The sequence below is a fragment of the Lysinibacillus sp. A1 genome, assembly GCF_000801965.1.
Taxonomy (GTDB): Bacteria; Bacillota; Bacilli; order Bacillales_A; family Planococcaceae; genus Lysinibacillus; species Lysinibacillus fusiformis.
On record NZ_JSZM01000025.1, the window covers coordinates 1 to 57,671 of the forward strand.

Annotated in this window: 55 protein-coding genes and 1 riboswitch (1 of these 56 running past the window's edge); of the genes, 32 read left to right on the forward strand and 23 right to left on the reverse strand. The window is 39.4% G+C overall.

The window, feature by feature from the left end:
• Nucleotides 1–26 precede the first annotated feature (26 nt).
• The 4 genes from PI85_RS18455 to PI85_RS18470 all read right to left on the reverse strand — a co-directional run bounded on the left by PI85_RS18455 (nucleotide 27) and on the right by PI85_RS18470 (nucleotide 3,822).
• Complete coding sequence (locus PI85_RS18455) at nucleotides 27–605, reverse strand: DUF3862 domain-containing protein (protein WP_036124939.1); 579 nt, start codon at nucleotides 603–605, stop codon at nucleotides 27–29.
• Between the two features lie 101 nt (nucleotides 606–706).
• On the reverse strand, nucleotides 707–1,894 hold the full coding sequence (locus tag PI85_RS18460) for an MFS transporter (RefSeq protein WP_036124940.1): 1,188 nt from the start codon (nucleotides 1,892–1,894) through the stop codon (nucleotides 707–709).
• 19 nt (nucleotides 1,895–1,913) lie between these two features.
• Nucleotides 1,914–2,735, reverse strand: a complete 822-nt coding sequence (locus tag PI85_RS18465; protein ID WP_036124942.1) for a MerR family transcriptional regulator — start codon at nucleotides 2,733–2,735, stop codon at nucleotides 1,914–1,916.
• A 76-nt stretch (nucleotides 2,736–2,811) separates the two neighbouring features.
• Complete coding sequence (locus PI85_RS18470; protein WP_036124944.1) at nucleotides 2,812–3,822, reverse strand: alpha/beta fold hydrolase; 1,011 nt, start codon at nucleotides 3,820–3,822, stop codon at nucleotides 2,812–2,814.
• Nucleotides 3,823–3,960: 138 nt separating this feature from the next.
• Between PI85_RS18470 and PI85_RS18475 the strand changes: the two genes are divergently transcribed.
• Nucleotides 3,961–4,854 (forward strand): LysR family transcriptional regulator, encoded by an 894-nt coding sequence (locus PI85_RS18475; RefSeq protein WP_036127810.1) that lies wholly within the window; start codon nucleotides 3,961–3,963, stop codon nucleotides 4,852–4,854.
• A gap of 30 nt (nucleotides 4,855–4,884) precedes the next feature.
• Here PI85_RS18475 and PI85_RS18480 read toward each other — a convergent pair whose 3' ends face one another.
• The 4 genes from PI85_RS18480 to PI85_RS18495 form a co-directional block, all read right to left on the reverse strand.
• Nucleotides 4,885–5,631: an amino acid ABC transporter ATP-binding protein gene (locus PI85_RS18480; protein WP_036124945.1), complete on the reverse strand. Its 747-nt coding sequence runs from the start codon at nucleotides 5,629–5,631 to the stop codon at nucleotides 4,885–4,887.
• Between the two features lie 11 nt (nucleotides 5,632–5,642).
• Nucleotides 5,643–6,299, reverse strand: coding sequence for an amino acid ABC transporter permease (locus PI85_RS18485; RefSeq protein ID WP_008181970.1), 657 nt, complete (start codon nucleotides 6,297–6,299; stop codon nucleotides 5,643–5,645).
• Nucleotides 6,300–6,364: 65 nt separating this feature from the next.
• Nucleotides 6,365–7,162 carry an amino acid ABC transporter substrate-binding protein gene (locus PI85_RS18490; protein WP_036124947.1) on the reverse strand — a complete coding sequence of 266 codons (798 nt, stop codon included), beginning with the start codon at nucleotides 7,160–7,162 and terminating at the stop codon, nucleotides 6,365–6,367.
• A 257-nt stretch (nucleotides 7,163–7,419) separates the two neighbouring features.
• Nucleotides 7,420–7,812, reverse strand: coding sequence for a ribonuclease HI family protein (locus PI85_RS18495; protein ID WP_025115054.1), 393 nt, complete (start codon nucleotides 7,810–7,812; stop codon nucleotides 7,420–7,422).
• A 191-nt stretch (nucleotides 7,813–8,003) separates the two neighbouring features.
• Here PI85_RS18495 and PI85_RS18500 point away from each other — a divergent pair, with 191 nt between their 5' ends.
• Nucleotides 8,004–8,195: a zinc-finger domain-containing protein gene (locus tag PI85_RS18500; RefSeq protein ID WP_012293843.1), complete on the forward strand. Its 192-nt coding sequence runs from the start codon at nucleotides 8,004–8,006 to the stop codon at nucleotides 8,193–8,195.
• A 67-nt stretch (nucleotides 8,196–8,262) separates the two neighbouring features.
• Here PI85_RS18500 and PI85_RS18505 read toward each other — a convergent pair whose 3' ends face one another.
• Nucleotides 8,263–9,246 (reverse strand): SEC-C domain-containing protein, encoded by a 984-nt coding sequence (locus PI85_RS18505; protein WP_036124948.1) that lies wholly within the window; start codon nucleotides 9,244–9,246, stop codon nucleotides 8,263–8,265.
• Nucleotides 9,247–9,473: 227 nt separating this feature from the next.
• Entirely contained in the window at nucleotides 9,474–11,291 is a 1,818-nt protein-coding gene (gene pepF, locus PI85_RS18510) for an oligoendopeptidase F (RefSeq protein ID WP_036124950.1), read from the reverse strand.
• Nucleotides 11,292–11,525: 234 nt separating this feature from the next.
• Between pepF and PI85_RS18515 the strand changes: the two genes are divergently transcribed.
• Both PI85_RS18515 and PI85_RS18520 read left to right on the forward strand, forming a co-directional pair.
• A complete protein-coding gene (locus tag PI85_RS18515) occupies nucleotides 11,526–11,966 on the forward strand; it encodes a Dps family protein (protein ID WP_008181825.1) in 441 nt (146 codons plus the stop codon).
• Nucleotides 11,967–12,162: 196 nt separating this feature from the next.
• Nucleotides 12,163–12,612: a general stress protein gene (locus PI85_RS18520; protein ID WP_191967747.1), complete on the forward strand. Its 450-nt coding sequence runs from the start codon at nucleotides 12,163–12,165 to the stop codon at nucleotides 12,610–12,612.
• Between the two features lie 269 nt (nucleotides 12,613–12,881).
• On the opposite strand, the gene PI85_RS18525 is transcribed toward PI85_RS18520, so the two are convergent.
• Nucleotides 12,882–13,781, reverse strand: a complete 900-nt coding sequence (locus tag PI85_RS18525; RefSeq protein ID WP_036124952.1) for a DMT family transporter — start codon at nucleotides 13,779–13,781, stop codon at nucleotides 12,882–12,884.
• A gap of 134 nt (nucleotides 13,782–13,915) precedes the next feature.
• On the opposite strand from PI85_RS18525, the gene PI85_RS18530 reads away from it, so the two are divergent.
• From PI85_RS18530 to PI85_RS18550, 5 genes are all read left to right on the forward strand, one after another.
• Nucleotides 13,916–14,794, forward strand: coding sequence for a LysR family transcriptional regulator (locus PI85_RS18530; protein WP_036124954.1), 879 nt, complete (start codon nucleotides 13,916–13,918; stop codon nucleotides 14,792–14,794).
• Between the two features lie 74 nt (nucleotides 14,795–14,868).
• Nucleotides 14,869–15,543 (forward strand): phosphopantothenoylcysteine decarboxylase, encoded by a 675-nt coding sequence (locus PI85_RS18535; protein WP_036124957.1) that lies wholly within the window; start codon nucleotides 14,869–14,871, stop codon nucleotides 15,541–15,543.
• A gap of 102 nt (nucleotides 15,544–15,645) precedes the next feature.
• On the forward strand, nucleotides 15,646–16,248 hold the full coding sequence (locus PI85_RS18540; protein WP_036124958.1) for a TetR/AcrR family transcriptional regulator: 603 nt from the start codon (nucleotides 15,646–15,648) through the stop codon (nucleotides 16,246–16,248).
• Entirely contained in the window at nucleotides 16,232–17,326 is a 1,095-nt protein-coding gene (locus tag PI85_RS18545) for a DUF418 domain-containing protein (protein ID WP_036124961.1), read from the forward strand. The genes PI85_RS18540 and PI85_RS18545 overlap by 17 nt, the downstream gene beginning before the upstream one ends.
• A 170-nt stretch (nucleotides 17,327–17,496) precedes the next feature.
• Nucleotides 17,497–17,591, forward strand: a riboswitch (SAM riboswitch).
• 69 nt (nucleotides 17,592–17,660) lie between these two features.
• A complete protein-coding gene (locus tag PI85_RS18550; RefSeq protein ID WP_080709351.1) occupies nucleotides 17,661–17,816 on the forward strand; it encodes a YezD family protein in 156 nt (51 codons plus the stop codon).
• 84 nt (nucleotides 17,817–17,900) lie between these two features.
• On the opposite strand, the gene PI85_RS18555 is transcribed toward PI85_RS18550, so the two are convergent.
• On the reverse strand, nucleotides 17,901–18,386 hold the full coding sequence (locus PI85_RS18555) for a flavin reductase family protein (RefSeq protein WP_036124963.1): 486 nt from the start codon (nucleotides 18,384–18,386) through the stop codon (nucleotides 17,901–17,903).
• 158 nt (nucleotides 18,387–18,544) lie between these two features.
• Between PI85_RS18555 and PI85_RS18560 the strand changes: the two genes are divergently transcribed.
• Nucleotides 18,545–19,330 (forward strand): VOC family protein, encoded by a 786-nt coding sequence (locus PI85_RS18560; RefSeq protein WP_036124965.1) that lies wholly within the window; start codon nucleotides 18,545–18,547, stop codon nucleotides 19,328–19,330.
• A 103-nt stretch (nucleotides 19,331–19,433) separates the two neighbouring features.
• On the opposite strand, the gene PI85_RS18565 is transcribed toward PI85_RS18560, so the two are convergent.
• Nucleotides 19,434–19,634 (reverse strand): cold-shock protein, encoded by a 201-nt coding sequence (locus tag PI85_RS18565; protein ID WP_008180199.1) that lies wholly within the window; start codon nucleotides 19,632–19,634, stop codon nucleotides 19,434–19,436.
• Between the two features lie 213 nt (nucleotides 19,635–19,847).
• On the opposite strand from PI85_RS18565, the gene PI85_RS18570 reads away from it, so the two are divergent.
• The 7 genes from PI85_RS18570 to PI85_RS18600 all read left to right on the forward strand — a co-directional run bounded on the left by PI85_RS18570 (nucleotide 19,848) and on the right by PI85_RS18600 (nucleotide 30,412).
• Entirely contained in the window at nucleotides 19,848–21,527 is a 1,680-nt protein-coding gene (locus tag PI85_RS18570) for a formate--tetrahydrofolate ligase (protein WP_008180201.1), read from the forward strand.
• A gap of 441 nt (nucleotides 21,528–21,968) precedes the next feature.
• On the forward strand, nucleotides 21,969–24,005 hold the full coding sequence (locus tag PI85_RS18575) for a hydantoinase/oxoprolinase family protein (protein ID WP_036124967.1): 2,037 nt from the start codon (nucleotides 21,969–21,971) through the stop codon (nucleotides 24,003–24,005).
• Nucleotides 24,006–24,008: 3 nt separating this feature from the next.
• On the forward strand, nucleotides 24,009–25,679 hold the full coding sequence (locus PI85_RS18580; protein WP_036124968.1) for a hydantoinase B/oxoprolinase family protein: 1,671 nt from the start codon (nucleotides 24,009–24,011) through the stop codon (nucleotides 25,677–25,679).
• Nucleotides 25,680–25,700: 21 nt separating this feature from the next.
• A complete protein-coding gene (locus tag PI85_RS18585) occupies nucleotides 25,701–26,453 on the forward strand; it encodes an IclR family transcriptional regulator (protein WP_036124970.1) in 753 nt (250 codons plus the stop codon).
• Between the two features lie 22 nt (nucleotides 26,454–26,475).
• Nucleotides 26,476–28,050: an OPT/YSL family transporter gene (locus PI85_RS18590; protein ID WP_036124973.1), complete on the forward strand. Its 1,575-nt coding sequence runs from the start codon at nucleotides 26,476–26,478 to the stop codon at nucleotides 28,048–28,050.
• 16 nt (nucleotides 28,051–28,066) lie between these two features.
• Nucleotides 28,067–29,110 (forward strand): DUF917 family protein, encoded by a 1,044-nt coding sequence (locus PI85_RS18595; protein WP_036124977.1) that lies wholly within the window; start codon nucleotides 28,067–28,069, stop codon nucleotides 29,108–29,110.
• 687 nt (nucleotides 29,111–29,797) lie between these two features.
• A complete protein-coding gene (locus PI85_RS18600) occupies nucleotides 29,798–30,412 on the forward strand; it encodes an HD domain-containing protein (RefSeq protein ID WP_082011590.1) in 615 nt (204 codons plus the stop codon).
• 391 nt (nucleotides 30,413–30,803) lie between these two features.
• Here PI85_RS18600 and PI85_RS18610 read toward each other — a convergent pair whose 3' ends face one another.
• Nucleotides 30,804–31,796 (reverse strand): hypothetical protein, encoded by a 993-nt coding sequence (locus PI85_RS18610; protein WP_036124982.1) that lies wholly within the window; start codon nucleotides 31,794–31,796, stop codon nucleotides 30,804–30,806.
• 334 nt (nucleotides 31,797–32,130) lie between these two features.
• Between PI85_RS18610 and PI85_RS18615 the strand changes: the two genes are divergently transcribed.
• The 12 genes from PI85_RS18615 (at nucleotide 32,131) to PI85_RS18670 (ending at nucleotide 46,358) form a co-directional block, all read left to right on the forward strand.
• A complete protein-coding gene (locus tag PI85_RS18615) occupies nucleotides 32,131–34,020 on the forward strand; it encodes an ABC-F family ATP-binding cassette domain-containing protein (RefSeq protein WP_036124983.1) in 1,890 nt (629 codons plus the stop codon).
• A 12-nt stretch (nucleotides 34,021–34,032) separates the two neighbouring features.
• Nucleotides 34,033–35,160, forward strand: coding sequence for a conserved virulence factor C family protein (locus tag PI85_RS18620; RefSeq protein ID WP_036124986.1), 1,128 nt, complete (start codon nucleotides 34,033–34,035; stop codon nucleotides 35,158–35,160).
• A 287-nt stretch (nucleotides 35,161–35,447) separates the two neighbouring features.
• A complete protein-coding gene (locus tag PI85_RS18625; protein ID WP_036124988.1) occupies nucleotides 35,448–36,680 on the forward strand; it encodes a M20 family metallopeptidase in 1,233 nt (410 codons plus the stop codon).
• Complete coding sequence (locus PI85_RS18630; RefSeq protein ID WP_036124990.1) at nucleotides 36,677–37,765, forward strand: tartrate dehydrogenase; 1,089 nt, start codon at nucleotides 36,677–36,679, stop codon at nucleotides 37,763–37,765. Before PI85_RS18625 ends, PI85_RS18630 begins: the two co-directional genes overlap by 4 nt.
• A 1-nt stretch (nucleotide 37,766) precedes the next feature.
• A complete protein-coding gene (locus PI85_RS18635; protein ID WP_036124991.1) occupies nucleotides 37,767–38,513 on the forward strand; it encodes an SDR family NAD(P)-dependent oxidoreductase in 747 nt (248 codons plus the stop codon).
• A gap of 10 nt (nucleotides 38,514–38,523) precedes the next feature.
• Nucleotides 38,524–39,978: an aldehyde dehydrogenase family protein gene (locus tag PI85_RS18640; protein WP_036124993.1), complete on the forward strand. Its 1,455-nt coding sequence runs from the start codon at nucleotides 38,524–38,526 to the stop codon at nucleotides 39,976–39,978.
• A gap of 15 nt (nucleotides 39,979–39,993) precedes the next feature.
• Complete coding sequence (locus PI85_RS18645) at nucleotides 39,994–41,028, forward strand: ABC transporter ATP-binding protein (protein ID WP_036124995.1); 1,035 nt, start codon at nucleotides 39,994–39,996, stop codon at nucleotides 41,026–41,028.
• Nucleotides 40,997–41,971 (forward strand): ABC transporter ATP-binding protein, encoded by a 975-nt coding sequence (locus tag PI85_RS18650; protein WP_036124996.1) that lies wholly within the window; start codon nucleotides 40,997–40,999, stop codon nucleotides 41,969–41,971. The genes PI85_RS18645 and PI85_RS18650 overlap by 32 nt, the downstream gene beginning before the upstream one ends.
• 41 nt (nucleotides 41,972–42,012) lie before the next feature.
• Nucleotides 42,013–42,984: a P1 family peptidase gene (locus tag PI85_RS18655; protein ID WP_036124998.1), complete on the forward strand. Its 972-nt coding sequence runs from the start codon at nucleotides 42,013–42,015 to the stop codon at nucleotides 42,982–42,984.
• Between the two features lie 19 nt (nucleotides 42,985–43,003).
• Nucleotides 43,004–44,560 (forward strand): ABC transporter substrate-binding protein, encoded by a 1,557-nt coding sequence (locus tag PI85_RS18660; protein ID WP_036124999.1) that lies wholly within the window; start codon nucleotides 43,004–43,006, stop codon nucleotides 44,558–44,560.
• A 16-nt stretch (nucleotides 44,561–44,576) separates the two neighbouring features.
• Nucleotides 44,577–45,518, forward strand: a complete 942-nt coding sequence (locus PI85_RS18665; RefSeq protein WP_036125000.1) for an ABC transporter permease — start codon at nucleotides 44,577–44,579, stop codon at nucleotides 45,516–45,518.
• Between the two features lie 12 nt (nucleotides 45,519–45,530).
• A complete protein-coding gene (locus tag PI85_RS18670) occupies nucleotides 45,531–46,358 on the forward strand; it encodes an ABC transporter permease (RefSeq protein WP_036125002.1) in 828 nt (275 codons plus the stop codon).
• Here the strand turns inward: PI85_RS18670 and PI85_RS18675 are convergent.
• The gene (locus PI85_RS18675; protein WP_036125004.1) at nucleotides 46,347–47,984 is read right to left on the reverse strand and encodes a PucR family transcriptional regulator; all 1,638 of its coding nucleotides are present in this window, start codon (nucleotides 47,982–47,984) and stop codon (nucleotides 46,347–46,349) included. The two genes, PI85_RS18670 and PI85_RS18675, sit on opposite strands and share 12 nt — an antisense overlap.
• A 134-nt stretch (nucleotides 47,985–48,118) precedes the next feature.
• Between PI85_RS18675 and PI85_RS18680 the strand changes: the two genes are divergently transcribed.
• Complete coding sequence (locus PI85_RS18680; RefSeq protein ID WP_036125006.1) at nucleotides 48,119–49,474, forward strand: aspartate aminotransferase family protein; 1,356 nt, start codon at nucleotides 48,119–48,121, stop codon at nucleotides 49,472–49,474.
• A gap of 40 nt (nucleotides 49,475–49,514) precedes the next feature.
• Here PI85_RS18680 and PI85_RS18685 read toward each other — a convergent pair whose 3' ends face one another.
• Nucleotides 49,515–49,967 (reverse strand): MarR family winged helix-turn-helix transcriptional regulator, encoded by a 453-nt coding sequence (locus PI85_RS18685; protein ID WP_036125008.1) that lies wholly within the window; start codon nucleotides 49,965–49,967, stop codon nucleotides 49,515–49,517.
• A gap of 125 nt (nucleotides 49,968–50,092) precedes the next feature.
• Here PI85_RS18685 and PI85_RS18690 point away from each other — a divergent pair, with 125 nt between their 5' ends.
• Nucleotides 50,093–50,524, forward strand: coding sequence for a GNAT family N-acetyltransferase (locus tag PI85_RS18690; protein ID WP_036125009.1), 432 nt, complete (start codon nucleotides 50,093–50,095; stop codon nucleotides 50,522–50,524).
• A 193-nt stretch (nucleotides 50,525–50,717) separates the two neighbouring features.
• Here the strand turns inward: PI85_RS18690 and PI85_RS18695 are convergent, their stop codons facing one another.
• The 6 genes from PI85_RS18695 to PI85_RS18720 all read right to left on the reverse strand — a co-directional run bounded on the left by PI85_RS18695 (nucleotide 50,718) and on the right by PI85_RS18720 (nucleotide 56,231).
• Complete coding sequence (locus PI85_RS18695) at nucleotides 50,718–51,107, reverse strand: RDD family protein (protein WP_036125011.1); 390 nt, start codon at nucleotides 51,105–51,107, stop codon at nucleotides 50,718–50,720.
• Nucleotides 51,108–51,182: 75 nt separating this feature from the next.
• Nucleotides 51,183–52,133 carry a carbohydrate kinase gene (locus tag PI85_RS18700; protein WP_036125012.1) on the reverse strand — a complete coding sequence of 317 codons (951 nt, stop codon included), beginning with the start codon at nucleotides 52,131–52,133 and terminating at the stop codon, nucleotides 51,183–51,185.
• Nucleotides 52,133–53,017, reverse strand: coding sequence for a DMT family transporter (locus PI85_RS18705; RefSeq protein WP_036125016.1), 885 nt, complete (start codon nucleotides 53,015–53,017; stop codon nucleotides 52,133–52,135). Before PI85_RS18705 ends, PI85_RS18700 begins: the two co-directional genes overlap by 1 nt.
• Before the next feature lie 88 nt (nucleotides 53,018–53,105).
• Nucleotides 53,106–54,356 carry a glutamate-5-semialdehyde dehydrogenase gene (locus tag PI85_RS18710; RefSeq protein ID WP_036125018.1) on the reverse strand — a complete coding sequence of 417 codons (1,251 nt, stop codon included), beginning with the start codon at nucleotides 54,354–54,356 and terminating at the stop codon, nucleotides 53,106–53,108.
• A gap of 12 nt (nucleotides 54,357–54,368) precedes the next feature.
• Nucleotides 54,369–55,463, reverse strand: coding sequence for a glutamate 5-kinase (gene proB / locus PI85_RS18715; protein ID WP_036125019.1), 1,095 nt, complete (start codon nucleotides 55,461–55,463; stop codon nucleotides 54,369–54,371).
• Between the two features lie 384 nt (nucleotides 55,464–55,847).
• Nucleotides 55,848–56,231 (reverse strand): hypothetical protein, encoded by a 384-nt coding sequence (locus PI85_RS18720; protein ID WP_036125021.1) that lies wholly within the window; start codon nucleotides 56,229–56,231, stop codon nucleotides 55,848–55,850.
• A 539-nt stretch (nucleotides 56,232–56,770) separates the two neighbouring features.
• Here PI85_RS18720 and PI85_RS18725 point away from each other — a divergent pair.
• Nucleotides 56,771–57,568: a DUF1835 domain-containing protein gene (locus PI85_RS18725; RefSeq protein WP_036125022.1), complete on the forward strand. Its 798-nt coding sequence runs from the start codon at nucleotides 56,771–56,773 to the stop codon at nucleotides 57,566–57,568.
• A 35-nt stretch (nucleotides 57,569–57,603) separates the two neighbouring features.
• Here PI85_RS18725 and PI85_RS18730 read toward each other — a convergent pair whose 3' ends face one another.
• On the reverse strand, nucleotides 57,604–57,671 hold the 3' end of the coding sequence (locus PI85_RS18730; RefSeq protein WP_036125024.1) for a LysR family transcriptional regulator. It continues 838 nt past the right edge of the window; the window shows 68 of its 906 coding nt (coding positions 839–906); its start codon lies off the right edge, out of view; its stop codon occupies nucleotides 57,604–57,606.

Genomic DNA, 57,671 nt, shown 5'->3' on the forward strand with positions numbered 1-57,671 from the left:
GCTAGTTTTGTCCCAGCCTCTTCATTTTATTCTAATCCTAATTGAGTTTTATTCATTAATTTACCACCTTGGAACATTAACGAGGCATTGGCACCTAAAGATTTACCATTATAAGTATACATAACGATATCCCCTGATTCAGAAAGAACCGCACCTTCGCCACCAAGGATATCGAATACTTGTTCTTTTGTCATTCCATTTTCTAGCTTATTAAATTGCTCAAGAGTAATTTCAATATCAGACGTTTCAACACCGAATTGTGCTTTATTGATTAACTTACCACCTTGGAACATCATTGTAGACGATGACATGACTCCATCTGTTTCAAATTCGTACATAACAGTGTGGTGAGGTTCACCAGCTGAGCCTGTTTCGGACATAATATTGCCCTCGGCACCAACAATTTTTACAACTTCTTCGTATGTCATACCATCTTTAATTTGTTTGAATTTTTCTTCTGTCAATTTACCTTCTTCTTTTGCAGCTGGTGCGGATGCTTCTTGTTTAGAATCATTTGTTGATTCATCCTTTGTAGCGGTCTCTCCACATCCAGCTAAGCCAAGACTTAATAATAGTGCCGTGCTAAAAATGAGTTTTTTCTTCATAATGAATTCCCCTTTAATTAAAAGTATTATTAAATTGTATCAATAATGGAATGTATTGTCATTATGTAAAAAACAACCTATTTTTATCAAGCATATCAGGACTAATTAATTTTTTCTTTAGGTACAATGGAGGTTTCAATTCCATTATTCCATGTTCTGAATAGCATGATGGCAAGACATAAAGCGATGATTACTGCACCCAATCCTACCCAATTCAAATTTAGGACGGAAGTATGGCTGATGACAAGCCCGCCTAATCCAGAGCCTAGCGCAAAACCAAATTGAATAAAGGATGTATTGATGCTTAAGGCCATGTCTGGATTTCGAGGTACCAAGGTGACCAAAAATAACTGCTGTGCTGGGGAAATACTCCATGTTGCTAGCATAAATATCATGAGAACTAAGATCAACACAAAGAGATTGAAGCCCGCTAGCGTGAATAAAAGTAAGGTTACTCCCTGTAAGAACAGTCCGAAATAAATGGTGAATTTCGAACCTTTTGTATCTGCTAATTGTCCGCCCATTCTTGATCCCATGAAGCTACAAATTCCTGCTAGAAATAGAATGCCACTAATTTCAGTTATGGAAAGGGTGGATATGGCTTGCAAGAAGGGTGTAATATACGTGAATAGAGTAGCGTATCCACCGATATAAAATAAAGTAATAGCCAGGGCAGTGAGAATTTTTGAATCTTTTAAAATAGAGAGCTGCATTCTAAGAGTAACAGTTTCTTCTTCTTTGATTGCTGGAACCCTTTTATAAACGGTTAGCAATGGGAGAATCGTTAATAAACCGATCAAAATAAATAAAACTCTCCATCCAAACATCTCACTAAAAAAGGTACCGATCGGAACACCAAGCACGAGTGAGCTACTTAGACCCATCAAAATAATACCGATTGCACGGCCTCTTTTTTCTTTTTCAACTAGTCGTGCAGCTACTGCCATGGCTACCACTGTAGCAATTCCTCCGCTAACCCCTTGCAGAATTCGTATCCACAGAGCTGCTTTATAAGCAGGACTTATAAACATTAGTACGTTGCTGACAATAAACACACCTATAGTATTAATGAGTAACTTTTTACGGTCCATATTGATCGTGAGAGCGATTAGAATGGGCGCGATAATGGCCGCAGCGAGGGCAAATACAGTCACCAATAACCCAGCTTCCGAAACGGTTACTCCAAAGTCCACGGCAATCATTTCAATTACTCCTGTAATAATGTACTCAACAGTTCCGATAAGGAAAACAATAAATGCTAAAATATAGATAATCATATTATTTTTCAACTCAATTCCCTCCGTCTTTTTAATTTCTCTCTATAATGGGAATTTGTATTTCCATTAATTGTGCATCCTGTGACGTAGATAACGGTAAATATATTTCCCTACCAGGTTCGTTTTCTTTAATCTGATAGTTGTTTTTTTCAATCCATTTAGCTAAATCTACACAGGCTGTACTAGCAAAATGAGAATCCGAGCGAAAGGTCATGGTTGCCATCATCGGCTCAGGGGGAAGTATTCGTAATTGAAATGTATCTGGATACGTTGGAAGCTCCCGGCTTAAAAAATAACCGACTTCAAATTCGAACTCATCTTCTTGGTCCTCTATTTCTTTCCATAAAACGACCTGAGGACTTTGAGTCAATTGGCGAGTTTCCTTGAGTAATATGTGATTAAATGTCCGAAATAGATCCGGAATGTCTTCTTCTCTTCCGTGCGCCTTCAAAGAAAGGAACTGCTGGGCATCTTCAGCTTTGATCCTGATTTCTTGTAGGGTTTCTACTTGTCCCTCACTTTCTAAAAGCTGCATACGTTCCTCAATCCGAGCAAGCTTGGCTTGTTCCATATCGATAATGCGTTGGATTTCATTTTTTTTTAGCTTAAACATCCCTTGAATATCCTTGAATGTAATATCCTCATGGAGCAAATGAATGATTTGTGGTAAAGTGAATCCTAATTCCTTATAAATAAAAATTCGATTGATTTCAAGTAGCTGGTCTGCCGAATAGTAACGATAGCCAGTTTCGTGATCTACCTTTCTGGGCTTTAATAGGCCGATTTGATCATAGTAGCGCAATGTTTTTAAGGATACTTTGCTTAGCCTAGAAAACACACTAATTTTAAACAATATATCACCTCCAATCTCTATCATAATGGAAGTATATAGTTTCCCGTGCGGGGGAAAGTCAAGAGCAAAATAATTTTTATTCAAGCAGGAACATTTTTAGGTTTTGATCTATAAATTCAGAATCTGGCTTATGCTGTCCAATCCCGGCACAATGTCCCCATTTCGATTCGATAGGGAGGAAGCGGGCATTTGGCATATGTAGTGCATCATAGTTATTATCCTCTGGAGGAAAGAAAAGATCTGTACTTCCTGGCATGACCAATGCACGAGCTGTAATCTTGCTTAATGCCAGCTCGAAATCGCCATCATACAAAGCATTGGCACTAATATTCCCCGTAATGCCAGTACGTAGCATGGAGATCAGATCATTGGCATCAAAGCTTAAAAACACTTGATCCCAGTAATCTACGAGATATTCCTCCAGCGTTTCATAGCCTTCTTGCTGATAGAGCTGTTCTAAATAATAAGCCTGTGAGAAGCCCCAAGCTGCATAGACGCGTCCCATGGCAGCCAATCCCACTTTAGGTTGCTCGGTGTAAAAGCCATTTTTCCAGCTAGAATCAGCTTGAAGGGCAGCAATCATTCCTTCAAATACAATCCTGGCATGGGGTCTGGCCATGGCAGTTCCTCCGAATGGAGCGATTCGTTCGACCATATCAGGGTAACTTGCTCCCCATTGAAAGGTTTGTACAGCCCCTAACGACCAACCAACGACGAGCGCTATTTTGCTAATACCAAACTTTTGAGTAACCAATTGATGCTGTAGTCGCACATTATCATAAATTGAAATGAGGGGAAAATTTGCTTGATCATAGGGTGCTGGTGTATTGCTTGGAGAAGAGGATAATCCATTGCCAAGCATATTTGGTATGATGATAAAATACTTTTCTGGGTCTAGTGCCTTACCAGTTCCGATTAACCATTCATTATCAGTATGCAAGCCTGCAAACCATGTGGGATAAACAATGACATTATTCTTTTCTGCATTGAGTGTCCCGTATGTTTTATAGGCGAGAACTGCATTTGGCAGTATGTCACCTGATTGTAGTTGAATGTCTCCCAGTTCATAAAGTTCATAATCTCTCATGTGAAAAACTCCTTTTCGTAATTAAAGATGGGATAGATGGTCTTTCTTGTCATTACTCTACGAGAATGCTATTGTGAAGTCAAAGAAACGTTTTTGAATAAAACGTTCATTTTTTTTGAATTATGGGGTGAAATAAACATGGAATTACGTCAATTAAAAACCTTTTATACACTTGCTTCGACCCTCAGTTTTAGCCGTACTGCAGAAGTGCAAAACTATGTTCCATCAACGGTTACGATGCAAATGAAGGCATTGGAAGAAGAACTCGGTGTTAAGCTGGTGGATAGATTAGGAAAAAAAGTGATCCTGACCGATGCGGGTAGACGTTTTCTAGATTATGTAGTCCGTATATTGGGTGAAATTGAAGAAGCGGAGCATGCCGTTAAACAATCTGGCGAAATGACGGGGACGTTGGTCATTAGTGCAGATGAAACGTTGTGTACGTATCGCCTGCCTGCTGTTTTGCGTCTGTTTCGCTTACGTTATCCAGGAATTCGGCTCATATTTCGGCCGTTGTCTCATTCGAATTTGAAACAGTGTTTGCGAGAAGGGGACGCAGACATTATTTTTATGCTCGATGAGGACAAAAGCGAGATGGGGTTTTGCGGAGAAAAAATGCAGGATGAGCTCTTTTATATTTTGGTAGCTCCCGATCATCCTTTAGCTTCACGTACTGAATTGGACATTGAAGATTTTAATGGGGAGACCTTTTTGCTGACGGAAAAGGGGTGTTCCTATCGCACATTTTTTGAACGGAGTCTTTCACAAAAGGGTATGGGCGGAATTACCGAATTGGAATTTAACAGTGCGGAGGCCATTAAACAATGTGCGAAAATCGGAATGGGCATCGCGATCTTACCTGAAATGGCTGTGACAGCAGAATTGAGTAGGGGGGAGCTAGTCTCGTTGCCATGGGATATGACAGCTACATCGTTTGCCACCCAAATGTTTTGGCATGAAGAAAAGTGGATTTCGCCTGCCATCCATGCCTTTTTAAACTTGGCACGAGACAGCTTTGTGAATAATAAATAAAAAAAGAGAGCAGTTACGTCTGCTCTCCTTTTAGTTTAGGTTCTTTTGTAAAAAAGCCTTTGTCCGTTCGTTTTGTGGGTTCGTAAAGAAGTTTTCCGGGTGGTCGGATTCGATAATTTGTCCATCATCCATAAAGACAACCTTATTGGCTACTTCTCGCGCAAAGCCCATTTCATGTGTAACGACAATCATAGTCATATGGTCTTCAGCTAAGGTTTTCATGACCTTTAATACTTCTCCTGTCAGCTCTGGATCTAAGGCAGACGTTGGCTCGTCAAATAATAAAATTTGAGGGTTCATCATTAAAGCACGGGCAATTGCAACTCGTTGCTTTTGTCCACCGGATAGATTAGCTGGATAGGCGTTTGCCTTCTCGGAAAGTCCAATTTTTTTCAATAAATCTAGACAACGGCTCGAAATGGCTTCAGCTGATTCTTGTTTTAATAAGCGAGGGGCCATTTCAAGGTTTTGCTGCACGGTTAAGTGGGGGAATAGGTTAAAATGTTGAAAAACCATCCCCATTTTAGCTGTCAGGTTTTTGATTTCCTGAGGCTTGGCATAAACGCCGTCCTGCACAAGATAATCACCATCTACTAAAATGCTACCACCATCTATTTCTTCTAAATGAATTAAGCTTCGAAGCATTGTACTTTTACCAGATCCAGAGGGACCGATCACCGCAATGACATCGTTCTTTTCCACTGAAAATGAAATTTGTTTAAGAACCTCCACTTGATTGAAGGATTTCTTTAAGTTTGTTACTGCCATCAATGCCATATAGATCACCTCTATTCAAATTTAAAACGTTTTTCTAGCCATTTAAAGAATACGGTCAAGATCAGCGTCATGATTAAATAAATAGCACCAGCAATAAAGAAAGGTACAATCGTAAAGTCACGATTGACGGCAGTTTGTGCAAAATGTAGTAATTCTGGAACAGCTACAGCATAGAGCAGGGCTGTGTCCTTAATTAGCGTAACCGATTCATTCGATAAGGCTGGTAATGCTACGCGAAACATTTGTGGCAAAATGACACGTGTTGTTGTTTGCCATTTTGATAAACCGAGTACTTGTGCTGCCTCATATTGTCCTTTATCGATGGCGAGTAAACCACCACGAAAAATTTCAGCAAAGTAGGCAGCATAATTTAAAATAAAGCCAAGACATGCGGCTACAAAACGATCCAATACTAAATATTCACCGATTACTGGCAGCATAGGTAGACCAAAGCAAATTAATAATAATTGTAGTAATAGTGGCGTACCACGCATGATATAAATATACGTATGTGCAAGCCAAGAAAGTGGTTTAATACGACTTTTCACTGCGAGTGTTAGTAAAAAGCCAAATGGAATCGATATAAGAATGGCGATGAAAAACAGTATAACTGTCATTTTCGCGCCTTCTAGCATCGGCCATATCATAGTTTGCCAGTAATCTGCCATAGTGATGTCCCTCCAAAAAGAGTAAGAGTTTCGCAGAGGAAACTCTTACAATAAATATCCTGTCCTTATTTTAAAACTTTATCCTCACCGAACCATTTTGTTGAAATGTCAGCTGCTGTACCATCTTCATTCATTTTGTCTAATGCAGCTTGGAGTTTTTCCAATAATGCTTCGTTCCCTGGTTTTACACCAATACCGTATTGTTCGGGAGCAAGTGATTCCTCTAATAATTTAAATGTGTCAGGCTCTTGTGTCATGTAATATTCTGCTACAACAGCATCAATTACGACGGCATCAACACGACCTGTTTTTAAGTCTGATAAAGCTAAAACGTTATCCGAGAATTCTGTAATGGTTTTCACCTCTTTATGGATAGGGTTACCATTTAATGCATCTGCAGCAGAAGAAAGAGATTGAATGCCTACTTCTTTGCCCGCTAAATCATTTAATTTCACAATCTTAGAATCTGCTTTTGTCATAACCACTTGAGAGTTTTCAAGATAAGGCTTTGTAAATAATACTTTTTCTTTGCGCTCATCTGTAATGGTATAACCGTTCCAAATTAAATCAATACGTCCACTGAGTAATTCAGCCTCTTTCGTTTTCCAGTCGATTGGTTGGAATTCAGCTTCTACGCCCATATGCTCAGCTGCAGCACGTGCTAAATCAATATCGAATCCCACAATTTCATTTTTATCATCACGGAAGCCCATTGGTGCAAATTTATCGTCAATACCAATAATGATGGTTTCTTGATCAGCTGAAGATTGGTCTTTCTCTGCTGAATTTTCTTTTGATGTGCCACATGCTGCTAAAACAATTACAGCTGTTAGTATCATAACTAAAGTGATTATACGTTTCATCCTTAATTTCCCCCTATATAAATCTATCGCTTTCGTTTGCTAAACTACTAATGTGTTAAAGGATATCACCGAGGCTAATGGATGTCAATATCGTTTTGGATTAATCAGAAAATTTTATGCATTTTATAGCTAATTTAGGATGATCTTTGTAAGAAAATTGATTTCATAAAAATAATGGATTAGGGGAAATTAAGTATCTGAATAGAAGGGGAAAGAAAAGGGACTGTTATAGTTAACAGTCCTGTGGCATGCATTGTTTAATGATTATTGTTTTGAATAGCTTTTCGTGCCAAGGCATCAGCAGCTTTGTTTTGAGAATCAGGCACCCATTTAATAAAAAATAAATCGAAGGTGTTGGCGAGCGATAATGCTTTTTCCAGAAAAGGTTTAAATTCCTCGTTTTTCACATATTCTTTTTCCATAGAAGCGACAACGATTTTAGAATCAGAGCGAACGGAAACAAGTGTAGAATTAAGCTTTTGTGCTTCCTCGAGTCCACGGACTAAAGCAGTAAATTCAGCAATGTGATTATTTGTTAGCCCGATATACTCACTAATTTGTATATGTTGACCCTCTCCTTTAATAAATATACCAATACCACTTGGACCAGGGTTTCCTGCACTAGCAGCATCTATATAAACCTCTAACATATCATCCCTACTTTACTATTTGACTTCCATATAATTGTACAACATGGGTACGCTGTAAAACACCTATGTGCTGGTCGTGATGTGCTTGAAAAAAATTGCTGAAGTGGATAAACAAAATAGTTGCTTGTTCAAAATGAACGCTTCATAATAGTAGGAAGTGAATTTTGGACGTGAAAGGAGCGAGAGTTCACATGGATAAAGTGACGGTTATGAAGGATATAGACGAACTGCATGATACGTATTGCGCAGATTGCTTAGTCATTCAGCAATTACGTAAAGAACGTGGTAAACCAGGGGCTCATCGCTTCTGTATTGAAGCTTGTTCAATTGGAGAAAAGCTACAGTTTTTAGGCGAAGAGCTTTTGAAAGTTTACAGTAAATAAATAGGCACCGTTTAGAAAAAGCTACATTTATCAGCAAATGCTAATAAATGTAGCTTCTTTTATAGGTTTATTTTGTTTCGACATAGCTATTTAAATCTTGGTAATACTTTGTAAGTGAAGAAGCGGAAATATCAAAAGTTGCGGCAATTTCTTTTACCGTCATAGAAAGAGATTCAAAGAGCTCTTTTTCCTGGCCATAACGAATTGCACCAGCAGCAATAGCCGCCTCTTTGCGCGCAGTAGGTTGTCCTTCTATTAAATAGTCCTCTAATAGCTCAAGTATTGGAGCTGTTTCACGATCATTTTGCTCCAAGAATTCTTTTACTTGTGTAAGGACTGTGCTTTCAAAATTAGTGAATTCTTCCCCTTTATAGCCGTTGGAGACAAGTAATTCCCAGAATGCAAGATGTTCTTCTTTTAAGAAAGCTCCAACCTTTTTCTCGGATGCTTCAAAGTTTTTCTTGAATTCTTCAAATACTTTTAAATGGTCCTCAGGGAAGAAAATCAATGTAGACACAGCTAAATAATGTGTCAATTTCTTCGTTCCATCCGGTAAAATAAAGGCAAAGACATGCATTCCTTCCGGAATTGGTTTATTATTTTCACGACGAATATAAAGCTCTTCATTTGTAAGTAAATGGCTAGCTTTAAAATATTTTTCCTCAACAACAGTTACCGTACCGATAAATAATGTAGGGTGAGACCAGTCTTCCAGTACTTTTACTGTTGAAGGTCTTACTGCTTTTTTCTTCGTTTTCTTTAAATAACTTTTCCAAATAGAAGGCTCTTGATGGAAGAAAAAGTCGTCTAAAGCGATGGCTTCAATCAGCTCACGCTGTAGCACGCTCTCTAATTTAGGTTGCCATGTGCCTACATGCTCGATATAAGCACGAACATCTTTACGCTCAGGATACTCTAAGTAAAATGATTGTAGCACACGCTCTAATTCTTCGATTTGTACTGTTTCCACTGTTACTTGTTGTTTACCTTCACAACATTTTTTATATTTTTTGCCGCTACCGCATGGGCATGGATCATTACGTTTTACCATAATTAGAACACTTCCTTTGACAATTGTTAATCGTATATTGCTAAATAATTTGCGTACTATTAATAATAACGGTACTTTTGTATGAAGAAAAATGATTGTCTATTTTGAAATATCTAAAAAGTGTGGAGGGACGCCCTAATTCAAGTATATGTATGCACGTTTTCACTTAGAACTAAAAAAAGAAAACGATCTGTACTTTACAAGCACAGAACCGTTTTCTAGAACGTTTATGATTGTTGTACAGCCTCAATTTCTAGTGTAAGGCGCTCAAGCTCGTCTACTAAATGACCAATATAGGCAATCGTATCTCGAAGTGGTTGATCCGTTGTAATATCAACGCCTGCCATTTGTGCTAATTCCACAGGGGATTTTGTTCCACCAGCCTGTAGGACAGCTAACCATTCTTCAACAGCTGCATCACCTTCTTTTAAAATGCGCTGAGATACTTGTGTTGAAATAGTTAAGCCTGCACTATACGTGTATGGGTAAAGGCCCATATAATAATGAGGCTGACGCATCCACGTCAGTTCAGCACCTTCGGTAATATCTACTGCATCACCCCAGAATTCTTCTAGCACCGAACGTTTTAACTGGTTTAAAATATTCGCGTTGACAGATTCACCAGTGTCCACCAATTCATATACTTTCCGTTGGTACGCGGCTTCAAGTAAGTGTGTGACAAAGTTATGATAATACGTTTTAGAAACAATATTTGAAATCACCCAACGCTTAAAGCGCACATCTTCATTATGCGTTAATAAATAATTCGCTAGCAGCATTTCATTCATAGTAGATGGTGCTTCAATAAAGTATAGGGAAGGGCGACTGTTAAAATAGGATTGATGCGCATACGTATTCGCAAAATGTCCTGCATGACCAAGCTCATGAACGAGGGTAAAGACTTCATTCATACGTTCATTCCATGACATTAAAATATATGGGTGACTACCATAAGGACTTGAACAGAATGCCCCTGTGGATTTCCCTTTATTTGGTGCAAAGTCGATCCAACGTTCCTTGAAGGCTCTGTCCATTAGGTGATTGTAGTCTTCACCCATAACCGCTAATGATTTATCAACATATTCCTTCGCTTCGTCCATCGATAATTTTGGATCATAGGCAGAATCTAAAGCGATTTTCAAATCTGCAAATGTCATGTGCTCAATGCCATTCGCTTTTTGAATTAATTTTGCATATCGACGCATATGTGGGGCAAGCTCTTTTGAAATCAAATCGATTTGGCGATTATAAAGGGAGCGATCGACATCTTGATCGAATAGTAAATAATCAAAAATGGAATCAAAGCCTCGCAGATCCGCCATTGTTTTTTCTTGTTGAATATGTGTGTTGTAAACTTGTGCAGTTGTATGTTGATAATCACTCAACTTGCTTGAAAAAGCTTTAAAGGCAGCACGGCGAACTTCTGTATTGGCTTCAAACTCCCAATTATTTTCATAAAGGACAAAGCTTAACGGATGCTTTTCACCATCTGCTTCAAATTCACCAAAATTCATATCTACTAATTTCGTCGTATTATATGTTTCGTATGGCGCATCAAAAGTAGAACTAAAGGCAGCAAGCGTTTTTTCAACTTCTGGATGTAGCTGATGAGGTTTTCGTTTTAATAATTCCTCTAAATAATGTTTGTAAAGAGGGCTTAATGTTGCTGCTTCTTGTAGTATCTCTTCATCCAAAGCAAGTAATTCACTCCGTACGAATGATAAGGCACTGCTTATTTTACTGATAGCTGTACCAAATTTTGCAGCACGCATTTGGGCGACATCATCCGTTCGATCTACCTGTAGGTTTAAGCTCGCATACGTACCAATTGGAACGATACTTTTTTGCAAATTTTCGAAAGCCGTTAATACATCAATAACTTTTTGCGCATCTGTAATAGAGCCTTGATACGTTTGTTCAAAGCTAAGAGCTTCCTCTACAAGCTGTGCTAAAATAGGTTCAAAATCTGCATCATTTTTCAGTAAATCAGTTAAATCCCACGTTTCTTCTACTGCAACATCTTTTCGTAATGGTAAAACTTTCATTTATAAACACCCCTTTACATATAAGTGATTTCATTATAACGAAACTATTTCGGAAAGTGAAATAATTTAATAGAATAGTTGAAATATTCTTAAAGAAAACAGTCCTGTTTTTTAATCCAGTAAGTACGAGTATGTTTGAAATATTGCTAGACGGGAACAATATGTGTATAGCCAACATCATTTGTAACGCATACTAAAGGCTAGAACAATTGACACATTGGAGGAGAAGTAATTATGACACAAAACTTAAACAAACAATTAAATAAGCTAGTATCAACATGGTCAGTACTTTATACAAAGCTACACAATTATCATTGGTATGTCACAGGGCCCGCATTCTTTACACTGCATGCAAAATTTGAAGAATTGTATAATGAAACAACGTTGAATTTAGATGAAATTGCAGAACGTATTCTTTCGAAGGATGGCAAGCCTGTTGCGACTTTAAAAGAACATCTAGAGCTATCCTATGTAGAGGAAGCAACAGGAAATGAGTCGACGGAGGAAATGGTAGCAACGACGATTTCTGATTTCCAAAAGCTCATGAAAGCATTGAATTCCACAATGGAGCTAGCAGCAGAGGAAGGGGATGACCGTACAGAGGATTTACTGAATGCGATGTACCAATCCCTTGAAAAGCATACTTGGATGTTAAAAGCCTTCCTCGACAAATAAACGGTTTACAAGCATTCCCAGATAATTTGGGGATGCTTTTTTTTTAGGTTTTTTTATCTCTTTATGACAAAAAGAGTACTTGTATAAAAGCATAGTAACAATTATTACGGTTTGGTAACGAAGCGGCAAAAAGAGTTTGTTTCCCCATAGTCAGGGTAATTATTTAGTAAGCCATACAAATTAGGAGGAATTGAACATGAACATGAACATGATGAATGAACAAAATCCAAAAATTGAGGTGGCCCATACAAGGGACGAAATGCTTCATATTCTAGAAAATATGCGAACAGAAGGTTTCCATAAAGAGGATATCCATATTATTGCGAAAGACTCCCAGCAGTTGGAGGATGTGAAATGGGATGATGATGTCCACACACATGAGGCTGGTAACTGGGTGGACCAATTTAAATCTTGGTTTACAGGTGATTCCGCTGTAACAGAGGGCTTAAAACGCTTTAATCTTTCCGAAGGGCAAATCGCTTACTATGCTCATCTTGTAGAGCAGGGGAGTATCGTATTATTTGCAGAACGGGATGATGATTATGATACGCTACCATCACAACATCCGGAAACAGCTGCTGAGCAGGAAGAGCGTTTAAGACAAGAACGCCTGAATGAGGCTGAGCAACTTAGAAGATTTTTATAAAAGGAAAAAAGATTGATCATTGTGAATCACTCTGTTCAGACTGTAGACAAACTCAATGAATTTTGAGAGTTTGCCTACAGTCTTTTTTCTTTGACAATTGGACAATAAAATAAAGTAAAGATCGACACCGCCCGCAGAAAACGTATACCAATAGTAGCTAGTGTATTACTAAAAATGGGTGATTAAAGGGATGACAACAGCCATCGAGAGTAAACTTCTCGATGGCTGTTACCCACAGTTTGAACAGAGTGATCATTGTGGATCACTCTTTAATGAATTACTTTTTCTGGTGCATCTTTTTTAATAAAGCGCAACACATGGAAATGCTCTAATTGAGCAAATAAATTACCAATCAAAATAAAGCTACCACCAATAACGAGTTTCACTGTCAATCCTTCACCAATGAACATCATCGCAAACATCGCTGCAAATATAGGTTCTAGGGAAAAAATTAGACCTGTATGTGTAGCAGAAGTATACTGTTGTGCAACAGTTTGACCAACGAAGCAAAACGCACTACAAATGATTCCAAGACCTAAAATAGCAATCCAGGATGTCGTATTATTTGGTAACGTAGGTGTTTCAAATAATAATGTTAAAATTAGCGCATAAATGCCAGCGAAACCTAATTGGTAAATACCGTATGAAATAGATTCCACATTCCTTGTAAATGAACTGTTTAAAAGTAAATAAATTGAATAGCATAGCGCAGCGATTGCTACTAATAAATCTCCTTTATGGAAGGAGAATGAACCTTGCGCCGTTAACACTGTTATACCAATCATCGTACAAATAATTGCAAAGCTGACGGCTCTGGAAGGTAATTTTTTATCAATAAAGCTACTGAAAATCGGCACTAATACAACCGTTAGACTTAAAATAAAGCCTGCATTTGAAACTGAAGTGGACTGTAAGCCAAATAAGCTTAATGCGAACACAATGAATAATAAAAATCCTTGGATAGCTGCATATTTTAAAGTCTTACCATTTACCTTAATCATCCGTTTATAAAAAATAAGCCCTGCTACTAAAAATGCGATGATACAACGCAATGCCACCACATTATAAACAGCCAATGTTTCAAGCCCCATGACCATAAAGGTATAAGATAGTCCCCAAAACATTGTGACAATAACCATCAATACATTTGCTTTTCCTTGGATACTCATTATGTTCACCTACCATCTGTGTACTAAAACAGTTTTTATACTAAAAATTACTATATATCTTGTGTTGAGATTAGTAAAACGAATGTTTATAATGATTAGGATTAAAAAAATTCATGTATGTAGAGGTATTGCTGATGAGCTTAGTGAAATATGAGATTTTAACAAAGGTAGCAGAGGTAGCAAGCTTTACAAAAGCAGCAGATGCACTAGGTCTAACTCAGTCTGCTGTCAGTCACGCCGTGTCAAGTTTAGAAAAAGAATTTGGATTTGCGCTCATACATCGAAGTAGAGCGGGTGTCACACTGACAAGTGAGGGGCAAACCATGCTAAGGGCGATGCGTCAGGTTTTAGACGCACAGGAATTATTGCAACAAGAGGCAGCACATATTCATGGAGTAACAAGAGGAAATGTGCGTATTGGCGTTATTTCAAGTATATCTTCCAATTGGATGCCAGAAATTATTAGGATTATGGATAATCAGTTTCCTGGAATACAGGTGGAATTACGCGAGGGTGATTATTATGAAATTGAACAATGGCTACTCAGTGGGGAAATAGAGGCTGGATTTTTAAATGGTCAAAAATCTGAGCAATATCAATATACGGAATTACAGCAGGACCCTTTATTATGTATCGTTTCAGATCAAAGTCCACTATTTAATAAGTCTGAGATCGATATTGTTGATTTAGAAGATATGCCTTTTATTATGACTTCCTATAAAGGGACCAATGATGTCAAAGTTTTGTTGGAACAATATCATGTGAAGCCCAATATTCGCTTTGAGCTTTCAGAGGAGGTCGGCATTGTTTCTATGATTTCTCATCAACTTGGGATTAGTATTTTACCCCAATTGGTCATTCAGACTTTGCCGCCTACCTTAAGAGCGATTCCTCTGAAGCAAGGTGCCTACCGTACGATTGGAATTGCGATGAAGCATAATGCATCACCTGTAACGAAGAAATTTGCGGAAATTTTAAGTGCATGGCTGATGGAACAAAAAAATGCACTATGATGGAATCTATTGAAGCCTATCCTTGCATTACGGTAAAATAGTAGGTGTATATATTTTAGAAAATAGGTGAGTGGATGGGGACATTACAAGGTAAAACCGTACTCATTACAAGTGGGGGAACACTTGAAAAATGGGATCGTGTACGAGGGCATACGAATTTATCAAAAGGGACAATGGGCTGTTATTTAGCGGAGGCGGCACTCGCTGCTGGTGCTAATGTAGTATATATGCATGGTTATTTTGCACAGCTTCCAGTGAATCACGATCAAATGAAATTGATTAAATTTGAAGGTATTGAGGATTTAGGAGAAAAGGTTCGTCATGCTGTCCAACAAGAGCGTGTTGATATCGTTATTATGGCTGCGGCTGGCTCCGATTGGGTCATTGATAAAGTATATGATCAATCAGGCAACTTGATGGAGGGAGCGGGGAAAATGCCTTCAGATGAGCCACCTATTATTCATTTTAAAAAGGCGCCAAAAGTCTTAGGGCAAATTAAGGGCTGGCAACCGAATGTGACGTTAGTAGGGTTTAAGCTAGAAGCGACCGATGATGAGGAGTTTTTATTAGCACGTGCAAGACTGCGAATGGAAACAGCTCATGCTCAATTGATGGTAGCCAATAGCTCTCAATCTTTATATGACGGGGACGAGCCCCATTGGATTGTACCTGCTGATGGACAGCCTATGAAAGTAATGGGCAAGCAAAAAACAGCCGAAGCTTTAATGATATATTTACAACATCTATAAATATGAACTGTGTAGAGAAATATTTCTACACAGTTTTTTCTTGTTTAAAAGAGGTGTATCATTTAATATTTACTTAACGGTAGGTAAAAAAGGAGAATGATGATGGGGAATAAGGAACAAACTTTTCAAAAGATTATAGAAGTCGCTTATGTGATGTTTGCAGAAAAAGGGTTTGAAAAAACAAGTTTAGCCATGATTGCTGCAGAGGTCGGTATATCGAAACCAGCCATTTATTATTATTTTCAATCAAAGGATCAATTAATCACTTACTTATTTGATGAACTGTATAAAGTAATTCAACAGGATGTCGCAGTGGATTATAAAGAACTTTCTCGCGTTAATTTCAAGGAAAAATTACTAGAGTTGGGCTATAAGTCTATTGAGGCGCAGGGCAAGGATCCTTATTTTAATAAAATATTTAACCAATATATACTATTAGCAGCTCGCGATGAAAGCTATAAGAAACAATTAGTAGAGCTAGAAACCAGCTTTTTAACAAGCTTTGTTGAGGTTCTACAATATGGCGTGCGGTTAGGGGTTCTAGAGGATACTCCCAATATAGAAGCAAAGGCACAGATGCTAGCCTTGGTCTATGATAATATCGGTAATTTCATGTTAACAGGTAACCAATTGAACTACAGAGCTATTTGGAAGGAGGCTGTGCATAGCGTTATCCAAGGAGGCGGAGATGGCAAAAAGAGTTGATGATCGGCGCATTGAAGGCCTTGATTTTGCAAGAGCTCTCGCCATGTTTGGTATGTTCATTGTCAATTTTGGAGTCATAACGGGTTCTACAAAGAATGGTTCAACATGGTTGGTGGCCTTACAAAATCTATTTGAGGGGCGTGCCTCGGCCGTATTTGTCATGCTAGCAGGAATAGGAACAGCTTTAATGACTCGTCAGGCTAGAGAGACTAAGGACCCAATACTTCTTCGCAAGAATCGACTTACTTTGTGGAAGAGGTCGCTTTTGTTATTCGTGATAGGGATAGTCCTATATACGGTCGGTTGGACAGGAGATATCTTACATTATTATGGCGTGTATATGTTTGTTGCCGCATGTTTGATTGCCCAATCCAAGAAAATGATGATGTTCATAATCGGTGTCATCCTCATCCTTTCACAATGGCTCCAAATTCAATTTAATTACCTTGCTGGGTGGCACCCAACATATGTATTACTTGAGTATCTTGATTTTTGGACACCGGCAGGATTTATAAGAAATTTGTTGTTTAATGGCTATCACCCACTATTTCCCTGGATTTGTTTCTTACTAATTGGCATGGTAATCGGCTCATTAGATTTAACTAATCGCTCATTACGAAAAATCTTATGGGTGATGGGCTTATTGCTAGTCATAATGACGGAGACTTTTTCAACGCTATTTATTAAGATGACAACGATCCATTTCTTAGATGTAGAGAGTGCATTATATTTATTTGATACGGGACCGATTCCACCGAATATGATGTATGTACTATCTAATTCGGCGTCGGCAATTGTCCTTATCGTGGGCTCCATCTATCTTGTTGAGACATGTAAAAATAAAGTAATTGAAGCTTTGATCTTTACGGGACAATTGTCTTTAACGCATTATGTCGGCCATGTTTTTATTGGGATTGGAATATTAATTGTTTGCCAAAAGTTGGAGAATCAGACGCTTGCTTTTTCCATGCTATATGCCTGCTGTTACTTTGTAGGATGTGTGCTTGTTTCTGTCTGGTGGAGAGCTAAACATCGTCGAGGTCCCCTTGAATTCTTGATGAGGAAATGGAGTTCGTAATAAATTAATGGATTGCCATCTATTTTTCGTTGATTAGGCATAAAATACTTTAGATATAGATAGTTTTCTAATCTAAAATAATCATTACAAAGTATTCAGCTAGGTTTTCTAATATTTTGTATTGACAATCTTATAACAGAATTATAGAATTATTTTCAAGAAACGCAGTACTCTTATCAAGATAGGTGGAGGGACTTGACCCAATGAAGCCTCGGCAACCGAAACATAGGTGCCAATTCCAACAGATGTATCTGAGAGATAGGAGGGGCTATCAATCAGTTTGATGCATTGGCCTCTTTTGTACAACAAGGACGAAAAAGAAGGGGTGTATCGTATGGCTCAGTCGGCAAAGGTAGAAGATAAGAAATTAGAGGCTATTGCAAAGGCCATTCAAAATCTTGAATTTGGTGAAGTGCATATTACGATTCAGGATGGTGTGATTGTTCAAATTAATAGGCTTGAAAAGCAGAGATTTCCTCAGAAGAAATAAAGGATCATTTCAGTTGAACGATGTGGAAAGGCCACCAATAAGCATGGTTTCCGTTGCTTACAAGTGGCCCTTTTTTTATGGCAATTAGCTATAGAAGCTTTTTGGAATCTGACCGATATGACGGCGATGATAGAGAAGCGGCTCCTTTTGAGAGTTTGTAATATCTAGCACTTGCCCAATAAAAATAGTATGATCACCTGCATCTATTTGCTGAAAGGATTTACATTGTAAAATAGCTGCTGTATCATGTAAAATCGGTAGTCCTAAAGAAGAAGTGGACCATTTTGCTTGAGCAAAGCGATCTGGGATTTTACTTGCAAATAATGTACATAATTGCTCTTGATCACTTGCTAAAATATTGACAGCGAATTTTTCCGCACTCATAAAGTAAGGATGAAGCTGAGATTTTTTATCAAGTGACCATAAAATAAGTAGTGGGTCAATGGAAACAGATGCAAAAGAATTGACGGTTAAGCCAATTGGATTCGTTTCATGACATGCTGTAACAACTGTTACACCTGTAGGATAGTTACCTAATGCCAATTTAAAAGCAGCAACATGATCTGTCATTCAAATCACCTCTTTATAGTTAGTAATAAATTAGTTAACGGAGTTAGTAGGTAAATTGCACTTTTTTTCATACCATATTGTAACTCCTTTTCTTAAGTAAATATTAAATCAATTACACATCCAGGTAAAGCTAATGGGGGAAAGAAAGGGGAATTGCCATGACTTTATATTTTGATCATCTGGTACATCAAGTAGAATCACCGGAAAATATAAAGGTTTTCTTCAATAAACGAAATGTCCATACAGTGAACGGTGGTCAACACACAATGTGGGGGACTTACAATACACTAAGTTATTTTGGCTTAAGCTATATTGAACAAATCGCTATTTATGATCGTGATTTATTTGAGCAAGCAGCCCTGTACCCATATTCCCTACATTATACGTTTAAACGTGATCATGAGCGCCAAGGATTTTCACGAATTGCCTTACGCACCAAAAATATTGAAGACGAGGGTCAACGATTGCGTGCATTGGGCTATGAAGTATATGGTCCCGATGCTTGTAGCCGCACAAGACCGGACGGCACGATAATCGAATGGAAGCTATTGCATTTTGGCAGACCCGGCCTTTCAGTGGATTTTCCATTCTTAATTGAATGGGCAGATGGAGATGAGGAGCGTTTGTCTCAATTAAAGGCTAGTGGCGCGATTGATGAAAAACAAGCCATTACAATGGAATCCATTCAGTTTTTTGTCAAGGATGTGATGGAAACGGTGCAGCTTTGGCAGAAGGTATTGCAACTACCCGAGTTTGAGCAGCATGAGCAGTTTATGTCTCTACAGCTACCGAATATGCGCTTGGATTTTTATGAGGAAGCCTCAGCATCTAGCATGACGCTCGGTCATTTAAAAGAAGGGCCAATCGGTGTTACATTGAAGGATCCACACCGAACAAAGGAAACATTAGTGTGTCCAGGTGCTTTTTATTGGATTAATAGATAAATTAAAAATCCACTTCAATCGTTGAAGTGGATTTTTATGTGCAAACATGCAAAAAGTGGATTGAGCCATTTTCAAATACTTCATCCACTTACTATATCCTATCTTATAATTTTACAACATTTGATGCTTGCGGGCCGCGATTGCCTTCCACAACATCAAATGAAACCTTTTGACCTTCTTCAAGTGTACGGAAGCCTTCCTCCTGGATGCCCGTAAAATGTACAAATACATCTTCTCCATCATCACATTCAATAAAGCCATAACCCTTTTCATTATTGAACCACTTTACGATCCCATGTTGCATAAGCATTCGCCTCCAATGCGCTTGAAAGTAAAATAAAGTTAAAGAAGTCGTGCTATCAATGAGAAAATGTGAAAAAATTGCATTTTCTCTTAGAACATACATGAATTGAACAAAAATGTCAATTGATTGTCGGAATGCTAGCATATCTGACTTTCTTTTTTTTCACAATTAAGACTATAATGGAAATGAACAACATAGAAAGTAGGATGCCAAATGACAACGAAAAATCAACCATTAACAGATTTAGAAATCGCGAGTCAAGCAGTGATCAAACCTATTACGGAAATTGCCAATGCTGCAGGTATTCCAGAGGATGCGCTTGAGCAGTATGGCCGCTACAAAGCGAAGATTGACCCATTAAAAATTACAGCTCAAGGTGAGGACGCAAAGGTTGTATTAGTGTCAGCTATTAGTCCAACCCCAGCAGGTGAAGGGAAGTCGACTGTGACTGTAGGACTAGCTGATGCCCTTCATCAATTAAATAAGAAAGTGATGGTAGCTTTACGTGAACCATCTCTTGGTCCAGTAATGGGCGTAAAAGGTGGCGCAACAGGCGGAGGCTATGCACAGGTAGTACCAATGGAGGATATTAACTTACACTTCACTGGTGACCTTCATGCGATAACAACAGCCAATAATGCTTTATCAGCTTTTATTGATAATCATATCCACCAAGGGAATGTCTTAAACATTGATCCACGACGTATTATTTGGAAACGTGTGATGGACTTGAATGATCGTTCATTACGGAAAGTGATTGTAGGATTAGGAGGGCCTGTTCAAGGCATGCCACGTGAAGACGGCTTTGATATTACGGTTGCCTCCGAAATTATGGCAGTGTTCTGTTTAGCAACAAGCATTGAGGATTTACGCGAGCGCATCGCTAGCATTGTAATTGGCTACACATTTGAGCGCGAGCCTGTTTTTGTGCGTGATTTACAGGTAGAGGGTGCCTTAACATTATTATTGAAGGATGCCTTTAAGCCAAACTTAGTACAAACATTAGAAGGGACACCAGCTATTATACATGGGGGTCCATTTGCTAATATTGCCCATGGCTGTAATTCCATTATGGCGACACAAACTGCTCGTAAGCTAGCTGATATTGTGGTGACAGAAGCGGGCTTCGGCTCTGATTTAGGTGCTGAAAAGTTCATGAACATTAAAGCTCGTAAAGCAGGCTTTAAGCCAAGTGCCGTTGTGATCGTAGCAACGATTCGTGCACTAAAAATGCATGGTGGTGTTCCAAAAACATCACTTGTCGGTGAAAATGTGGAAGCCCTGCTCCAAGGGATTGAAAATTTAGCTAAACACGTCGATACGGTACGTACATTTGGTGTTGAACCGATTATTGCATTAAATCGTTTCATTACAGACACAGAGGCAGAGCTAGAGGCCGTTCTAAACTGGTGCCAAGAAAATCATGTACGTATTGCCCGAACAAATGTCTGGGAAGAGGGCGGTAAAGGTGGAGTTGCCTTAGCTGAACAAGTACTAGCTGTGTTGGAAGAAGAAAACAACTTCTCACCATTATACGATGTAACAGAGTCCATTGAAGAAAAAGTGCGTACCATTGTACAAAAGGTATATGGTGGAAAAGATGTTCAATTCACTGACCAAGCTAAAAAACAAATGGCTCAAATCGAAAAATTCGGCTGGGATTCTCTACCGATTTGCATGGCGAAAACGCAATACTCTTTATCCGATCAACCTAGCTTACTTGGACGTCCAGAAGGCTTCACGGTCACAATTCGTGAGGTGATTCCAAAGCTTGGTGCTGGTTTCTTAGTTTGTCTGACAGGCGATATTATGACAATGCCAGGACTACCGAAAGCTCCTGCAGCCTTACGCATGAATGTCGATAATGACGGACATGCGGTAGGATTGTTCTAAATAAATGTTGAAAAGCTGCCCTTTAAAAGAGGTGCAGCTTCTTTTTTTATTTATTAGCTGATAAAAGCCTAGTCATTTTAACATCTCCTTCCTCAAATACCACTAAAAAGGATTTTGATACCTTCCTTCTATACTTGATAACCTGTCGAAACATTCATCATCGCCATTTTTTTTAGAAAATTTACGATTCTAGTTGAAAAACTAGGATTTTTTTCATGCGATTAAAAACTCGAGAAGCTTCCTTATATAAATGTGTTTGGTATTTTTTATCAATAGTTCTCTGTTATTGGAAGGAAAAAGCGGATTTTTACAAAGAGAAGCAATTGTCAAATGAATTTTTATTTAAAAAATACATTGAATTTTCTTTTTCTTTTAAATATAATTTACTTAATTCTAATTCGGAACACTGTTCCGATTATAGGAACACGGAGGGATGGAGTCTTGAAAATCGCAACAGATATTGGCGGTACTTTTACCGACCTAGTTTATACAGATGAGAAAGGAAATCTTCATTTTGACAAAGGGCATACGACGCCAGGGCATTTTGAGGATGGGATATTAAACGTATTAGGACGACATGTAACAGAGGATTCTCTCATTGAATCGTTTATCCATGGTTCTACGGTAATTATTAATACATTAACAGAGAGAAAAGGTGGCGTAGTCGGATTAATTACAACAAAAGGCTTCCGTGATATTTTAGAAATTGCACGTGGTAACCGACCCGACTTATATAATTTTAAATATAAAAAGCCAGAGCCATTTGTAGAGCGTTATTTACGACAAGAAATCGATGAGCGCATTGATTTTAAAGGAAATATTATGAAAGCGCTTAATAGGGACGAGGTTGGAGAGATTGTCCATCAATTTAAGGAATCAGGTGTAGAGGCAATTGCCATTTCATTGATTCATGGCTATAAAAACCCTATTCACGAGCAGCAATTAAAAGAAGAAATATTAAAAATTTGGCCCGAGGTGTATATTACACTTTCAAGCGAAACGATTAAGGAATATCGTGAATATGAAAGAACAAATACAACGGTTTTAAATTCATATGTGAAGCCCATTGCTCACGCTTATTTAAAAAGCTTAAAAGAAAAATTGAGCACAGTTGGTATTACGGATCATTTAAAAATTATGCAATCAAATGGTGGGACAACAAGCTTTGATAAAGCGATGGAGTTACCAATCAATCTAGTAGAGTCTGGCCCTGTAGCAGGAATGTTTGGGGCAGCAAAATTAGGTGAGCTACTAAATGAGTCCAATATTATTGCCTTTGATGTGGGTGGTACGACAGCGAAATGCTCACTTATTACAGATGGCAAAGTAAACGTTACGACAGATTACTATATTGAAAAAAATGAAAAATTTGCTGGCTATCCAATTAAAACTCCAGTTGTAGATATTGTTGAAATCGGCAATGGCGGGGGCTCTATCGCTCGTGTGGATCAGTTCGGTTCCTTAAAGGTTGGTCCGGATTCTGCTGGGGCAAACCCAGGTCCAGTAGCCTATGGGCTAGGCAATACACAGCCAACGATTACGGATGCTAATGTTTATTTAGGAAGATTATCATTAGCAAACTTCGATAATCCAGTTTCTATCGACAAAGTAGAGGAGGCACTTGTTGAAGCGATTGCGAAACCGTTTAATGTTTCAGCGGAAGAAGCAGCGCAAGGTATTTTAGATATTGCGAATTCCAATATGTTAAATGCGTTGAAGCTCATTTCCATTCGCAAAGGCTATGATCCAGAAGACTTTACAATGGTTGCCTTTGGCGGCGGTGGTCCACTCCACGCTATTAATTTAGCAGAGGAATTAGGCATGAAAAAGGTCATTATACCTTATGGGTCCTCTGTCTTTTCAGCATTAGGAATGATGATGACAGAATATCGACAAGACTATATCCAAACAAGTTTAATGGGCTTTGATCACACGCATCTTGCGGAAATTCAAGCGAATATTGATCAAGCTATTGAAAGTGCCTATGCTGACGCACCTTTATCGAAAGAGCATTATTATTTCGAAATTAATTATGATTTACGTTATAAAGGCCAAGAGCATGCAGTCAAATTGAACGCATCGAATATCACGATTGATGATGAAGGGCTTCTTCAATTGGCTGAAGCGTTCCATGTAAAGCATAAACAAGAATTTTCATTCGATTTACCAACTACTCCAATTGAATTAGTAAATCTACACATTACCATCTATGGAAAAGATGAGGCTGTTCAATTTAAAGAATTAGATTTCTCTCATATTGATGTGTCAACATGTATCAAAACAAAGCGCAACTTATATGTGAAAGAAAAGGGTTGGGTTGAAGTCAATGTTTATGACCAGCAAAAGCTTGCTCCTGAATATGTCATTGCAGGTCCTGCTATCGTTGAAAACCCAACATCTACAGTCGTGATCAATGAAAAGCAATCCATAGAAATTGATAAATATGGCAATTTGATTGTAGAGATGGAGGGGAAATAAATCATGAAAAAAGACGTTTTTGCTGTAGAGATTATTCAGGATTCATTGCTAGCCATAGGGGATGAAATGTTTGTCGCTCTAGCTCGCTCTTCTATGAGTCCCGTCATCTATGAAGTATTAGACTATGCCTGTGGTTTAACAGATGCACAGGGTAACTTAATTAGCCAAGGAAATGGTGTTACAAGCTTTATTGGTATGCTAAGTCCAATGGTGCAGCGAGTCATTGAAAAATTCGATCATGGCCAAAATTTACATGAGGGCGATGTCATTATTATTAATGACCCGTATGTAGGGGGAGGCTCGCATTTATCCGATGTTGGCTTAGTGCTTCCGATTTTTTATAATGGTGAAATCATTGCTTACTCTGCCAATAAAGCACACTGGACAGAAGTTGGGGGCATGGACCCTGGTTCATTTACAAGTAATTCTAATGAAATCTATCAGGAAGGTCTACAACTGCCAGGTGTTAAACTTTATCATAAAGGTGAATTGAACGAAGCCATTTATGAGATTATCTCGACGAATGTTCGTTTACCAGAGCTATCTATCGGCGATATGTTTGCACAAGTAGCTGCTTTAAAAACAGGCGAAAAGCGAATTACAGAGCTTTGCCAGAAGTTTGGTGCTGAATCGGTGAAATTGTCCATTCAAAAACTATTGGACAAGGGTGAGAAAATTGTAGAGCTAGAGCTTCAGCATTTGCCAAAAGGTGAGTTTTACGCGGAGGACTTTATTGAGGGAGATCCATTAAAGGGTGGACCATACCCGATTAAAGTGAAAGTAACGATTAGTAATGAAGAATTTATTTGTGATTTTAGAGGCTCCCACCCAGCGGTGAATGTGCCGGTAAACTGTTCTAAATTTGGTTTAATGGCAAGTGTGCGTGTAATGTTCCTAGCATTACTAGGTGATATTGATGTCATTAATGAGGGAGTCTTTAAACGTTTAACTATTTTAACGGATGAAAATTCAATCGTCTCGGCTAAACGCCCACATCCAGTATCCATGAACTTTGAGGCACGTATTGGGGCAGCAGATTTAATTTGGAAAGCACTTGCGTCACATTTACCAGAAAGATTATCAGCAGGACACTTACAATCCGTTTGTACATTTATTCTGACAGGTAAAAATCCTGAAAATGATGAGTCATTCCTTATCGTTGAACCATCTGTTGGTGGTTGGGGAGCATCGAATGATGAAGATGGTCAAAGCGGGCAATATTGTATGGGAGATGGTGAAACTTATAATCTACCTGTGGAAATTGCCGAAACAAAATATGGCATTCAAATTGATGAGTATAGCTTAAACTGTGACGGTGCAGGTACAGGCCAATTTAGAGGTGGCTTAGGTGTACGTCGTGTATATACAATCAATAATGATGGTCAAAAGGTTTCAGTCAACTTAGGGAGACACCAATTCGCTCCATTTGGTTTAAGTGGAGGAGGCGAAGGGTCTCATAACTATTTAATCGTTCATAAAAAGGATGGCTCCACAATTGGACCAGTTGGCGTACTAGCCAATTATGAATTGCAAAAAGGCGATCGCATTGAGCTAGTTACGGCAACAGGTGGTGGCTATGGTAATCCACTTGAAAGAAGTCAAGAGGCTATTGAGCGTGATGTGTTAAATGAATATATTTCTGTAGAAGTAGCAAAAAAGCATTACGGTTATTAAAACGCTTAAAGGGAGAAATGAATGACTGTCAAGACATTAAAAAACTCATTAGATATACTAGAGTGTTTTGCGACGACAGAAAATGCAATAGGTGTTCGTGAAATTTCGCGCATGATGAAAATGCCGACAAGTGTCGTACAAAGAGCCATTAATACATTTACAGAAACGGGTTATTTAATTCAGGATGAAGGCACGAAAAAGTATAAATTAGGCTACAAAATGTTCCTTTTTTATGATGTGCTCTCACATACAATGGACCCACACTCGACTATTTATGAATTAATGCAAAATCTTGCAAGTGAAATAAACGAATCGGTGTTTCTCACTTATATGGACAATGAATATGGTGTCACAACAAAAATTGCCGAAAGTAATAAAAATGTAAAGTATGCGGTGTCTTTAGGAACAAAGACACCCCTTTACATCGGTGCTTCCTGTAAAGTCATGTTCGCCTTTTTAGAAGAAGATAGACAGCTTGAATTAATAGCATTTTTTCAAAGCAAGCAATCGAAAGAGGAGCATAATGAATTTCTTGAGACATTAAGGGAAGAGCTACAAAGTATACGCCAAAATAAATGGTGTGTAACCGTTGGAGAATACAATGAACACGCTTTTGGTATCAGTGTACCGTTATTCAACTATAAAAAAGAAATTATCGCATCTCTTACAATTTCTGGATTAGTATACGATATAGATGATCAAAGGGAGAAATATATGCTTGACCAGTTAGTGAAAGTAGTTCATCAGATACAATCGCATATTTCAAAACTATAACAGCAATAGGGGAGCTGACAGTATGAATAATAAAGTATTACACCCACGGGCTTTGGAGCCTGTAACGCTACTAATGATTGTTTTAACATCAGTCGTTGGGGCCATTATCGGGATACAGCTGATTACGACTTTGGGGATTTCTGCCAATACATCAATCGTTGGGGCAATATTTGCGATGATTTTAGGAAGAATTCCAATTGGCAAACTAATTGCATTTAAATCGGTGCATAGACAAAATATTATTCAAACGGCCATTTCATCAGCTACTTTTAGTGCAGCGAGTAGCTTAATGTTGCCAATTGGTATTCCATACGTTTTAGGCTATGAAAATTTAGTATTACCGTTGTTTATCGGTGTTATTTTAGCGATGTTTGTGGATGCTTTATTATTATATAAATTTTTCGATACAAAAATTTTCCCAGCAGCAGGTACTTGGCCACCAGGGATTGCGACAGCTGAAGCAATTAAAGCTGGCGATAAAGGCGGTAAAAATGCCAAAGTATTAGTTGGTGGTGTATTAATCGGTATCGTGGGATCTGTTCTTAAAATTCCAATGTCAGCTTTTGGGGTAGCGTTTATCGGTAATATTTGGGCGCTTACGATGTTTGGGATTGGGCTTTTACTAAGAGGCTATTCGGTTCAATTATTTAATATTGATTTAAATGCTTATTATATTCCACATGGCATTATGATTGGTGCCGGTATCGTGGCTCTATTCCAAGTAGCATTCACCCTATTAGGGAAACGCGCTGCTAAAAAGTCAGAAGAGTTAAGCTATTCAAAAGATACGAAAGAAATTCGCCGAGGGTTCGGTGTTGGGTTTATTGCCTATTTAGCGATTGCCTTATTAATTGCAGTTTTAGGCGGTATTATTACACATATGTCATTTGGAATGTTAATAGGTTTCATCCTCTTTGCAACTATCGCAGCATTTGTCCATGAGCTGATCGTTGGTATTGCGGCAATGCATGCTGGATGGTTCCCAGCGTTTGCAGTGGCATTTATTACACTGATTGTTGGTATTTTAATAGGCTTCCCTGCACCAGCTCTTGCTTTGTTAGCAGGTTACAGTGCAGCTACAGGGGTAGCATTTGCGGATATGGGTTATGATTTGAAAACTGGTTTTATTCTTCGTGGAAACGGTAGTGATCCAGCACTAGAAAAAGAAGGGCGTAAACAGCAAATGATCGCTGGTATGATTGCCTTCTCTATTTCTGCAATTGTTGTTTTACTATCCTACAAATCCTATTTTGCACAAGATTTAGTAGCACCTGTTAACCATGTTTATGCGGCAACTATTCAATCTGGTGTTACAGGGGATGTAGCGAAACAACTAATGATTTGGGCAATTCCAGGTGCATTGATCCAATTGATTGGTGGCTCGAAACGACAAATGGGTATTCTTTTTGCTACAGGTTTATTACTGATCAATCCGATTGCTGGATGGGCGGTATTAGCAGGTATCTTACTTCGTGTTATTTTCACATACGTGACGAAAGGTAAGAGAGAATCTGAAATGACTGTCTTTGCAGCAGGTGTTATTGCTGGGGATGCTTTATACAGCTTCTTCTCTTCTATTCTAAAAATAGGGAAATAGAAAGGAGTAATGCTCGATGGCAAAAGTATTAACGTATGAGGATGGGATTGCTGCTGTTTATGGAGGTGCAATCCTTGGCGGAGGCGGAGGTGGCCTCCTAGAGGAAGGGCTCAAACTGGTGGAGGAAATTTTTGCAGCTGGGGAACCTGAATTAGTCGATCTGACAGAATTAGATGGCGAAGATTTAGTGGCTTGCGTCGCAATGGTAGGCGCACCTTCAGCAGCCGATCAATATATTTCGAACGAGCAGCTTTGCTGGAGCTATCTCAATATGAACACACATACCAATCACCGTCTAAAAGGCATCATTACCAATGAAAATGGTGCCATCACAACGATTAATGGCTGGCTGCAGTCAGTTTTATTAAAGGTGCCTGTCGTGGATGCTCCTTGTAATGGGCGGGCACATCCAACGGGAATTATGGGTTCCTTAAATCTTCATGAACAGCAAGACTATCAATCAGTGCAATTTTACGCAGGTGGCAAAGATGACTTTGCGGTCCAAGGGTTTGTGGAAGGCCCACTACAAAACACGGCTAAAACGGCACGACAAGCGTCTATTCTAGCAGGAGGGTTAGTAGGTGTGACGAGGAATCCTGTGACGATAGATTATTTACAGAAACATGGGGCACCGAATGCCATTACAATGGCTATTGAGCTTGGCTATCGTTTCCTCAATGGACAAACCTTTGACGATAAATTGACCCATATTTTACAGCAATTGAATGGGGTGCATATCGTAACGGGGAAGGTCCAACATTATTCATTAACGAAGGAAAATGGCTTTGACGTAGGGAAATTATCCGTTGGCGATTACGATTTGACTTTCTGGAATGAATACATGACGTTATCGAAAGAAGGACAGCTACAATCGAAATTTCCAGATCTTATCATGACATTTGATACGGAAAAGATGCTGCCAGTTCCAAGTGCGAGCATAAAAGAAGGCATGCATGTGGCGGTCATCCATGTTGATCAATCTCAATTAAAATTAAGTTCAACGATGCAAAATCAAGAACTATTAAAAGAAATTGATGAGGTCATCAAGGCCGTGTTGTAGGATCTACAAGTTAACTAGCAAATAACATAATAAAAGCTGCCATCATCTACATGACTGTAAGATGGGCAGCTTTTATTCGTCCTTCAGCGGGAAGGTATTACATTTTATCACGATCGTTCCTACTTCCATTATAACTTCTAACAATTTGGCTTACATGAATCTTCATTATTTATACGACTCATTCACGTGGTTCTATAAACTGGAAGTCATCATCGTGTACGATTTTCATTAAAGGGAGGAGCTACGTTCATACAACTTGAAGAAGGTAACAACCAATAACGAAAAACAATTACACATGGCTTCCATTTAATAATAACCTTTTGGTCGTAAAAACAACTAACTTGTTGTTCACAATTTTCGGCTGTACATCATGCTATGCGGGTTAAACAAAGAATTTCTAAGGGAAAGTGTTCACTTTTATTTGTTTGATGATTGGTTTTCTTTACTTATGTCATCTTGCAAACATACTATTCAATTGTAAGCCCGCTGAAGTTGATATTCATTCTGTCAAACACATAGCTGTTTGTACATAGCTGAAAAATATGAGGTACAGAACAAATTGTTTGTTCTGCACGTTTATCATATAATATTCTGAAAAATTAGTCAATTGAAAAGGTGTTGATTTTTTATTTTTCGTAGGGGCTATAAATACAGTATAATCGTGTAGGAAGGGAATGAGTTTGAACTATGGATTATTTAATGAGTAAAGTACGTGAAATTTATGAACAGTTTGACGCTAGCCATGATTTCCAACATATTGAGCGTGTCTATCAAAATGCACTAGCGATTTTACATACAGAGCCAGCAGCAGATGCTGAAGTTGTTAAAATTGCAGTGCTGTTGCATGATGTGAGCGACAAAAAGTATACCGATAGTAAGGAACAGGAGGAACAGTTTATTGCAGAGCTCCCTGTTAGCGAGGAAAAAAAGCAACATATTCGAAATTGTATTGCACAAGTATCGTTTAATGGTGGAAATGAGCTAGAGGCTACATCCTTGGAAGCGAAAATCGTTCGCGATGCAGACCGTTTAGATGCAATTGGAGCTATTGGCATCGCACGAACATTTGCATATGGTGGTGCGAAAGACCGCAAGCTTTATGATAAGGATGAAGAAGCACGCACAAATATGTCGGAATCAGAATATCGTCAAAAAAATACGTCATCTGTCACTCACTTTTACGAAAAGCTATTGCTTCTAAAGGATTTAATGGTAACGGAAAAGGGCAAGCAAATGGCACTTGAACGTCATCAATTTATGGAAAGCTTTTTACAGCAATTACAACATGAAATAGGTCAATAGCATAAAGCACCGCCCTCAATGGAAGGGTGGTGCTTTATGTGATAGTGGGCTATTTCTTTCGTAGTACTAAAAATGTGAAAAGTATGTTCAGCCCTATAAAATAAAAATACCCGAAGGCAAGTAATAATGTATCCTTTATATGGGATACCTCCACATGGTCGATCAAAACAGCTTTAGAAAACTGTATCAACATTATACCGCAACCTAAAGATAAGAGATTGAACAATGTAAATAAAAATTTCCCCTTCATTACACTGCGATTGTTCATATTATTTTCTTTTATAAATACAAAATTTGCGAGGTATAGAAATAAATTAATAACAACAGCTAATTCCATCTAGTTGCTCCTGATATGTAATAGTTGGATATGGTTGACATAAGCATTTTATTGTTACTGAAAGTTTCTTTTGATGAAACCTGCAGTACTTGCATATTGGGCGATTTCATAGTCGGTAAATCGTAATGAATCGTCGGAACTCTCTTCTATAAAGCTATATTCAATACTTGCCTTTGGTTGAATTGTCTTTTCAAAGAGAGTAAAAATGGACACGAAATCTTCCTCGAGGTATCTATTTGCTTGTGTTAAAGTATGGTCCTTAAAATAAATTTGGACAAATATATTCGTACATTCACCCTTTTGATTCATTTCTCTACAATTGAACCAACTATCGCCTTTGCCACTGGGAGAGTCAAATGTAAAACGGTCATTTTCGACTTTTTCTTTTTTGGATGCCCATTTTTTATTTTCATAATAACTAGCAACTGTCGCATTTGACTTCTTCATATAGAAGAGTAGCTCTTCTTTTGTATGTACGTTCTCTATACTCTTTACATCAAAGCTAAGGACAGTGCTTTCACTAACTTCCTTCATATCAGTGACGTTCACATCGTCAATAGTAGCCCCACTCTGTTTGATGAGCTTTTGTAATGCAAAAAAACGATCTAAGTCTGCTTCCTCAAAATGCGCAATATCTAATGCAGTAGGGGAATAAAGATTAGCCGATATACTATTTTCAGAGACGAAAAGTAAGTTATCCTCTTTCGAAGCAACAAAGCCAAGCTTTTCTATTTCTGGCATGACCTTTTTTAATTGATGAAGTTCACGATCAGCTTCTAGCATTCTAGCATAATTGTCCGTTAAACTACCTTCATGATCAATAATGACAGATAATGTTAGATCCTCATGATCTTTTGGATAGACCACATATTCTTGATCTGATGGAAAACCATTCGTAAGTCCTTTATTTTTTATGACACTATCCATGTCATATTTGTCTTTCATATAGGTTGTCACGCGCCGATCATCATTTTGAGTAAAAAAATATAGAAATATGGCGACGACAAATATAATCGGTAGCATGACAATAAACTTGGAAATTTTCATCATTTTGCTCCTTTTTATTAGCTTGGAATATTATGTTACACTACTGTATTAGACTTCTCAAATGGTAATTTGTACTAATTCACTACCGCTATTGAACAATAAATTCATCAAAAGAGGCAAGCTGCTGATTGAGCAGGACTAGAACAAAACATCATCAAACTATCCGTGTATTGACAGAAGAACGGGAACACCATTAGGACAAATTGTTGATAGTTTGTTGTTCTTTGTTTACCTATCAATTGATGTTATGATGAATAGTGGATATCAATAATCGTCTACATAAAAGTAGTGTGGGCATGAACAATACCTAACATGAAAGAGATGGAATCGTGGAATGAGTCATTTAATTGTACAAAATTTAACAAAAACCGTGGGCGATAAAACGCTTTTTGAAAATATTGAATTTACTATTTATGAGGGTGAGCGAGCAGGCCTAATCGGTATTAATGGTACGGGGAAATCAACCCTGTTATCAATCTTAGCAGAGGATATCGAAGCGGATACCCTCACAATGGATCGCCCCAATAAATACCGTGTCGCCTATTTACCACAGGAACCGACATTCCAATTAGGAGAAACGGTTTTACAAGCAGTCTTTGCGGGTGACTCACCGGTTTTACAACTGAATCGTCAATATGAGGAAACAGTTGCTGAACTAGCAGTAAATCCAACATCTGAAAGTTTGCAAAAGACTTTATTTGGCTTGCAGCAGCGTATGGATGAAGAGCAGGCATGGGATGTCAACGCGCTTGCAAAAACAGCCTTAACAAAGCTTGGCATTGAAACATTTGATAAAGAAGTGCTAACGCTCTCAGGCGGCCAGCAAAAACGAGTAGCATTGGCTAAAGTATTAATTGAACCAGCAGATCTCTACCTATTAGATGAGCCGACCAACCATTTGGATGTGCAAGCAACAGAGTGGCTTCAAGAGATGGTGCTCCGACTCAAGGGCGCAGTTATTTTTATTACCCATGATCGTTATTTCTTAGATGAATTATCGACACATATTTACGAGCTAGCCGATCAAACCCTGTATCGTCATACAGGAAATTATGGTGATTTTTTAGAGGCCCGCGCCATCCGTGAGGAAATGAAGGCGGCTTCTGCTCAGAAGGATCGCAACCGTTATCGTTCAGAGTTGAAATGGATTCGTCGCGGTGCGAAGGCACGCTCCACTAAACAAAAAGCGCGTATCCAACGCTTTGAAAAGTTAGAGGATAATTTAGAGCGTAAATCAGAGGACGTTTCATTGGAAATGGGACTAGCTACAACACGTTTAGGGCGTAAAGTGCTAGAGGCTGAAAGTATTTCGAAAGCATTTGGCCAGCAAAAGATTTTAGATAACTTTTCATTTTTACTCCAGCAAGGGGACCGTATTGGCATAATCGGCGCGAATGGTGTAGGAAAATCTACTTTGTTGAACATGCTAGCAGGAGAGCTTTCACCTGACCAAGGAGAAATTCTTGTTGGATCAACAGTAAAGCTAGCTCATTTCAAGCAAACTTTACCGAAAATGAATGAAAATGAGCGTATGATTGAATATATACGTGAGGCTTCGAATGATATTACAGATGCAGAGGGTGTCCGCTATTCTGCGGCTCAAATGCTAGAAAGATTTTTATTTCCATTACATGCTCACGGTACACCCATTGGTAAATTATCAGGCGGTGAGCGCAAGCGCCTTCATTTATTACGTTTACTAATGGAGCAGCCTAATGTTTTATTATTGGACGAGCCAACCAATGATTTAGATATTGAAACATTGGGCGTGCTAGAGGATTTCATTGAGCATTTCCCTGGCGTAGTCATCACGATTTCACATGACCGTTTTTTCCTAGACCGCATTGCGAAAAAGCTATGGATCTTGGATGGAAAAGGGCAGGTAGAGGAAACGCTGGATCTGTATAGTGAGTATTTGGAGAAGCGTGAGCATACTCCTGCTACTGCAAAAGCTGAGGCACCGAAAGCTGAAAAGCCGAAGTCCGAAAAACCAAAATCCGATAAGAAAAAGCTATCGTTTAAAGAGCAAAAAGAATGGGAAACGATTGCAGATGATATTGAAAAAACAGAAACAGCTATTATGGAGACTGAAGAGGGAATCGCTAATGCTGGTTCAGATTTTACAAAACTACAGGAATTAACAGCTCAGCTTGATGAGCTCAATGCACAGTATGAACATCTGATTGAAAGATGGTCTTATTTAGATGAAATAGTTAATGGATAAGGAGCGATAGACATGAAGATTATTACAATTGAACCGACACCAAGTCCCAATTCTATGAAGATTGTTGTTGATACAGAGCTACCGTTCGGGAAAAGCTATAATTTTACAAAGGATAATAAAGATGAAGCCACTGGTGAAGCAGCAGCTATTTTAGCTATTGAAGGGATAAAGGGCGTTTATCATGTAGCTGATTTCTTTGCGGTGGAGCGTAATGCCAAATATGCATGGGAAGGTATTTTAGCAAGTATCCGTCAAGTATTAGGTGAAGACGTTGAAACGCAAGATGAAACAATAGTAGCTAACGAGTTTTACGGGGAAGTTTATGTCCATGTACAGTTTTATAAGCAAGTACCACTACAAGTAAAAGTGTTTGATAACCAACGTGAACATCGTGTGAGCTGTGGTGAACGATTTGTAGATGCGTTTAATCAAATTATTGAATCAGCAGTAGATGAAAACTATATTTTCCAGCGTAAATGGATTGATTATGGTGTGCGCTATGGCGAACTAGAAGAAATTGCAGAAGCGGTCAAACAGGAAATTGATGTCACATATTCTGTAGAACGGTTAGAAGAAATTGTTGCTGCGATTAATAATGACGATGAAAAAACTATCGTTCCATCAAATAAGCTGAAAATAACGGTGGAGCAGTTCCAACAACCGGAATGGGAGAAACGCTTCCAGTTATTAGACCAAATGGCTGATCCAGAGCTGGATGATTTACCTCTTTTAGATGTAGCTTTACAGGATGAGCAAATGTCGATTCGTCGTCTAGCAACGGTATATTTAGGGATGGTTGAAGATGTTACGGTTGTTCCGTATTTAGAAAGAGCCCTTCAGGATAAAAATGCCGCCGTGCGACGTACAGCTGGCGACTGCATGAGCGACCTTGGCTTTGTAGAATTTGAAAGCGCCATGCAGCAAGCCTTACAAGATAAGAACAAATTGGTACGCTGGCGTGCAGCAATGTATTTATATGAGGTTGGTACAGAACAATCATTACCAGTATTAAAAGCGGCCGCAGATGATAAAGAATTTGAAGTGAAGCTACAAGTGAAAATGGCGATTGCCCGTATTGAGCAAGGTGAAGAGGCAAAGGGCTCCGTTTGGAAGCAAATGACTGAATCTCGCCAACAATAGTTATGTAAGAAAAAACCAGCAGCCGCTGGTTTTTTTATTTTGTGGTGAGAGTTTTATTCTAAGGAAATGAAGTCACTCAATATCCTCGCTAATCACACATACTTCCTCTTCGAATTATCAAAAATTAGTGTAAAGTAGAAAAAAATGTTGTTTTTTAGCGATTTATTGCTAAACAAAAAGTTAAGGTCATTCTATGAATCATTAACATATTGTCTAGTTTCATAGAGAAGGGTCAATGTTAAAATAACATAAATTCAGAATATTCCCTAAAATAGGAGGTCCTTTGCATGACAGTAACTAGTTTAAAAACAACCAAATCGTATGTGCGAGATCGGGAGGCGGTCATCGCGTTAACACAAAAGCTAGTACGAATTGAAAGCGTTTACCGTGAGAATGATCCAAAGGGTAATGAAGAAGAGGTGGCACACGTTGTTGCGGCGTATTTACGGGATATTGGCATTGAGACGCATGTAGAGGAAGTTGTGCCTGGACGACCGAATGTTATTGGTATTATTGATTCGGGCAAGCCTGGGAAAACATTACTTTTTGAGGGGCATACAGATGTTGTGACGGAGGGTAATCGTGATGCATGGGCATACGATCCGTTTGGAGCAGAGATTGTTGAAGGGCGTATGTATGGCAGGGGAACAAATGATACGAAGGGCAATCTTGCTTGTATGATTACTGCCTGTCAATCATTACTACTAGATCAGGAAGAATTTACAGGCAAGATTATTTTATGTATCCCTTGCGATGAAGAGGGGCTCATGCTAGGTATAAAACATTTTATTAAAAACGGCTGGGCAGACGGAGTAGATGGGGCTATTATTTGCGAGCCACAGGAAAACAATGTATGTATTGCACAGCGTGGGGCCATTCGTTTACAGGTTGATATTTTCGGTAAGATGGCACATGGCGCGATCTCGTGGAGTGGCATTAATCCAAACTGGCGTATGGCACGGTTGATTGTAGAGCTGGAGAAACTAGAAAAAGAGGAGCAGGCTCGGTTAGGCCGTGACCCGATGCTGAATTGGCCATCTATTACGCCAACGATATTACGTGCGCCTGTTAAAGGAGATGCACAAATCAATGTCATTCCTGATCACTGTATGACGACGCTTGATATTCGTACGGTTCCTGCCCAAGATCATGATGAATTACTAGGAAAAATCGATGCAATTATTAAACGGTTACAGGCAGATGATCCAGATTTTAATGTGGAACTAACGATTCTTGATAATCGACCTGCTACAGCAACGGCTAAGGAGGAAGCTGTTGTACAGGCCATATACGAGGCCGTGGCAGAGGTGACAGAAAAGGAACCTAAATATAACGGTGTTCCTGGTGCAACAGATGGTACGTTTCTTCACGTCCATGGTATTCCAATTGTGACGGTTGGTGCAGGAGATCGCGAAATTCCTCATCAAATCAATGAATATGTAGATATTGAAGAATTGGCAGAGACAACAGCTATTTATCGTTTAGCGGCATTAAAATTTTTGGCTGGTGATGCACAATGACAACAATAAAAATGGCGGTTATACCAGGGGATGGCATTGGGAAAGAAGTGATGCAGGAAGCATTAAAGGTTGTAAAATGTGTGCAAGAACGGGATTCATCCCTACAAATTACAACGACGGTTTTTCCGTGGAGCTCTGATTATTATTTAGCGCACGGTCGTATGATGCCAGAGGATGCACTGGAGACACTACAAAAATATGATGCGATATTATTTGGAGCGATTGGTGATGCTCGCGTACCAGATGATGTCACGGTATGGGAACTCATTATGCCGATTCGGAAAAATTTCCAGCAGTATGTGAATTTCCGTCCTATTAAGTCATTGCCAGGGATTTCCTCACCTCTGGCTGGAGGGAACGAAATTGATTTTGTTATTTTCCGTGAAAATGCTGAGGGGGAATATTCGGATAGTGGGGGTCGACTATATCAACAGCAGCCTCAAGAAATGACGATTCAAAATACGATTATGACGCGTATGGGGATTGAAAAAATTGTTCGAGCAGCCTGTGAATATGCTCAACAGCATGGGAAAACCAAGCTGACAAGTGCGACAAAATCTAATGCGATTATTCACTCCATGAAATTTTGGGATGAGCATACAAGAAAAACAGTGACACAAATTGCACCAGAACTACAGCTTGAAGCCATTTATATCGATGCATTAGTCGCTTATTTTGTCGAACGACCACAGGAATTTGAAGTCGTTGTAGCTTCCAATTTATTTGGCGATATTTTATCTGATTTAGGCTCTGCTATTGTTGGTGGGCTAGGCTTGTCCCCTTCTGCCAACTTAAATCCAGAGAAGACATTTCCATCTATGTTTGAGCCTGTGCATGGTTCAGCCCCAGATATAGCAGGCAAGGGTATTGCTAATCCAATTGCTCAAATATGGTCGCTCGCCTTACTGCTAGGACATCAAGGTAGAAAGGATTTAGAACATTTGATTGTCCAAGCTATTAGGAAAGTGCTAGAAGAAGGCGTCGTGAAAACAGCAGATATTGGTGGACAAGCAACAACGGCGCAAATGGGCGATGCGATTTGTCAGGAAATCATTCATATGACTTTAACAGCAGGGGGTGTATAGTATGACAACGGAGCCAAAGGTGATTGTTGTGACAGGTGCAGGTGGCGGAATGGGAAAAGCCATTATGGAAGAGCAGCTTAAGCAAGGTAATCTGGTCATAGGGCTTGATTTATCTGTTAAGGCGCTGTCCGATTTAACACATGATTCCCTGCAATGCTTTGAAGTCAATGTATTGCAGGAGGAGCGAGTGAATGACATCTTCCAGCAAATTGTTGATAAGTACGGGAGAATTGATGGGCTTGTCAATGCACTTGGAATTGCACAGGCAGCAACGCCAGTTGAACAAGTAACGATGGACGAGTGGAATCGCTTAATGGATGTCAATGTAAAAAGTTTATTTATTACAGCAAAAGCTGTTGTCCCCTTTATGAAAAAACAGCAAAAGGGGTCTATTGTTACGATTGCTTCCATATCAGCAGTTCGCCCTAGGCCTGGCTTACAAGCCTATATTGCATCGAAGGGTGCAGCGGAAAGTTTTACGAGAGGGCTAGCGATTGAGCTGGCACCAAACCAAATTCGTGTTAATACGATTCATCCTGGACCTGCCGATACACAAATGCTCGGGCAATTTGCCGCACAGGGCGCCGATGTTGAGCAAACAAAGCAAAGTGTGTTTGTGCAATCTGTCCCATTAGGACGATTGGTTAAGCCATCTGATATAGCAGGAGCCGTTAGTTATTTATTGTCTGATGCAGCTAGCATGGTCACTGGGACAACCTTACATGTAGATGGTGGTCGTGGATTATAGGAGGGGTACGATGAAAAATATTCCTATGTTGATTAATGGGGAATGGATTTATGGTGATGCAGAAGCATTGCTAGATGTGGGCAATCCATCAACGGGAGAAATCATTGCGCAAATTAGTAATGCCAGTCTAGCACATGTAGAAGAAGCGGTGCGATCAGCACGGAGAGCCTTTGAAAGTGATGAATGGCGTCAATGGAAGGCTTTTGAACGAGGCCAGTTATTAATCGACTTCGCTCATTATATTCGTCAGCATGCCGAGGAATGGAGTCTCCTAGAATGCCGGGACGTAGGTAAACCTTTAACGCAAGCAAGGGCAGATATTGAAGCGGCGGCTCGGTATTTTGAATTTTACGGTGGAGCGGCTGATAAGGTGATGGGGGATACGATTCCAATTGAGGATGGCCTATTGAATGCAGTAGTGCTCGAACCTGTTGGTATTACTGTACATATCGTGCCATGGAACTATCCAATTCAAATTACAGCACGAAGTGTCGCTGCAGCCATTGCTACAGGCAATGCAGTTATTGTGAAAAGTGCGGAAGATACGCCACTAACAACACATGCTATCACGGAGTGGCTTTCAGAAAAACTGCCAAAAGGGATCTTTCAACATATTACGGGCTTAGGACGAGATGTGGGTCCGTATTTAACATCACATCCTGATATTAATCATATTACCTTTACGGGGTCCGTTCCTACTGGGGTTGCAGTGATGAAGGCGGCAGCGGAAAATGTTGTCCCTGTAACATTAGAGCTTGGCGGAAAATCACCCAATATTGTTTTTGCGGATGCCAATTTAGAGCAAGCATTGGAGGGCGTAGTACGGGCTATTATTCAAAATTCAGGGCAAACATGTTCGGCTGGTGCTCGACTACTCATTGAAGAAAGTATAAAGGATACATTTCTCCCGCAATTAGTACAAAAATTTCAAGCGATACAGGTGGGGCCAGGTGAGGCGGACATGGATATGGGTCCGTTGCTCAATGAACGCCAGTATACAAAAATTACTACATTATTACAGCAAGCAAAGAAAGATGGCTATGTCATCACTGGTGGTGAGCCATTGACGATGGAAGGCTATGAAAATGGCTTCTATGTGCAGCCAACTATACTAGATGGTGTACAGCCGAATGATCCTTTAGCGCAGGAGGAAATTTTTGGACCCGTGCTGACGGTTTTAACATTTACGAGCGTGGAGGAAGCCATTACTCTTGCCAATAGCACAGATTATGGCTTAGTAGCGGGTGTTTGGTCACAGAATATTGATACAGCCCATTATGTGGCGAGTCGTGTGCAAGCAGGACAAGTATTTATTAATAATTATGGGGCAGCAGGTGGTATTCAAATGCCGTTCGGAGGCTATAAAAAAAGTGGGATTGGTCGAGAGAAGGGCTTTGTTGCTCTGCGGAACTATACGCAAATGAAAAATATTGCCATACGCTATGCACCACCTATTCAACGCTGACAGGGAGGGACGCCTATGGAACATGCAAAAGATAAACAAGTGCTCTTGGAGGTCAATCAATTATCGATCCGATTCCATTTGAAGAATGGCAAAGAGGCAAAAGTGGTAGACGATGTGAACTTTACTATCCATAAAGGAGAAACGGTTGCATTAGTGGGAGAATCGGGCAGTGGCAAAAGTATTACCTCCTTAGCAATTATGCGTTTACTGCCAATCCCTCCTGGGGAAATTACAGCAGGAACTATCAACTTAAACGGCAAAAATCTATTAGCCTATAAAAATAAAGAAATGAGCCATATTCGTGGCAATGAAATTAGTATGATTTTTCAAGAGCCTATGACTTCATTAGATCCGGTATTTACGATCGGCAATCAAATGATCGAAGGCATTCGTAGACATCAAAAGGTTTCAAAAAAAGATGCTTGGCAAAAAGCATTACAATTATTAAAGGAAGTGGGGATTGCCAACGCGGAGAAGGTAATTGCCGAATATCCTCACCAATTATCAGGGGGGATGAGGCAACGTGTCATGATTGCCATTGCGATGTCAAATAATCCCCAGCTATTAATTGCGGATGAGCCGACTACAGCATTGGATGTAACCGTACAGGCACAAATTTTAAAGCTGATGATGAAAATGAAGGAAGAACATCAATCAGCGATTTTATTCATTACTCATGATATGAGTGTTGTCGCAGAAACAGCGGACCGTGTCATGGTTATGTATGCGGGGCAAATAGTGGAGGAAGCTCCTGTAAGAGAGCTTTTTTTAAATCCTCAGCACCCTTATACGACAGCGCTGCTCAAAACAATGCCGAGTCTTGAAACAGAGGTGAAAAGACTGCCATCTATTCCTGGCACTGTGCCACCCGCATATGCATTACCAGAAGGTTGTCGCTTTGCACCACGATGCCCGCATGCTATGGCGCAATGCCATCAGGATAGTCCGACCATACACTATATTCAAGAGACACATAAAGTGCGCTGTCATTTATTCACAGAGAAGGGGGAGCTGGCACATGACGGAGAAAGAAGTTTTGCTGGAAATTAATCATTTAAAAGCTTACTTTCCTGTGAAGCGCAAGTCTATGAAAGAAGAGAAAAAGATGGTCAAAGCGGTCGATGATATTTCCATTGAAATTTATCGGGGAGAGACGCTAGGCATTGTAGGCGAATCTGGCTCAGGAAAATCTACATTTGGACGAACGATTTTGAAGCTCGTTGAACCAACAGCCGGAGAAGTATTATATAAAGGACAACCGATCCAGCATTTAAAGGGCAATAAGCTTCAATCTTATCGCAATCAAATGCAAATGATTTTTCAAGACCCCTTTGCCTCACTAAATCCTAGAATGCGCATTGGAGCGATTATTGAGGAACCGATGAAATTACAATTAACATTGACGAAGGAACAGCGAAAAGAGCGCGTGAAGGAATTGCTACAAAAGGTTGGACTTCCTGAGGATGCCATGCAAAAATTTCCTCATGAATTTTCAGGAGGTCAGCGACAAAGGATTGGGATTGCAAGAGCTCTTGCCATTCACCCTGAATTTATTATTGCGGATGAACCAGTATCGGCATTGGATGTGTCTGTGCAATCACAAGTCCTTAACTTAATGATGGATTTACAGGATGAATTTCAGTTAACTTATTTATTCATTTCCCACGATTTAAGCGTTGTGAAGCATATAAGTGATCGTGTGGCGGTGTTGTACTTAGGACGGGTTGTGGAAATAGGAACGAAAAAGGAGCTATACGCTCATCCATTACATCCTTATACACAAGCGCTGCTATCTGCTATTCCAGTGGTCAATTTTGATGAGTCAAAACAAGAAGTACTTTTACAAGGTGAACTACCTAGCCCGATTAATCCACCCATTGGCTGTGTTTTTCATACGCGTTGTCCACATGTCATGGAAAGGTGTCGGCAGGAGAGGCCTAAGCTTCAGGAGGAAAATGCAAATCAGCGAGTTGCTTGCTTTTTATATGATTAATAATCAGAATATTTAATTTATTTTAGAGTGGAGGTGTTGATATGTTTGGCAATATTACCGATGTTCCAGGTATCAAGGTGGGGCATCGTGAAAACGAAGAGGGGATTACAGGCTGTACGGCTCTATTAATGGAAGGCGGGGCAGTGTGTGGGGTAGATGTTCGAGGGTCTGCACCAGGTACTCGTGAAACGGATGCATTAGATCCCATCAATGAAATTGATCGTGTGCATGGTATTTGTCTGTCAGGGGGCAGTGCCTTTGGATTAGATGCTGCTACAGGAGTCATGCAATTTTTAGAGGAGCGAGGGATTGGGGTTGATGCAGGTGTTGCCAAAATTCCGATTGTGCCAAGTGCGGTCCTCTTTGACTTATTTATTGGCGATCCTCAAGCTAGACCTACAGCACTAATGGGCTATGAAGCGGCCCAAGCGGCCCAAGTAGGTTCATTTCAAAATGGCAATATTGGCGCGGGCTATGGGGCGACGGTAGGTAAACTGGCAGGACCAGACTTTGCCATGAAGGGTGGACTTGGCAGTGCATCTATTGCGGGCAAGGATGGGCTTATTGCTGGGGCTATTGTGGCTGTTAACGCAGTAGGTGATGTCAAGAATCCTAATACACGGCAAATTTTAGCGGGAGCGAGAAATCCTCAAACAGGACAGTGGCTGGATTGCTGTGCCTATCTCGAAGAGCATGCACAATCAGAGGCACTTGCTGGCACGAATACAACCATTGGCGTAGTAGCGTTGAATGCAAAATTAACGAAGGCAGAAGCAAAAAAGATTGCCCAGCTTACGCAAAACGCTCTTGCCCGAACGATTTATCCTGTCCATACGATGCTTGATGGCGATACTATTTTTGTGCTAGGTACAGGAGAGCAGACATTTGCGCTAGATTATTTGGGACATTTAGCGACTAAGGTGATGGAGGAAGCTATTCTTGCTGGTATTCAAGCGGCAGAGAAGTTGGCAGGGGTGGAAAGCTATACAAGCATTCAAAAGATAAGCACTTAGGAGAAAAGGGGGAACGACAATGAATTTGAAAAACGGTGGGGTAATACTCTTAATGTTCATGATGGTATTTATCATAAGTGCATGTTCTAGTGATGGAGAGAAAGTTTCAACGAGCTCTAATAGCTCTGATGGACAAACTACAGCAGATGTGCCACAGGAAATTGTAGTGCGTGTAAATGATGATCCCGATTTTTTAGATCCACATAAGGCAACGGCTTCCATTTCGTATCAGATGATTATGAATTTATTTGAAGGACTAATGGCGCCAGAAACAAATGGTTCTTTAAAAGAAGGACTTGCAGAGAGCTATGAAGTTTCAGAGGATGGTTTAACGTATACATTCAAAATTCGCCAAGGTGTGAAATTCCATAATGGTGATGACTTAACGATGGACGATATTCAATATTCCTTTGATCGTTTAATGGGGAAAAACGGTGGGGAAAAAATGTCCAATAACTTCGATAACGTGGCATCAACTGAGGCACCAGATGCCAGCACATTTGTGATTAAGTTAAAGGAGCCTAATTCTAACTTCCTGTATTCATTAACGGCAAGACAATCAGCTATTATACCTAAAAGTAATGATGGGAAGCATAATGAGAATCCAATCGGAACAGGTCCTTTTGCCTTTGTGAAATACGCGCCAGGGACAAATTTAGAACTTAAGAAAAATGATCACTACTGGCAGGAAGGCTTACCTTATTTGAATAAAGTTACGTTTACCTTCCAATCGGATGATCAAGCAGCGATTATGAGCTTGATGGCAAATGAGGTTGATTTAACAAGTGTGCCATGGCATCGTGTGAGTGAGGTTGAAGGAGGCTACAATTTAACGCATCAAAATAATAACTCTTCTTTAATCATCACATTTAATGAAACAAAGGCACCATTCGATAACGTAAAAGTTAGACAGGCTATTAACTACGCGATTAGTAAATCCGATATTATTGATTCGGTATTTGCGGGCTATGCTGTCCCACTTGGTTCTAATATGAGTCCAGCGATGGGCGATTTCCAAAAGAAGGGCTTAGAAAGCATGTATGAACGCGATGTAGAAAAAGCGAAGGCATTATTGGCAGAGGCTGGTTATCCGGATGGCTTCAAAACAAAAATTACGGTATCTTCCCACAATGATATGTATTCGAATATAGCGCAAATTGCAGTTGCAAATTTGCAAGAGATTGGCATTGATGTAGAGATTGAGGTGGTGGAGTGGGGTATTTGGCTAGACCGTGTTTATTTTGGTCGTGACTATGAAATGACAACGATTGATTTAACAGGTCGTGCATCAGCCTACGAGGTGTTAAATGATTATATTTCTACAAATGATAGTGAAAACTTCTTCCTATTTAAAAATGACGAGTATGACAAAATTATGACGGATGTGCTAAAGGAAACAGATCAAGCCAAACAAATTGAGTACTACCATCGAGCACAGGAAATCTTAGCTGAGCAGGCTACTGCGGTTTATATTGCTGATTATCAAATTGTTTGGGGTGCTGACAAACAAGTGACGGGGCTTAAGAGCTATCCATTCTGGTTCCATGATATGTCAGAGGTTCAATTTTCAAACTAGAAAGGGATGAGTGCTCATGATGTATATTTTACGTCGTATCATCCTGTTAATAACAACCATCCTGCTAGTATCCATCATCACATTTGGTGTTTTTCAAATATTACCTGGAGATCCGGTACGAACGATGTTAGGGACAGAAGCGGATCCCACACAAATTGAAAATTTACGATCTGAACTCGGCTTAGATCGTCCTCTTTATGAACAATATGTGGATTGGATGAAGGGCTTATTGACAGGTCAGCTAGGCGATTCCATTCGTTTTTCAATGCCTGTAAAAGATTTATTATTTGATCGACTTCCTGTCACTATGTCGTTGGCGGGGATTACCTTGCTCATTGTTTTATTCATTTCCTTACCTTTAGGGATGTTTGCAGCAAGAAGGCAAAATAAAATAAGTGATGTGTCATTATCTACTGTGACACAAATTGGGATGGCTGTACCATCCTTTTGGTTAGGGATGATGCTTATTCTTTACGTGGGCTTACAGTTTAGCTTCTTTAAAATTAGTGGTTATATTCCATGGACACAGAGTGTTGCAGGGGCGCTCAGTACGCTCCTTCTCCCAGCCCTAACCATTGCGATACCACAAATTGCTGTGAACTTCCGCTATGTCCGTACAGCTATTCTAGAGCAGGTTCAGCTCGACTATGTACGCACAATTCGCAGTAAAGGAATGTCTGAACATAATGTCATGTATAAGCATGTATTGAAAAATTCCATGATTCCGATTTTAACCGTATTTGGCCTAATTATGGCGGAAGTTGTAGCGGGGACGATTATTGTGGAGCAAGTATTTTCTTTGCCTGGTATTGGACAGCTTCTCATAACGGCTATTAGTAACCGTGATTTTCCGCTTGTGCAGGGGATCGTCATGTATATTACGGTTGCTGTGGTTATGATAAATTTTATTGTTGATATTTTATATTCTGTATTAGATCCTAGAATCCGATTACGTTAAGAGGTGGATACAATGAAACAGCTACAACGTTATACGAAAAAACTGAATTTATCCATTGGTCTCCTCGTCATTGTCGGCTTTTTGCTCGTCATGTTGGTCAGCTTTTTTTATACACCTCATGATGTTAACGCCATGAACATACCTGAGAAATTGCGTGGGCCAGGTGGTGCTTATCTTTTTGGGACAGATGAATTCGGGCGTGATATTTTTAGCCGAATTATGAAGGGGACACAAACTGCTTTCGCTGTTGGATTATTAACTGTAGGAATTGGCACATTTTTTGGGATTACCATAGGTGGGATTGCAGGCTATGTTGGCGGCTGGATTGATGAAATATTTATGCGAACGATGGACGCATTAATGGCATTTCCGGGCATTATTTTAGCGTTAATGCTAGTAGCTGTTTTTGGCCCAGGGATTGTCAATACGGCCATAGCATTGGGCATTATCGCCATCCCTGCTATTGCTCGAATTGCGCGAAGCGGCTTTGTCCAACAACGTGATTCGGAGTATGTATTGGCAGCGAAATTAATTGGCGTTAAGCCTCATAGCATTATGTTTCGTCATATTTTACCTAATATATCATCGCAAATTATTGTCGCAGCGACGGTCACATTCGCAACTGCCATGCTAGCAGAGGCAGCACTAAGCTATTTAGGGCTTGGTGTTCAGCCACCAAACCCTAGCTGGGGCAGAATGTTAAAAGATTCACAGGCTTATTTAATCGGTGCCCCTTGGTATACGTATGCGCCTGGAGGAGCCATTACGATGCTTGTTCTTGGTCTATATATGCTTAGTAATGCCTTACGTGATTTTATGGACCCGCGTTCAAAATCGTAATAAATCAGGTGCTGTTTTTTGCAAAAGCTCATAGGCCTTGACTGCAATTTCAATGTTTAGTCGATGTGGCGCCTGTAAAAAATCAGCACCGAATATACTTTCTAGTCGTTCAATTCGTTTATAGAGCGTTTGACGGACGATAAACAATTGCTCAGCCGTATCATTTTTAGCTCCATTGCAAGCTAAGTAAACAGCTAATGTTTGGAATAAATCATGACCATTTTTTTGATCCAGCAATAATAGTTCTTGTAAATAATCTTTCACAAATTGTAATAGGGCGGTCTGCTCCTGCTGTAGTAATAACCGGAAGACACCTAAATCCTTATAATAAATGGAGCTAGTCAATTGATGATGTTGCATTTGAATAACCGATTTAGCCTCCTTATAGCCAAGATGGACACTTTCTATCGTTTGATAAACATTGCTAATCCCACAAGTAAGGGTGAGCTGTTCAAAAAATTGAGATGCTTTTCTAGCAACAATTTGTGATATCGCTTGATCAAAAGAATCTCGATTATCCTTCATATAATCTGCAGCAATAAAGAAGGCTAAAATAATAATTTCATGCTGTCGTACTGAAACGGTAGGGAAGAATCCTAGCTTCTTTAAGATGGAGCGGACATACATGGCATTTTGTAATTGAATTTCCTGCCACTCTTCCTCTGGTACTACTTTGGCTTCGTCATGTAGATTGAACACAACGACACGGTAAAATAAATTGCGACTTTCAATCGGTAAATAGCTTTGATAGTATTGGATATCCACAGGCTGGCCTTGAATTAACGCAAGAATAAATTCATCTTCACGGCTTTGTTGACGTTCCTGTAGCATGCGATTTCGCATTAAAATATGGGCAATCGACATCGTAGCACGTTCCAAGTTTAATAAGGTATAATCACTCGGTTTTGGCAGTCCAGAATGCATACATAAATAGCCCCAAACTTGCCCAAGGCCATTTACGGGGATAATGACAAAATGATCCTTGTCGATTGATAAAAGATGCAAGGGCTCCTGTAGTTCTAACTGCTGACAATGTTCTTCCATCATACGTAAATACTTTTTGGCTTCGACTGGATAATAAAAGCTTTTGGTATCTTCAGAGACAAATAAAAATGGTGCCTCGGTATCTTGATGAAGGACTTGTAAAATTTTTAAAATACCATTTGGCATTAGCGATAATTCCATAAATGTTTTGGAAAGGGTATCGAGTTGTGTAAGTGCCTGTTGATGTTGGTTAATTATGTACGTATGTAAATCTTGTGTAATATCGATAAAGCGTACTATTTCTTCAAAGACAATGATTGGGAAATGATGCGCATTCGCCATGGCAATCAGCTCGACGGGGACATGATCAAAATAGTCTCCAATTTCAATACAAAGCCCTGCTGCTTCATTCCGAATAAGGTTTTGTAAGTAGGCAATTTGTGTTTCGCGCTCTAACTGTAAACCGACACCGGTAGTTAAAATGAGCTCACCACCATTAATTAATGTATCAAAATCTTTAATTTCTAAAATATGTGTCCACTGAACTTGGCGTTCAAGGCCATGTTGTCCTGCTATTAGCTTCGCCGATTCAAAATATTTGCGCTTCAGGACATCACGTACGAGTAGAGGATGTTTCGACATAAATTAGCACCTGCCCTTCGAATGTACAATGTCTATTTTTTATTATGTTTGAGAAGTCAGAAAATTTCAACACGAATGAGAAGAAATTGACGAAAGACAAAAGACATCTAGGATACACGATTGGAGGTCATGATATGGAACGAAGTGATCAGTTCACCCATACCTTACAGCAAAAAGATCGTGAAAACGTTTGGCACCATATGTCCATTTATAACGACCATACACCCGTCATTATTGAACAGGGAGAAGGTGCCTGGATAACAGACAGTTTAGGCAATCGATTTTTAGATGGCATGTCAGGCTTATGGGCGGTCAATGTAGGTTATGGACGTGAGCGACTTGCTAAGGTCGCTTATGGGCAATTAAAAAAACTATGCTATGCTCCTTTAACTCAAAGCCATGAACCGGCTATTAGATTAGCTGAAAAAATCAACAGCTTATTAGAGGATGACTATATGATGTTTTATTCGAATAGTGGTTCTGATGCAAATGAAGTAGCGTTCAAGGTAATACGACAATACCATCAACAAAACGGGGAAGGGACCCGCTATAAAATGATTGCTCGTTATCGTGCCTACCATGGTAGCTCACTTGGAGCATTAGCCGCTACAGGCCAGGCATTACGTAAATATAAATATGAGCCCTTAACACCAGGCTTCCTGCATGTTGCCCCACCGGATCCTTATCGCCGTCCAAAAGGACAATCTATTGAAGCATATAATTTAGCAAGAGCACGTGACATCGAGGAAAAAATTATTTGGGAGCAAAAAGAAACAATTGCGGCAGTGATTATGGAGCCATTCATAACAGGTGGAGGTGTCTTAATTCCACAGCCAACATATGTTCAAGAAGTAGAGCGCATTTGTAGAAAATATGGGGTATTACTCATTATCGATGAAATTATTTGTGGTTTTGGGCGAACAGGTAAGCTATTTGGCCATCAGCATTTCGGTATTCGCCCAGATGTTATTACGATGGCGAAGGGACTCACTAGCGCCTATTTACCATTATCAATTACAGCAGTAAGAAAAGATATTTATGAAAAATTTAAAGAATCAGATGGCTATAGTCATTTTCGACATATTAATACGTTCGGTGGAAACCCAGCAGCCTGTGCAGTAGCATTAGAAAATATTAAGATCATTGAGGAAGAGGGACTAGTACAACGAGCAAAAGATTTGGGAATTCAATTACTCCATGACTTACAAGACTTATTAGAACTACCCTTTGTTGGTGATATACGAGGACTTGGGTTGCTCGTTGGTATCGAGCTTGTTGAAGATAAAGCCTCACAAAAACCTGCTAAGGAAGAACGTGTAGCAAGCATCATAGCTGCTTGTAAAGCGAATGGTTTAATTGTTGGGAAAAATGGCGATACAGTGGAGGGCTATAATAATATCATTACGTTAAGTCCACCACTTTGCTGTACCGATGAAGATCTTGAATTTATGGTAGCTGTTTTAAAAAAAGTATTTGCCACCCATGTCTAATAGGAGGCGATTCCAAATAGGGCTAAATCAGGAATCGCCTTTAATAGTGTCGCTTCTGTCCTTTTTTTACAGCTTCCCAATCAATTTCAATATTTTGTAGGACGCGCGTGAGTAAATGGTGAATGCTATCGACTTCTTCGCTAGAAAAACCATCAAGTGCTCGTTCGTTGGAGTACTCGCCCTCCCGTTTTAAAAATGGATAGATGTCTAAGCTTTTATTAGTTGGGAAAAGTAATTTATTTTTCTTATTTCCTTGATCACTTCTTTTTTCAATAAAGCCTTTTGTTTCTAATTTTTGAATCGCCCGAGAAGCGGTTGTGCGATCGACCTTCAATAGCTCTGCTACTTTTTCTTGAATGATCCCAGGATTTTCGCAAATTCGGATTACATATAAATATTGACCCTTCGTTAAATCCAATTCCTTAAATTCTATATTACTAATCGAGTCTAATGCCCGTGCGATCGCACCAATTTCACGTAAGATTTCTTTCATTTTCTATCCTCCTGAGATTTTTATTGTATTTGCAATAAAAATCGTTCTATACTAATAGTATCATCTTCAGGCGAAAAATGCACCTGGAGAAGAGGATGATTGAAGTAAAACTAGGAGGCGTATTCATGAGCATAAAAAAAGTAACAACTGAAGCAGACTTACAAGTAGCATTTGATTTTAGACGAAAAGTTTTTATTGAAGAGCAACAAGTACCTGAGGTAGAAGAGTATGATGAATTTGATTCACTGCAAGCACCATGTGATCATATTCTTGTGTACTATAAGGAGCAGCCAGTAGGAACGGGTAGACTCCGTGTAGTCGAGGGCTATGGTAAATTGGAGCGTATTTGCATAGTAGAAGAGTTCCGTAAATTTGGGCTTGGCAAAGAAATCATTATGGGGTTAGAGCAAATTGCCCGCGATAATGGTCTGACAAAAGCTAAATTAAATGCTCAATCGTATGCAGAGGGTTTTTATGAAAAATTAGGCTATAAGCGTGAAGGGGAAGAGTTTATGGATTGTGGCATTCCCCATATTTTAATGAAGAAATATTGGTAAATGTGCTGGGAATGTCCACGTACTCTTTATTGAAGAAAGCATAAAGTTAATGATCATTAAAAATACCTCCTCCTGTTGACCTTGGGGGGAGGTATTTTATGGTTAGCCTATGAAAGTTGGATATGTGTTCGATGATCCATCATGCCTCATACGTCATTGTGTTGCTTATCTACCGCTAATTTCAGCTATTTGTTTATTTTTCTTTCACAACCGTACCCGCAAAGCTGTCATGGGGAAGGCATTGACCTTGCTGTTGCTCGAAAGCTTGGCGATTTTTTAAATAGTGAAATGAACTGATTGTGTCGCGATAAGCCATGCGTTTAATAATTTGACGGTCTGATAATGCATGACCCTCTTCATGTTCAAGTACTAGTCCCATTGCTTTGTAGCCAATGGTCTGTCCATTTTTACGAAGCTGTGCATACTCTAATGCCCATAACATGGCGGTCGGTGTAACGAGTGCATGAACCACCTCACTTTTCACTTTCTTTCGTAGAAAATACTCTACGCCTAATGTGACAGCTGTTGAAATAGCTGTATCCATTAAAAAAGCAATGGCTCGTTTTTTTGTTATCGATTCCATACAGGTCCTCCTTCCATTGATTTCTCACCAGTACATACGGAAAATAAGGATAAAAAGTTTCGAATGATGCTAGATTCATTCCAATAATTGTTCAGGATAAGAGGGGATTGCCCCGTGCTTCATTGTTGTGATTCCTGCGTAGCGGTTTGCAAAAGTAAGCAGTGATATCGCATGCTGTTCACAATAGGCCACCAAATGATCCACAGATAATTGATGTTGAAGGAATTGACTTAATATCGCTCCAATAAAAGCGTCCCCAGCACCAGTCGTATCAACTGCTTGTACGTTCTCAGCATTGACCTTACTATGACATTTTTTTGTATATAATGTTGCGCCTTCTGCTCCATGTGTAATGATAATCGTCTCTAGATGTCCCTGAAATAATGTGTGTACAGCCGACAATTCTTCTTCTATGGCTGTTAGAAATAACAGTTCTTCATTGGAGAGCTTTACAATATGGGCTTTTGGTAAAAAAGCTAGAATCGTTTCTCGACATGCCGTCTCATCCTGCCATAAAGGCAATCGCACATTCGGATCAAAGGAAACGATGCTGCCTGCTTGATGTGCCTGCTCAATAAAAGCTATATGGGCAGACTTCATCGGACTTACCACAAGATTAACCGAACAAAAATGAATGATATCTTTGTCGGTTAATAGTTGTGAGGGGAGATACTCTTGTTTATACAATAGATCTGCAGCATGACGTCGGTAAAATTGAAAATCACGCTCCCCAGTTTCAGAGAGTGCTACAAAAGCAAGGCTTGTTTCTCCCTCAGTCGTTTGACGAATATATTGTGTATCCACACCTGCTTGCTGCAAAGTCTTCTTCAGAAAATCACCAAACGCATCCTGCCCTACTTGTGTTAGGAGGGCAGCCTGTTGACCAAGCTTGGCACACACTGCTGCTACATTTGCAGGGGCTCCGCCAGCATGCTTCGTAAAATGCTCAATATGGGCTAGATCACCATGCTGCTGTGTTGGTGTGAAATCTATTAATAATTCGCCAATTGTAAAGAGTTTGCCCATTAGGATACCTCCTGTGGTAGCCGTTTCTTCTTTGGTGTATAGATCGTATAGAAAATCCCACCGAAGATGAATAGAATGCCCAATGTTTGCATAAAGTTCGGCATAAAATCAAGCAGCAGCATATCGAGTAAAATCGCGACAACTGGGTCGACGAATACTAATACGGAAACTAGAATGGTAGAAAGACTACGGATACTATCAAAAAATAAATAATAAACAAATCCAGTGTGAATAAATCCTGTCCCTAAAATATAGAACCAATTGGTTGAGGTTAAACCTTCAAAGAGCGAGAAATCAATGAAGGGCAGTAGTATTACAATGCCAACCGTTGTTTGTATATATGTTAAGGCGTAGGAGCTAAGGTTTGTAATGGTCTTGCTTGTTAGCATAGTAAGGGCATAAAACACCGCTGACAGTAAGGCCCAAACAAATCCTGATTGCATAAATTCAGAGAAAGATACAAAATTTTGAAGACCCATAATAAAAATACTACCAATAAAGCAAGTAATGGTTGCTACGAGTGCTCGAATGGTCATTTTTTCTTTTAAAAAGATAGCGCCTAAAATTAAGACAAAGATAGGAGCTAAATTATAGATAGAAATCGCAATTGAAATGGACATTTCCTCAAAGGCTTTAAATAAAAATACCCAATTTAACACTAGGAAAACGCCACAAATAATCGTTTGAATAATTTCTTTCCTTTCCCATTTCTCCGTTTTATGTCCACCTGTGATGAGCCACAATACTCCTAGAAAGAGGGTTGCGCAAATACATCTAACAAAAACAAGCTCTGTTGCAGGAACCCCCGTATGAACGGTGAAAAAGCCGATGGAGCCAAAAAGTGCCATCGATACGGTTAGTTTAATAATGGCTGAGATGTTCATACAAAACCTTCTTTCTATTTTTTATTTGTAAATGTGAAAATGAAAGCTAGTAGGGTAAATCCCTACCAGCATTTATCTTGCTATCGCATTATTCGCGAATTTGCCCATTACCATATATAAAATATTTTGTAGAGGTGAGGGCAGGTAATCCCATCGGGCCACGCGCATGTAGCTTTTGCGTACTAATACCAATTTCTGCTCCATAGCCAAATTCAAAACCATCCGTGAAGCGGGTAGAAGCGTTATGATAAACTGCCGCTGCATCAACGCTGTTTAAAAACGTTTCCGCCACTAATGGATCTTCCGTAATAATCGCTTCAGAATGATTTGTCCCAAAATGATGAATATGCTCAATGGCCTCGTAAACATTTTCAACTAATTTAACACTTATTTTTAAATCAAGGAACTCAGTCGCATAGTCATCCTCAGTCGCTAGAAGGGCTCCAGAAAATGCTTCGCATACTCGCTCGTCACCAATAATCGTAACACCTGCTTTATGGAGCGAAGATAAAAGTTGCGTGCCATATGTTTTAAACCATACAGGGTGAATTAATAAGCTTTCTGCAGCATTACAAACAGAGGGACGCTGTGTTTTGGCATTCAAACAAATTTTTTCTGACTTTATGTAATCCGCCATTTCGTCCACATAAATATGACAATTGCCTGCACCTGTTTCTAATACAGGGACAGAAGCTTCTCGGACGACTAAGTCTATAAGAGTCTTGCCGCCTCGAGGTATTAATACATCCAAGTACTCGTTTAAATGAAATAATTCCTTAGCTGTTTCGCGGCTCGTATCCTCAATTAGTTGGACAGCATCTGTCGGTAGAGACGTTTTTGCCAATGCACGATGAATACTTGCTACAAGGGCACTATTTGAAAACGTAGCAGATGAGCTCCCTCGTAAAATCACGGCATTGCCTGTTTTTAGGGAAAGTGTCGCGGCATCCACCGTAACATTCGGTCTTGCTTCATAGATCATTCCTATGACACCAAGTGGTACCATGCGTTTTTCGATGTGGAGACCATTATCTTTATCTATATGTTCGATGACTGTGCCAACTGGGTCCTTGAGAGAGACAAGTAAATGAATGGCATCGACCATCGCCACAATGCGTTCCTCATTGAGCATGATACGGTCCAATGTAGAAGTCGACATCCCTTGTTGTTCTCCATTGACAAGGTCTTTCGCATTTTCTGCAATGATGTCATGTTGGTCCATCAATAGCTGTTCGGCAATTTTAGTTAGAGCTTCATTTTTCTCACAAGTCGTTTTAATATTTAATATATAGCTAGCGGCTTTGGCACGTTGGCCCTTTGTTTGAATTTCACTTACCATGTTTAGACCTCCTTATTTAGTTTGAATTTTCAGCCATTTATCTCTATGAATAACCTCGATCGGGCATTTCGAAAATGCATTTGACCGTTTGCCCATTGCGGACATCAATTCTTGTGAGGAATACAGCACTTCACCACGTCCAAGTAGACCTTGTTCACTATACACTTCAACTACATCTCCATTGTTAAAATCACCCTCCACCTGATAAACACCAGCAGGTAACAAGCTTTTACCATTGACCATAAGTGCTTGTTCGGCGCCACTATCTATAAAAATTTTACCAGAAACTTCCGTAAGTGCAATCCACTGTTTATGATTCTTTAACACGGCTAGGTCATCATGTCCAACATACGTGCCATCACCACGCCCTGCTAAAATATCAACAAGCTTTTGAGCGCCACTCCCTGTACCAATAAAAACTTTAACTCCTGCCTGTAAAGCTGTGCGGGCAGCCAGTAGCTTAGATGCCATGCCACCTGTACCCACCTTTGAACCTGTACCGTCTGCAAGGTTTAATAGGTCATCTGTAATGGATGTTAAGTAATCGATGCGCTCTGCATGAGGGTTTTTGCTAGGGTTGGCGTTATATAAGCCATTAACATCTGTTAAAATGATGAGTTGATCTGCATGTACCAGTCCACTAACAAGCGCAGACAGCATATCATTGTCGCCAAAGGTTAATTCACTTATAGAAACGGTATCATTTTCATTAATAATAGGTAGCATCGAGCGTTCAAGCAATTCCTCGAAAGTAGCATAGGCATTTTTATAGCATTCCTTTTTAGAAAAATCGGTACGCGTCAGTAAAATTTGAGCAGGCATTATATCATAAATACTAAATAAGGCACTATACGTTTGAATAAGCAAGCTTTGCCCAACTGCCGCCGCCGCCTGTTTGCCCTTTACCGTAACAGGACGAGCTGGGTAGCCAAGCTGTTTAAAGCCTGCTGCTACTGCACCTGATGATACAAGTAATACGTCATGTCCCTGATTCTTCAACTCCGCGATTGCCTGAACATGATCCATTAAGCGAACTTTATCGATTTCGCCTTTTGCATTTGTTAAGGAGCTACTCCCAATCTTGACGACAATTCTCTTTTTTTCCACCACAAGACCTCCAATTGTCAAAATAAAAACCCTTTCATCCTAAAAAAATTAGGACGAAAAGGGTTGCTTTCCGTGGTACCACCTACATTGAATATCGTGCGACATTCCACTTTCCTCATAACGCTAGAGACTGCGCCTAGTTTAGCTAGGACGATAGACAAAGTAGGTTCATTGGTCTTACTTGCACAATGTCTTGCAGCCGATGGACATCGCTCTCTGCTCAAGCAGTTACTAATTACTGGTCTTCGTTCGTTTTCTCATCATAAAGTTTTTCAACTATTGAGTAAAGAATGCACTACTTCCAAATGCCTGTCAAGATGATCGGGAAAATTACTTGAAAGTTTTGATAAATTAAGAAAAAAAGATAGAAATGGCATGATATTTTTATTTAAACCACCAAATGGCGATGAAAAGGGGGAGCATTGCTAGCATAATCACAAAGAAGCTCCATAGTACTTGTTTTCCTGAGGACATGTTTTTTGGCTTAATGCTCATTTGTTCATAAAGCTTGTTAATGGCACGTTGCTCTTTCGAATAAAGCATTGCTTGAAATTCTTCATAATCCTGAATATAGCTTGATGGGGGACGCGGACTAAAACGTAAATTTCTAATAGAGTCGGTAATATCTTTGTCATTCATCCAGTAGGTGATAACAGGAGCTAAGCCTGTATTTTGTGTAGCTTTTACTTGTATGTCATAGGACTTCATTTTATAGTAAACCTGACCGTGCTCATCTTCATACTGTGTAACAATATCACTAACTGCCATCTAATAATCACCTCTTATTGAAGTTGTCTATTTTATGATGAGTTTCTTCTATTATAATGTAATAAGGGAGAAAAGTATTGCTTAAACGAGCAATAATTGTGAAACGAATGTTCACGAAAATTTTTTAATAAAGTCATAAACTTACATCTAAAGTAAAGTACGGCATGTAGTATAATGAAAATAGTTTGTTAAAAGTAGTGGGGGAAGGGCATTATTGGAGGTTTCCAAGATGCATAGAGTCACCTCTCAATCTTATTTTTTATAGAAAAGGGATAGTAATGAGTAATCTTCAATCCCTTGTGTAGTGATCACAGTCGTCAATACATCACTTGAACATAGGGCGTTTCAAATGCTTATTTTGGGTATAGTATTTTTAGTACAAGCATGAATAATATTTTTTTGTTTAGTATTGGTGCAGGAAAGATAGATTCGTCATTATTGGAAAGCCTGTGCTTGCTAAGCGATTAAATATGGTTCAAGGTATCCTCTTTACTGATAGGGATACAGATTGCCATTAGCAAACATTAGGAGGAATTCACATGGCTATTTTACATATAACCTTTAGCTTAGCAACCCAGGGTTCCATGAAGCTTGCTATACGCCAACATCTTTTGCAACGTAATGAATCCGTTTTAAGTGTCCATGATGATTTCTCTATTGGACCTCTTCGCAGCTTAGAAGAGCGCATAGTATGGTTAAACACTCATATTATAAAGGATAATGAAGATCAGCAATTATACGTAGATATGTATGAAAGCTGGAAGAAAAAAATTGCCGAGCTGCCATGTGATGTGGATGTTTGGGTTTGGTATAGTCAAAATACACATGAACAGATTGGTTTGCGCTATGTCATGAGTGAGTTTATTCATAAATGTAGTATGGTTTATGGGATTGACGCAACAGATGGCCTGAAGCAAATTCAACCACATCTCGCTATTCGCCATACAGGGGAGCTTTCCTCAGACATGCTCATGAAGCTTCGTCCTTATGCAAAACGATTTTCGGTTAAGGAATGTCAACAGCTTGCCAAGGAATGGGAAGACCTTAAAGAACATGCAAGTCCACTCCGATTGTGGAAAGAGGGCATTGTACATGTTGAGGAAGATGCTTTGGATACGCTCATCATTGCCGCTGTGAAGGATATGCATGCACAACAAAATGAAGAATGGCTTTTACTTATGCCTATGATCAATACTATTAACGTCGCCATAGATGATAATATTAGTGATGAATTCATTATGAAACGCATAATGACTATAATTGAGCAAGGCTTCTTTCAGATAGAAGGAGATTTATCCGATTTCCATTCCTGTAGAGTGAAGTATATAGATGTATAATAAAAAGCGGTAGGCTGCATGGGCAACCTACCGTTTCAGTTTTCCTGAGAGGGAGGAGATATTTTTTTATCATAAAAATCAAAGACAAATTGTTGGAATTGGC

Bases quoted from the DNA above. Each gene is read 5' to 3' on its own strand.
- PI85_RS18455 (WP_036124939.1), bottom strand. From the start codon at position 605: ATGAAGAAAAAACTCATTTTTAGCACGGCACTATTATTAAGTCTTGGC.
- PI85_RS18470 (WP_036124944.1), bottom strand. From the start codon at position 3,822: ATGAGAGATTATGAACTTTATGAACTGGGAGACATTCAACTACAATCA.
- PI85_RS18475 (WP_036127810.1), top strand. From the start codon at position 3,961: ATGGAATTACGTCAATTAAAAACCTTTTATACACTTGCTTCGACCCTC.
- PI85_RS18480 (WP_036124945.1), bottom strand. From the start codon at position 5,631: ATGGCATTGATGGCAGTAACAAACTTAAAGAAATCCTTCAATCAAGTG.
- PI85_RS18485 (WP_008181970.1), bottom strand. From the start codon at position 6,299: ATGGCAGATTACTGGCAAACTATGATATGGCCGATGCTAGAAGGCGCG.
- PI85_RS18490 (WP_036124947.1), bottom strand. From the start codon at position 7,162: ATGAAACGTATAATCACTTTAGTTATGATACTAACAGCTGTAATTGTT.
- PI85_RS18495 (WP_025115054.1), bottom strand. From the start codon at position 7,812: ATGTTAGAGGTTTATATAGATGCTGCTAGTGCAGGAAACCCTGGTCCA.
- PI85_RS18500 (WP_012293843.1), top strand. From the start codon at position 8,004: ATGGATAAAGTGACGGTTATGAAGGATATAGACGAACTGCATGATACG.
- PI85_RS18505 (WP_036124948.1), bottom strand. From the start codon at position 9,246: ATGGTAAAACGTAATGATCCATGCCCATGCGGTAGCGGCAAAAAATAT.
- pepF (WP_036124950.1), bottom strand. From the start codon at position 11,291: ATGAAAGTTTTACCATTACGAAAAGATGTTGCAGTAGAAGAAACGTGG.
- PI85_RS18515 (WP_008181825.1), top strand. From the start codon at position 11,526: ATGACACAAAACTTAAACAAACAATTAAATAAGCTAGTATCAACATGG.
- PI85_RS18520 (WP_191967747.1), top strand. From the start codon at position 12,163: ATGAACATGAACATGATGAATGAACAAAATCCAAAAATTGAGGTGGCC.
- PI85_RS18525 (WP_036124952.1), bottom strand. From the start codon at position 13,781: ATGAGTATCCAAGGAAAAGCAAATGTATTGATGGTTATTGTCACAATG.
- PI85_RS18530 (WP_036124954.1), top strand. From the start codon at position 13,916: ATGAGCTTAGTGAAATATGAGATTTTAACAAAGGTAGCAGAGGTAGCA.
- PI85_RS18535 (WP_036124957.1), top strand. From the start codon at position 14,869: ATGGGGACATTACAAGGTAAAACCGTACTCATTACAAGTGGGGGAACA.
- PI85_RS18540 (WP_036124958.1), top strand. From the start codon at position 15,646: ATGGGGAATAAGGAACAAACTTTTCAAAAGATTATAGAAGTCGCTTAT.
- PI85_RS18545 (WP_036124961.1), top strand. From the start codon at position 16,232: ATGGCAAAAAGAGTTGATGATCGGCGCATTGAAGGCCTTGATTTTGCA.
- PI85_RS18550 (WP_080709351.1), top strand. From the start codon at position 17,661: ATGGCTCAGTCGGCAAAGGTAGAAGATAAGAAATTAGAGGCTATTGCA.
- PI85_RS18555 (WP_036124963.1), bottom strand. From the start codon at position 18,386: ATGACAGATCATGTTGCTGCTTTTAAATTGGCATTAGGTAACTATCCT.
- PI85_RS18560 (WP_036124965.1), top strand. From the start codon at position 18,545: ATGACTTTATATTTTGATCATCTGGTACATCAAGTAGAATCACCGGAA.
- PI85_RS18565 (WP_008180199.1), bottom strand. From the start codon at position 19,634: ATGCAACATGGGATCGTAAAGTGGTTCAATAATGAAAAGGGTTATGGC.
- PI85_RS18570 (WP_008180201.1), top strand. From the start codon at position 19,848: ATGACAACGAAAAATCAACCATTAACAGATTTAGAAATCGCGAGTCAA.
- PI85_RS18580 (WP_036124968.1), top strand. From the start codon at position 24,009: ATGAAAAAAGACGTTTTTGCTGTAGAGATTATTCAGGATTCATTGCTA.
- PI85_RS18585 (WP_036124970.1), top strand. From the start codon at position 25,701: ATGACTGTCAAGACATTAAAAAACTCATTAGATATACTAGAGTGTTTT.
- PI85_RS18590 (WP_036124973.1), top strand. From the start codon at position 26,476: ATGAATAATAAAGTATTACACCCACGGGCTTTGGAGCCTGTAACGCTA.
- PI85_RS18595 (WP_036124977.1), top strand. From the start codon at position 28,067: ATGGCAAAAGTATTAACGTATGAGGATGGGATTGCTGCTGTTTATGGA.
- PI85_RS18600 (WP_082011590.1), top strand. From the start codon at position 29,798: ATGGATTATTTAATGAGTAAAGTACGTGAAATTTATGAACAGTTTGAC.
- PI85_RS18610 (WP_036124982.1), bottom strand. From the start codon at position 31,796: ATGAAAATTTCCAAGTTTATTGTCATGCTACCGATTATATTTGTCGTC.
- PI85_RS18615 (WP_036124983.1), top strand. From the start codon at position 32,131: ATGAGTCATTTAATTGTACAAAATTTAACAAAAACCGTGGGCGATAAA.
- PI85_RS18620 (WP_036124986.1), top strand. From the start codon at position 34,033: ATGAAGATTATTACAATTGAACCGACACCAAGTCCCAATTCTATGAAG.
- PI85_RS18625 (WP_036124988.1), top strand. From the start codon at position 35,448: ATGACAGTAACTAGTTTAAAAACAACCAAATCGTATGTGCGAGATCGG.
- PI85_RS18630 (WP_036124990.1), top strand. From the start codon at position 36,677: ATGACAACAATAAAAATGGCGGTTATACCAGGGGATGGCATTGGGAAA.
- PI85_RS18635 (WP_036124991.1), top strand. From the start codon at position 37,767: ATGACAACGGAGCCAAAGGTGATTGTTGTGACAGGTGCAGGTGGCGGA.
- PI85_RS18640 (WP_036124993.1), top strand. From the start codon at position 38,524: ATGAAAAATATTCCTATGTTGATTAATGGGGAATGGATTTATGGTGAT.
- PI85_RS18645 (WP_036124995.1), top strand. From the start codon at position 39,994: ATGGAACATGCAAAAGATAAACAAGTGCTCTTGGAGGTCAATCAATTA.
- PI85_RS18650 (WP_036124996.1), top strand. From the start codon at position 40,997: ATGACGGAGAAAGAAGTTTTGCTGGAAATTAATCATTTAAAAGCTTAC.
- PI85_RS18655 (WP_036124998.1), top strand. From the start codon at position 42,013: ATGTTTGGCAATATTACCGATGTTCCAGGTATCAAGGTGGGGCATCGT.
- PI85_RS18660 (WP_036124999.1), top strand. From the start codon at position 43,004: ATGAATTTGAAAAACGGTGGGGTAATACTCTTAATGTTCATGATGGTA.
- PI85_RS18665 (WP_036125000.1), top strand. From the start codon at position 44,577: ATGATGTATATTTTACGTCGTATCATCCTGTTAATAACAACCATCCTG.
- PI85_RS18670 (WP_036125002.1), top strand. From the start codon at position 45,531: ATGAAACAGCTACAACGTTATACGAAAAAACTGAATTTATCCATTGGT.
- PI85_RS18675 (WP_036125004.1), bottom strand. From the start codon at position 47,984: ATGTCGAAACATCCTCTACTCGTACGTGATGTCCTGAAGCGCAAATAT.
- PI85_RS18680 (WP_036125006.1), top strand. From the start codon at position 48,119: ATGGAACGAAGTGATCAGTTCACCCATACCTTACAGCAAAAAGATCGT.
- PI85_RS18685 (WP_036125008.1), bottom strand. From the start codon at position 49,967: ATGAAAGAAATCTTACGTGAAATTGGTGCGATCGCACGGGCATTAGAC.
- PI85_RS18690 (WP_036125009.1), top strand. From the start codon at position 50,093: ATGAGCATAAAAAAAGTAACAACTGAAGCAGACTTACAAGTAGCATTT.
- PI85_RS18695 (WP_036125011.1), bottom strand. From the start codon at position 51,107: ATGGAATCGATAACAAAAAAACGAGCCATTGCTTTTTTAATGGATACA.
- PI85_RS18700 (WP_036125012.1), bottom strand. From the start codon at position 52,133: ATGGGCAAACTCTTTACAATTGGCGAATTATTAATAGATTTCACACCA.
- PI85_RS18705 (WP_036125016.1), bottom strand. From the start codon at position 53,017: ATGAACATCTCAGCCATTATTAAACTAACCGTATCGATGGCACTTTTT.
- PI85_RS18710 (WP_036125018.1), bottom strand. From the start codon at position 54,356: ATGGTAAGTGAAATTCAAACAAAGGGCCAACGTGCCAAAGCCGCTAGC.
- PI85_RS18720 (WP_036125021.1), bottom strand. From the start codon at position 56,231: ATGGCAGTTAGTGATATTGTTACACAGTATGAAGATGAGCACGGTCAG.
- PI85_RS18725 (WP_036125022.1), top strand. From the start codon at position 56,771: ATGGCTATTTTACATATAACCTTTAGCTTAGCAACCCAGGGTTCCATG.